Here is a 56847-nt window from a genome sequence, read left to right as displayed (position 1 = left end):
AGGTTTTCGGGTTGGGGGTAATGACCGAGACGTCCTTCTTGATCAGGTCGCCCCAGTCCTTGATGCCTTTCGGGTTGCCCTTGCGCACCAGGAACACGATGGTCGAGGTATACGGCGTGCTGGCGTCCGGCAGGCGCTTCTGCCAGTCCTCCGGCAGGGTCTTGCCGAGCTTGGCGATCTCGTCGATGTCGCCGGCCAGGGCCAGGGTCACCACGTCGGCGCGCAGGCCGTCGATGACAGCGCGCCCCTGCTTGCCCGAACCACCGTGGGACTGCTGGATCTTCACCTTGTCGCCCGGGTGAGCGGCTTGCCAGTGCTTGATGAACTCGGCGTTGTACTGCTGGTAAAGCTCGCGGGTCGGGTCATAGGACACGTTCAGCAGTTCGTAGTCCTTGGCGATCGCGGAACCGGCAAAAACGGCACTGGCCAGGGCGGCAAGCGCATAACGGCGGATGGACATGGTGAAGCTCCCGATTGGCATTTTTCTAGTTTTTGAAGTGATGCGGTGTCAGCCGGACTTGTTGCCGGGCTGCTGCAGGCGGAACTTCTCCTTGCGTTCGATCTGCACTACCTGGGCGTTGTGCACGGTGATCTCCACCGCGCCGAAGCGCAGGTCGCGCAGTGCGCTCTGGATTTCACGCAGAATGGTGGCTTCGTCCTGACCGTCGATGCTGCGCAGAGATGCACTCATGCTCGTTCTCCTGTGAGTAAGGGTGCCGGGCAGAGGTTTGAAGGGGATTTGCGCCTGGCTTGAAGGCAATACTAGTGAGGCGCGGATATTCTTAAAAATACTGTTTAAGAATGTTTATATAACCAACTTTAGGTAGGTACCCTGTAGGAGCGGCCTTGCGCCGCGATGGGCTGCGCAGCAGCCCCGAGAATTCTGCAGGATGCCCACAACCTGGGGCCGCTGCGCAGCCCATCGCGGCACAAGGCCGCTCCTACAGGGGTCAATGTGGTCGCGGGGTTTTGTCCTCGGGCTCACGAATCTTGTACCAGGCCACATACAGCGCCGGCAGGAACAGCAGCGTCAGCAGCGTTGCACTGATGATGCCGCCGATCATGGCGTAGGCCATCGGCCCCCAGAACACTTCCCGGGCGATCGGGATCATGCCCAGGCTCGCCGCCGCCGCCGTCAGCAAGATCGGCCGCCGCCGGTGGTTGGTCGCCTCCACCACCGCGTCCCACGGCGAATAGCCCTGCTCCTCGAACTCGTCGATCTGGGTCACCAGGATCACCGAGTTGCGGATGATGATCCCGGCCAGGGCGAGGATCCCGAGGATCGCCACGAAGCCCATCGGCGTGCCCGTGGGCACCAGCGCCAGCACCACGCCAATCAGCCCCAGTGGCGCGACACTGACTACCAGGAACAGCTTCTGCACGCTGTGCAGCTGGATCATCAGGAAGGTCGCCATCAGGAACAGCATCAGCGGGATCACGGCGGCGATCGGCCCCTGGGCCTTGGCGCTCTCTTCCACCGTACCGCCCGTGGCCACTTCGTAGCCGACCGGCAGCTTGCTGGCAAACGCGTCGATATCCGGTTTGAGCTCGGCCACCAGGTCGGTGGGCTGGATGTCACCGACCACGGAAGCCTTGATGGTGATGGTGGGTTTGCGGTCGCGACGCCAGACCAGTGGCTGCTCTTGCTCGTAGCGCACGGTGGCGAAGGCCAACAGCGGAATCGAGGTGCCGCTGGGCGTGACGATCTGCAGGTTCTGCAAGGTATCCGGCGAGCCGCGCTCGCTGTCCTCGGCGCGGGCCACCACATTGACCAGGTAGATGTTGTCGTTGACCTGGGTGACCTGCACGCCACTGACGATGCTGTTCATCACATTGGCCACGTCCTCGGACGACAGCCCCAGCTGGCGCGCCTTGTCCTGGGCGATCTCGATGCGCAGCACCTTACCGGGCTCGTTCCAGTCGTAGATCATCTCGCCGATGTGCTTGTTGCTGTCGAGCAGGGTCGCCAGGTCGATCGCATGCTTGCGCACCTGGTCGATATCCTTGCCACTGACCCGGTACTGGATCGGCCGCCCCACCGGCGGGCCCATCTCCAGCGACTGGACGTTGGTGCCGACACCGACGAACTCCTCGTGCAGCAATTTCTGCAGGCGCTCCATCATGCCCGCGCGCTCCTCGAAGCCCTTGCTGACGATCACCAGCTGGGCGTAGTACGGGTTCTGCAATTGCTGGTCGAGGGGCAGGTAGAAGCGGATCGCGCCCTGGCCGATGTAGGTGCTCCAGCGCACCAGGTCCGGGTCGTCCTTGATCTTGGCCTCCAGGCGGTCGACGACCTTGCGCGTCTCCTCGATCGAGGCGTTCTGCGGCAGGTTGAGGTCGACGAGGATTTCCGGCCGGTCCGACGACGGGAAGAACTGGTTCTGCACGAAGCGCATGCTGAAGATCGACAGGGCGAACAGCAGCACCGTGCCGATGATGGTCAACCAGCGGTGGCGCATGCACCATAGCAGCCCGCCCTCGAACGCCCGGCCGACACGCCCGGGCTCGGCCTCGTGGGGTTTGAGCTTGCTGCTGCTGAGAATGTGCACGCCCAGCACGGGGGCGAAGAACACCGCCACCACCCAGGACACCAGCAAGGCCACGGCGATCACCGCGAACAGCGTGTAGGTGTACTCGCCGGCGGAGCTGGCGTTGAGGCCGATCGGCACAAAACCGGCCACCGTCACCAGCGTACCGGTAAGCATGGGGAATGCAGTCGAGGTGTAGGCGAAGGTGGCCGCCTGCTCCTTGGTCTCGCCCATCTCCAGGCGCGTGACCATCACCTCGACGGTGATCATCGCGTCGTCCACCAGCAGCCCCAGAGCGATGATCAGCGCACCGAGTGAGATCCGCTGCATGGTGATGTCGCTGTACTCCATGAATACGAAGACCATCGCCAGCACCAGCGGAATCGAGCAAGCCACCACCAGCCCCGCGCGAATACCCAGGCTGACGAAGCTCACCGCCAGCACGATCACCACCGCCTCGAACAGCGCGCTGGTGAAGCCACCGACCGCCTGCTTGACCACCACCGCCTGGTCGGACACGTTGTGCACGCCCACGCCCACCGGCAGGTCGCGGACGATGCTGTCCATCCGCGCCTTCAGGGCCGCGCCGAACACCTCGATGTTGGCACCGGCCTTCATGCCGATCGCCAGGCCAATGGCGGTCTGGCCATTGAAACGGAACATCGGCGACGGCGGGTCGACATAGCCGCGCTCGATATCGGCGATGTCGGCCAGGCGGAAGAAGCGGTCGTTGATGCGCAGGTTCACCGTTTCCAGGTCTTTCTCCGAAGCGAACTGCCCGGTGGTGCGCACCGAGATGCGCTCGGGCCCCGCCTCGATCACCCCGGCCGGGGTCACCGCGTTCTGCTGCTGCAGGGCCTGCATGGCCTGGCGCTGGTCGATGCCCAGCGAAGCCAGCTTGCGGGTGGAGAATTTCAGGTAAAGCACTTCATCTTGTGTGCCGATCAGCTCGACCTTGCCGATGTTGGGCACTTCGCGTACTTCGGCCCGCGCCACTTCCACATAGTCGCGCAACTGGCGCAGCGTGAGGCCGTCGGCGGTGAAGGCGTAGATCGAGCCGAACACGTCGCCGAACTCGTCATTGAAGCCCGGCCCCTGGATGCCCGCAGGGAACTGCCCGCGGATATCCTGGATCTTCTTGCGCACCTGGTACCAGATCTCGGGAATGTCCTTGGCCTTGGTGGTGTCGCGCAGGTAGACGTAGACGGTGGACTCGCCCGGGCGGGTGTAGCTTTTCACGTAGTCGAGCGAGTCCAGTTCCTCGAGCTTCTTCTCGATGCGGTCGGTGACCTGGTACAGGGTCTCGTCCTGCGTGGCGCCGGGCCAACGGGTCTGGATGACCATGGTCTTGATGGTGAAGGACGGGTCTTCCTCACGGCCGAGGTTGAAGTAGGAGAAGATCCCCATCAGCAGACCGACGAACATCAGGTACCAGACGAAGGACTGGTGCTTCAGCGCCCACTCCGAGAGGTTGAAGCTTCCTTTCATTGCGCGTCCTCGTCGAAGGTGACCTTCTGGCCGGGCTTGAGGCTGTTCACACCGGCCGTCACCACCCGCTCGCCGGGCTGCACGCCGGAGGCCAGGACGATGCTGTCGGCGGTTCGCTCGATCAACGCGACCTCGCGGGTGGCCACGGTTTTCTGCTGCGGATCGACCACCCACACCTGGGTCTTGCCATCACGCTCAAGCAGCGCGGTCAGCGGCAACTCGCTGCGCGGGCTCACCGCCGAGGTCAGGGTGACGCTGACCGCGGTGCCCAAGTGGAAGGCATCGGGCGTGCTGGTCAGGGTCAATCGGGCACGACGGGTACGGGTGGTGGCGTCAGCCTGTGGCTCGAGCTCGCGCAGCGTGGCGGTGGTATTGATGCTCGGGTCGAGCTGCGAAGCGACGGTAAAAGTGAGGTCCTTGTTCAACTGTTCGGCGAGCGGAATCGGCAGGTCGATCACCGCCTCCTTGACGTCCGGACGGGCCAGGGTGACCACGGCCTGACCGGCGCTGACGGTCTGCCCCGCCTCGGCCTGCCAGGCGGTGACCACCGCCGCATGATCACTGCGCAGGGTGCTGTAGCCGAGCTGGTCGCGGGCCTGGCTGACCGCCGAACGTGCCTGTTCCAGCGCGGCGCCGGTGGTTTTCAGGTCGGTCTGGGCGATGTCCAGCTGGGCCTGGGCGCCAACACCACGGTCGTATAGCTGCTGCTGGCGGCGGGCATTGGCCTGGGCATTGATCCATTGCGCCTGGACCTTGGCCAGGTCGCCTTCGGCGGCGCGCAACTGGTTCTGCTGGTCGGTCGGGTCGAGGGTGGCCAGGGTGTCGCCAGGGCTTACCCGGGCGCCGACATCCAGCCAGCGCCGGGCAATGCGTCCGGACACCCGAAACCCCAGGGTGCTTTCGTAGCGGGCCTGGATGGCGCCAGCAAAGCGGCCCAGCTGCGACTGTACCTGCGGCTCGACCAGCGTCGACAGCACTGGGCGTATCGCTTCAGGCGGCGCTTCATCGCCCCCGCAGGCACCCAGCATCAGGCTGGCCGACAGTATCAGCAACTGACGTTTCATGGTGCAGCCCCTCCATCCTTGGCGCTGACCTTCTCGACCTGCATGCCCGGGTGCAGCAGCTGCCCACCGCCTACCACCACGGTCTCGCCGCCCTTGATACCGTCAGCGATCACCACCTTGCCGGTGAGGTAGCGCGCCACCTGGACCTTGCGCAATTCGACCTTGTCGCCCTCGCCCACCACCCACACCGCCGGTTCCTTCAGCGCCTTGGTCAAGGCTGCCCAAGGCAGCTCGATGCTCGGCCGGCCCTGGGTGTTGCCGGTGGCCGTGACCGGTGAGCCCAACTGCATGCCGGCCGGCACGTTGCGCAGCGCGACCTTGACCTGCACCGTGCCGCTCTCGGCGGACACCGTCGGGGTGATCTCGCGGACCCGGCCTTCGGCCTTGATCGCCGGGTTGTCCAGCAGGCTGACGACGACGCCCTCGTCGCTGGGGGATTTCACCAGCAGCGATTCGTAGACATTGAACACTGCGTCACGGTCGCCATCGACCGCCAGGCTGAAGATCGGCATGGTCGCCTGCACCACCTGGCCAACCTCGGCCTGGCGCGCGGTGATCACCCCGTCGGCTTCGGACACCAGCGCCGTGTAGCTCAACTGCTCATTGGCGTTGGCCAGCTGCGCCTGGGCGGCCTTGAGCGCACTCTGGCTGCTGCGCAGCGCGGCTTCGGCGGAATCGTACTCACTCTGGCTGGTGTAGCCCTTGGGCAGGAGCTTCTGCTGGCGCACGAACGCGGCGCTGGTCTGGGTGACCCGCGCCTGCTCGGCGAACACCTCGGCCTTGGCCGAGTCGACGTTGTTCTGCAGGTCCTTCGGATCCAGGCGCGCCAGCACCTGGTTGGCCTTGACGTGGTCGCCGACATCGACGCCACGGGCGATGATCTTGCCGCCCACGCGGAACGAAAGGTCGGTCTGCACCCGCGCCTGCACGTCACCGGTCAAGGTGACCCGGGCGGCGAAGTCGGTAGGCTGCACCTGTTGCACCGCGACCCGGGGCAATACCGGGGCGGTCTCCTCCTTGCCACAGCCCGAAAGCATGAACAGCAGCCCCAGGCAAACGACCGACGATGGACGTGTCAACGTCATTCGGGCTCCTTGCTTGCGCGCAGATGATTCGTGGGATGCGACTGTTAGCGTAGATCAGGGATTGGAAAAGGGTACTGGGCTGGAACTTGTGCTGGCTGGACAGGCCTCTTCGCGGGCCCGCTCCCACAGGTGTCGTGTTTACCTCGTTTCCTGTGGGAGCGGGCTTGCCCGCGAAGAGGCCGGCACAGATGTACCCTCATCTCTGCCACATCTGGAAACCATGAACGATCTGCGAAACCTGCCTTTACAGCTACTTTTGAGCAGGTGATTTTCAAGGACGACTGACATGATCCGGGCTCAATCCAACCTGCTGCGACGCGGCCGCGTTTCCGAACCTGGCCGGTTTTACCTGCTCACCACGATCACACACCAACGCGAGCCGCATTTTCTGAGCCTTCGCAATGCCCGGCTCATAGTGCAGCAACTGCGCTTGTCCGATCGCGAACAGGCGTGCAAGTCATTGGCGTGGGTTGTGATGCCTGATCATGTGCACTGGTTGATCGAACTGAAGTCAGTAACGCTGCAAACACTGATGCGCCGCTTCAAGTCACGTTCTGGGCTCGCTTTGCGCAAGGCTGGCGTGCCATGCAATCCGATCTGGCAACCTGGTTATCAGGATCGAGCTTTGCGCAAAGAGGAGGATGTTCGAAATATCGCCAGGTACATCGTTGCCAATCCACTGCGGGCGGGGCTGGCCAGGAGTGTCAGGGAGTACCCGCATTGGGATGCGGTCTGGCTTTAATATTGCGGCGGGGCATTCGCGGGCAAGCCCGCTCCCACAGGTAAGGTATGTACCTCAGTACCTGTGGGAGCGGGTTTACCCGCGAAGGTGTCAGGCCTGCGCGGTGGCCTGGGCCGGACGACGGACCTGCGGCTGCGAGACGTTCGCCGCGGCGCCCTCTTCGATGGCCTGCTGGATCGCCCGACGGCGACGCTCTTCGGCCTGGCGGCTGAAGTACCAGACCAGGAAGGTCACCAGCGACACCGACAGCAGGATCAGGCTGGCCACGGCGTTGATCTCCGGCTTCACGCCAAGGCGCACGGCCGAGAACACTTCCATCGGCAGGGTGGTCGAGCCCGGGCCGGAGACGAAGCTGGCCAACACCAGGTCATCCAGCGACAGGGCGAACGACATCATGCCGCCCGCCGCCAGCGACGGCGCGATCATCGGGATGGTGATCAGGAAGAACACCTTCCACGGCTTGGCGCCCAGGTCCATGGCCGCCTCTTCGATGGACAGGTCCAGCTCGCGCAGGCGCGCCGACACCACCACCGCCACATAGGCGGCGCAGAACGTGGTGTGAGCGATCCAGATGGTGACGATGCCACGCTCCTGGGGCCAGCCGATCATCTGCGCCATGGCCACGAACAGCAGCAGCAGCGACAGACCGGTGATCACCTCGGGCATCACCAGCGGCGCGGTGACCAGGCCACCGAACAGGGTGCGGCCCTTGAAGCGGGTGACCCGGGTCAGCACAAAGGCCGCCAGGGTGCCCAGCGCCACGGCGGCGACCGCCGTGTAGCAGGCGATCTCCAGCGAGCGCATCACCGAACCCATCAGCTGGGTGTTGTCGAGCAGGCCGACGTACCACTTCACCGACCAGCCGCCCCAGACCGTCACCAGTTTCGAGGCGTTGAACGAGTAGATCACCAGGATCAGCATCGGCAGGTAGATGAACAGCAAGCCGAGCACCAGCATCAGCTTGGAGAAACTGAAGCGTTTCATGCGCGGCCCTCCATCTCTTTGGCCTGGCTACGGTTGAACAGCAGGATCGGCACGATCAGGATCGCCAGCATCACCACCGCCAGGGCGGACGCCACCGGCCAGTCGCGGTTGTTGAAGAACTCCTGCCACAGCACTTTACCGATCATCAGGGTTTCCGGGCCGCCGAGCAGTTCAGGAATCACGAACTCGCCCACCACCGGGATGAACACCAGCATGCAGCCGGCGATGATGCCGTTCTTCGACAGCGGCACGGTGATCTTCCAGAAGCTGTTGAAAGTGCTCGAACCCAGGTCCGATGCGGCTTCGAGCAGGCTCTCGTCGTGCTTCACCAGGTTGGCGTACAACGGCAGGATCATGAACGGCAGGTACGAATAGACCACGCCGATATACACCGCCAGGTTGGTGTTGAGGATCTGCAGCGGCTGGTCGATCAGGCCCAGCCACAGCAGGAAGCTGTTGAGCAGCCCGTTGTTGCTGAGAATGCCCATCCAGGCATAGACGCGGATCAGGATCGCGGTCCAGGTTGGCATCATGATCAGCAGCAGCAGGACGGTCTGCGACTCCTTCTTGGCCTTGGAGATGGCGTAGGCCATCGGATAGCCGATCAGCAGGCACAGCAAAGTGCTGAAGAAGGCCACCTTCAACGAGCCGAGGTAGGCCGCGATGTACAGCTCGTCCTCGGTGAGCAGGCCGTAGTTGGCCAGGTTCAGCACCAGCTGCACCTTGCCTTCGAGATAGGTGTAGATCTCGGTGTACGGCGGGATCGCCACATCGGCTTCGGCGAAGCTGATCTTCAGGACGATGAAGAACGGCAGCATGAAGAACAGGAACAGCCAGATGAACGGCACGCCGATCACCATGTGCCGCCCTTCGGGGATCAAGCGCTGGAGGGCTCGTTTGAGCTTTCGTGGTTTCATGAGCGCAGTACCACGCCGCTGTCGTCTTCCCACCACACGTAGACTTCGTCATCCCAGGTCGGACGGGTGCCCTGGCGCTCGGCGTTGGCGACGAACGACTGGACGATCTTGCCGCCAGGCAGTTCGACGTGGAACACCGAGTGGCCGCCGAGGTAGGCGATGTCGTGGACCTTGCCGCGCGACCAGTTGTGCTCGCAGGTCGGCTGCTCGGTGGTGACCAGCAGCTTCTCCGGACGCAGGGCGTAGGTGATGTGCTTGTCCTCGACCGAGGTGGTGACGCCGTGGCCGACGTAGATCTTGCGCTCCAGTTCCGGGCTGGCAATGATCGCGTGGCCTTCGGCGTCGTCGACCACCTCGCCCTCGAACAGGTTGACGTTGCCGATGAACTCGCAGACCAGACGGCTGGTCGGGGTTTCATAGACGTCGATCGGGCTGCCGATCTGGGCAATCCAGCCCAGGTGCATGATGGCGATGCGCTGGGCCATGGTCATGGCCTCTTCCTGGTCGTGGGTCACCATCACGCAGGTCACGCCCACGCGCTCGATGATCTCCACCAGTTCCAGCTGCATCTGCGAGCGCAGTTTCTTGTCCAGCGCGCCCATCGGCTCGTCGAGCAGCAGCAGTTTCGGACGCTTGGCCAGCGAGCGGGCCAGGGCCACGCGCTGACGCTGGCCACCGGACAGCTGGTGCGGCTTGCGCTTGGCGTACTGGGTCATGTGCACCAGCTTGAGCATCTCGGCCACGCGGGCGTCGATCTCGGCCTTGGGCATCTTGTCCTGCTGCAGGCCGAAGGCGATGTTCTGCGCCACGGTCATGTGCGGGAACAGTGCGTAGGACTGGAACATCATGTTGATCGGCCGCTCGTAGGGCGGCATGTCGGTGATGTCGACGCCATCGAGGAAGATCCGCCCTTCGGTCGGACGCTCGAAGCCGGCCAGCATGCGCAGCAAGGTCGATTTGCCGGACCCGGAGCCGCCCAGCAGGGCGAAGATCTCACCCTTGCGGATTTCCAGGGACACATCGTCCACGGCTACCGTTTCGTCGAATTTTTTCGTGACCCGGTCGATCTTGACCAGCACCTGCTTGGGTTGCTGGCCACCCTCGAGGGCTTTCTTATAGGCACCGGAGGCAACTGCCATGAGTGAAACTCCCAACAAGATTTATGTGCCCGCCGCTGCGCTGGCGGGCCTGGATTGTTACTTGCCCGACTTGACCTTGGTCCAGCTGCGGGTCATCAAACGTTGCACCTTGGGTGGCAACTCGGCGTTGACGAACATCTTGTCCAGCACTTCCTGCGGTGGGTAAACCGCGGCGTCAGTCCTCACGGCCTGGTCCATCAGGTCGCCAGCCTTGGGGTTCGGGTTGGCGTAACCGACGTAATCACTGACCTGGGCGATCACCTCAGGCTTCAGCAAATAGTTGATGAAGGCGTGGGCCTCCTTGACGTTGCTGGCGTCCTTGGGAATCGCCAGCACGTCGAACCAGAGGTTGCCGCCTTCCTTGGGAATGGCGTAGGCCAGCTTCACGCCCTTTTTCGCCTCGATGGCGCGGGCCTTGGCCTGGAAAATGTCGCCGGAGAAGCCGGCGGCCACGCAGATGTCGCCGTTGGCGAGATCGGTGATGTACTTCGAGGAGTGGAAGTAGGTCACGTACGGGCGCACGGCCAGCAGTTTCTCTTCCGCCTTCTGGTAGTCCTTGGGGTTGCTGCTGTTCGGGTCCAGCCCCATGTAGTTGAGCACCGCAGGGAGCATCTCGTCGGCCGAGTCGAGGAAGGCCACGCCGCATTTGCTGAGCTTCTTCATGTTCTCGGGTTCGAACAGCACCGCCCAGGAGTCGATCTTGTCGGTGCCCAGCGCCGCCTTGACCTTCTCGACGTTGTAGCCGATGCCATTGGTGCCCCACAGGTAGGGGACGGCGTACTGGTTGCCCGGATCGTTCTTCTCCAGACGCTTCATCAGCGCCGGGTCGAGGTTCGCGTAGTTGGGCAGCAAATCACGGTCGAGCTTCTGGAACGCGCCCGCCTTGATCTGCTTGCCGAGGAAATGGTTGGAGGGCACGACCACGTCATAGCCGGTGCGCCCGGCCAGCAACTTGCCTTCCAGCGTCTCGTTGCTGTCGAAGACGTCGTATTTCGGGGTGATGCCGGTTTCCTTCTGGAAATCAGCGAGGGTATTCGGGCCAACGTAGTCGGACCAGTTGTAGATGTGCACCGTGGGCGCCGCTTGGACGCTGCAAGCCAGCGTCAGACCCGCTCCAGCCATCAAGGCCTTGCGAAAAACAGAAATAGACAAGTGGGTGGTCCTCACAATCAGTGCCTCAAGTGGCGGAAAAACTCGGCCGCACACGCAAAACCGGCGCGCAACTTACCTTCACGGCGTGGATGCCGCAAACTTATTTGCCTTTACCTGCCTCCGGGCCGGGAAACCCCGGCCCAGAGGGCCTTGCATCAGGCTTACTTGCCCGACTTGATCTTGGTCCAGCTGCGGGTGATCTCGCGCTGGGCGGTCTTCTCCGGTGCCTTGATGGCGTACAGCTTGGCCTTCACTTCATCGGACGGGTAGATCGCCGGATCGCTGGTGATCTCTTTGTCCACCAGCGGGGTGGCGGCCTTGTTGCCGTTCGGGAAGCGCACGGCGTTGGTGATGCCCGCCATCACTTCCGGCTGCAGCAGGAAGTCCATGAACTTGTAGGCGGCTTCGACGTTCTCGGCATCCTTCGGAATGGCGACCATGTCGTAGAAGGTACCGGCACCTTCCTTCGGAATGGTGTAGCTCAGCTTGACCTTGTCGCCGGCTTCATGGGCACGGGCCTTGGACTGCTCCAGGTCACCCGAGTAACCCACGGCCACGCAGATGTTGCCGTTGGCCAGGTCCGAGATGTACTTGGAGGAGTGGAAGTAGGTGATCGAAGGACGGATCTTCAGGAACAAGTCTTCCGCTGCCTTCAGGTCTTCCTTCTTGGTGCTGTCGCTCGGCAGGCCCAGGTAGTGCAGCGCGGCCGGGAGCATTTCGGTCGGGGCATCGAGGAAGCTCACGCCACAGCTCTTGAGCTTGGCGATGTTCTCGGGCTTGAACACGGCATCCCACGAGTCGATCTTGTCCACGCCCAGCGCGGCCTTGACCTTCTCCGGGTTGTAGCCAATGCCGATGGAGCCCCACATGTACGGGAAGGCGAACTTGTTGCCCGGGTCGCTGGCATCACCCACGGCCTTGAGCAGCGCCGGGTCGAGGTTCTTCCAGTTGGGCAGCTTGGAGCGGTCCAGTTCCTGGTAGACGCCCGCCTTGATCTGCTTGGCCAGGAAGTTGTTGGACGGCACGACGATGTCGTAGCCCGACTTGCCCGCCAACAGTTTGGCTTCGAGGGTCTCGTTGCTGTCGAAGACGTCGTAGACCACCTTGATGCCGGTCTGCTTCTCGAAGTTGGCCACGGTGTCCGGGGCGATGTAGTCCGACCAGTTATAGACGTGCAGCACCTTGTCGTCAGCCTGAACAGCGGTGGCCATGGCACCCATCAGGGCGGCGGCCAGCAGCGTCTTGCCCAATTTCTTCATGCGTAATGCTCCAGAATTTATTATCAAGCCATCTGTTCAGCAGCCAGGTACCACGGGACGCGCGTTGGGCGACTAAACAGCCGTTAGTCTGGCAAGTTACAAGGCGCTGTTTCAACAGAAGCAGGGCCTTGCAACGACATTAATGTCACCTCGCCAGCCTAGCAGACTGTCATTTGACCGCCTCGTAGGTCAGATCCAGGCACTTGCGCGCCTTTTCCACCAGTTCGTCGATCTCTTCGCGGCTGATCACCAGCGGTGGCGCGATGATCATGGTGTCGCCCACCGCGCGCATCACCAGGCCGTTCTCGAAGCAGTGGGTGCGGCAGATCATGCCGACGCCCTTGCCCTCGTAGCGGCTGCGGGTGGCCTTGTCCTTGACCAGCTCGATCGCGCCGAGCAGGCCCAGGCCGCGTACCTCGCCCACCAGCGGGTGGTCCTGCAGCTCACGCAGTCGTTTTTGCAAATACGGTGCCGTTTCGTTGCGGGCACGCTCGACAATCTTCTCGTCACGCAGGATGCGCAGGTTTTCCAGGCCCACCGCCGCCGCCACCGGGTGGCCGGAGTAGGTGAAGCCGTGGTTGAAGTCGCCACCTTCACTGATCACCTTGGCCACTGTGTCACGCACGATCACACCGCCCATGGGGATGTAACCGGAGGTCAGGCCCTTGGCGATGGTCATCAGGTCGGGCGCAAGGTCGTAGTAGTCGGAGCCGAACCACTCGCCGGTGCGGCCGAAACCGCAGATCACTTCGTCGGCAACGAACAGGATGTCGTACTTGGCGAGGATCTCCTTGATCTTCGGCCAGTAGGTCTCAGGCGGAATGATCACCCCGCCGGCGCCCTGGATCGGCTCGGCGATGAAGGCGGCGACGTTGTCCTCGCCGACTTCGAGAATCTTCTTCTCCAGCTGCTCGGCCGCCCACACGCCGAATTCGTCCGGGGTCATGTCGCCCCCCTCGCCGAACCAGTACGGCTGCGGGATATGCACGATGCCCGGAATCGGCAGGCCGCCCTGCTCGTGCATGCCGCTCATGCCGCCCAGGCACGCACCCGCAAAGGTGGAGCCGTGGTAGCCGTTGATGCGGCCGATGATGGTCTGCTTGTGCGGTTTGCCCTTCAGCGCCCAGTAGTGGCGGACCATGCGCAGCACGGTGTCGTTGCCCTCGGAACCGGAACCGGTGAAGAACACATGGGTCATGCCCTCGGGCGCCACGTCGGTGATCGCCTTGGCCAGCTCCAGCGCCGGCGGGTGGGCGGTCTGGAAGAACAGGTTGTAGTACGGCAGTTCGCGCATCTGCTTTTCTGCCGCCTGCACCAGCTCTTCGCGGCCATAGCCGACCGCCACACACCACAGGCCGGCCATGCCGTCGAGGATCTTGTGCCCCTCGCTGTCCCACAAATGCACGCCCTGCGCCTTGGTGATGATGCGCGGCCCCTTCTCCTTCAGCTGCTTGTAGTCACTGAAAGGTGCAAGGTGGTGCTCGCCGCTCAGGGTTTGCCATTCACGGGTTTGCGGGTTGTTGACGCTCATGTGCCTCTCCATTTTCCGGTGGCCGCCCGCAGGCGGCCTCAGGGTTGATCACACAGCAAACAGCAGGAACTCACGCTCCCAGGAGCTGATGACGCGCTTGAAGTTCTCATGCTCGGCGCGCTTGGTGGCGACGTAGCCGGTGATGAATTTCTTACCCAGGTACTGCACCAGCGCGCGGCTGTTCTCCATGCGCTCGAGGGCATCCTCGATGGTCAGCGGCAGGCGCAGGTTGCGCCGCTCGTAGCCCCGGCCCTGCACCGGCGCGCTGGCCTCGATGCCTTCGACCATGCCGATATAGCCGCACAGCAGGCTCGCGGCGATGGCAAGGTAGGGGTTGGCGTCGGCGCCCGGCAGGCGGTTCTCGACCCGGCGGTTCTGCGGGCCGGCATCCGGCACGCGCAGGCCGACGGTACGGTTCTCTTCGCCCCACTCGACGTTCACCGGCGCCGAGGTGTCGGGCAGGAAGCGGCGGAACGAGTTGACGTTGGGGGCGAACAGCGGCAGCGCCTCGGGGATGAACTTCTGCAGGCCGCCGATATGGTGCAGGAACAGCTCGCTCATGCTGCCGTCGGCGTTGGAGAAGATGTTCTTGCCGGTGGCCACGTCGACCACGCTCTGGTGCAGGTGCATCGCGCTGCCCGGCTCGCCGGTCATGGGCTTGGCCATGAAGGTGGCGGCCACGTTGTGCTTGAGCGCGGCCTCGCGCATGGTGCGCTTGAACACCAGGATCTGGTCGGCCAGGTGCAGGGCGTCGCCGTGACGGAAGTTGATTTCCATCTGCGCGGTGCCGTCCTCGTGGATCAGCGTATCGAGGTCCAGCTGCTGCAGTTCGCACCAGTCGTAGACATCCTCGAACAGCGGGTCGAATTCGTTGGCCGCCTCGATGGAGAACGACTGCCGCCCGGTTTCCGGACGGCCGGAACGGCCCACCGGCGGCTGCAGCGGAAAGTCCGGGTCTTCGCTACGCTTGGTGAGGTAGAACTCCATCTCGGGCGCGACGATCGGCTGCCAGCCCTTGTCGGCGTAGAGTTTCAGGACCTTCTTCAGCACGTTGCGCGGCGACAGCTCGACCGGATTGCCCTTCTTGTCGTAGGTGTCGTGGATCACCTGGGCGGTCGGTTCGATGGCCCATGGCACGAGAAACACCGCGTTCTCGTCGGGGCGGCAGATCATGTCGATGTCGGCCGGGTCGAGCAGTTCGTAATAGATGTCATCGTCGACGTAGTCGCCGGTCACGGTCTGCAGCAGCACGCTTTCGGGCAGACGCATGCCCTTCTCGGCGATGAACTTGTTGGTGGGCGAGATCTTGCCGCGGGTGATGCCGGTCAGGTCGCTGATCAGGCATTCCACTTCGGTGATCTTGTGCTCTTTCAACCAATCAGTGAGCTGGTCGAGGTTGTGACTCATAAATACCTCAGGAGGTAATGTGGCGCGGTTGAAGGCAACCGGCGGCCACTGACGCCAGGCGTCGGGCAAAGTCGGCGCGCAGGGCGCCGAGGGGCCTGGAAAGGCCCGCGCCTTGATTCTGGATGCTGTGCATGGCTAAAGCAAAAACCCTCGCGCAGGACGACAGTGGAGGCACGCCATGGTGGCGCGTCCGGACAGAAAGCGAAGGGCAGAAAGAAAGGAGGCGTTGCGGTAAAGCGTTACGAGGTATGGCTTTTTTACGCGAACCGTCAATTATTGCGGCCAGCGCGGCGCCCTTTCGATGCAGGCGTGCGATGACCGGACGGCAACCGGGAGATGTACCTGAACGCACCGTGCATGCGGCGCTGACAGGTCTCGGCAAGCGGACCATGTGACCCTCGTATTATTGTGTTCTGGGTTGTGACCGAGCTTATCCTCGTTCATTTTTTTACACAACCTCTCCGTAAAAAATAAAACACGCCCCGCTCGGGATAACCTTTCAGGGCGAAAATAGCGGATAATGGCACGCCCCGATATGCAGCAAATCTGCCGTAGATGTGCCATTTAAGGGCATCATGGGCTTGGCTTGACTTCACCTGGTCTTTCCGATTGACTGGGGTTGCAAGCCCCCCTTGATTGATATTTTTAACAACAAAGGTGTTGCATCATGTCGGTACCCCCGCGTGCCGTTCAGCTTAACGAAGCGAACGCGTTCCTTAAGGAACATCCTGAGGTTCTCTACGTTGACCTTCTGATTGCAGATATGAATGGTGTGGTGCGTGGCAAGCGCATCGAGCGCACCAGCCTCCACAAGGTTTACGAGAAAGGCATCAACCTGCCTGCCTCCCTCTTCGCCCTGGATATCAACGGTTCGACCGTCGAAAGCACCGGCCTTGGCCTGGACATCGGCGATGCCGACCGCATCTGCTACCCCATCCCCGGCACCCTCTCCAACGAACCCTGGCAGAAGCGCCCGACCGCGCAGCTGCTGATGACCATGCACGAACTCGAAGGCGAACCCTTCTTCGCCGACCCGCGCGAAGTACTGCGCCAGGTGGTGAGCAAGTTCACCGAGATGGGCCTGACCATCTGCGCCGCGTTCGAGCTGGAGTTCTACCTGATCGACCAGGAGAACGTGAACGGCCGTCCGCAGCCGCCGCGCTCGCCGATCTCGGGCAAGCGCCCGCAGTCGACCCAGGTCTACCTGATCGACGACCTCGACGAATACGCCGACTGCCTGCAGGACATCCTCGAAGGTGCGAAGGAGCAAGGCATCCCGGCCGACGCGATCGTCAAGGAAAGCGCCCCGGCGCAGTTCGAAGTCAACCTGCACCACGTCGCCGACCCGCTCAAGGCCTGTGACTACGCGGTGCTGCTCAAGCGCCTGATCAAGAACATCGCCTACGACCATGAAATGGACACCACGTTCATGGCCAAGCCCTACCCGGGCCAGGCAGGCAACGGCCTGCATGTACACATCTCCGTGCTGGACAAGGATGGCAACAACATCTTCACCAGCGAGGATCCCGAGCAGAACGCCGCGCTACGTCACGCTGTCGGCGGTGTGCTCGAGACCCTGCCCGCCTCGATGGCGTTCCTCTGCCCGAACGTCAACTCGTACCGCCGTTTCGGCGCGCAGTTCTACGTGCCGAACGCACCGAGCTGGGGCCTGGACAACCGCACCGTGGCCCTGCGCGTGCCGACCGGCTCGGCGGACGCCGTGCGCATCGAGCACCGCGTGGCCGGCGCCGACGCCAACCCGTACCTGATGATGGCGGCCGTGCTGGCCGGCGTGCACCACGGTCTGACCAATAAGATCGAACCGGGCGAGCCAATCGAAGGCAACTCGTACGAGCAGTTGGAGCAGAGCCTGCCGAACAACCTGCGCGATGCCCTGCGCGAGCTGGACGACAGCGAGATCCTCAACAAGTACATCGATCCGAAGTACATCGACATCTTCGTCGCGTGCAAGGAGAGCGAGCTGGAGGAGTTCGAGCATTCGATCTCCGACCTCGAGTACAACTGGTACCTGCATACCGTGTAAACGAAAACGCCGCCCACAAGGGCGGCGTTTTTGTTTGGCCCGCAGATACACCCATCCATGTGTAGGAGCGGCCTTGTGCCGCGAAAGGGGTGCGAAGCGCCCCCAAGATTTGTGCATCAATTCTGAAATTGCCGGGGCCGCTGCGCGGCCCTTTCGCGGCACAAGGCCGCTCCTACAAGGGCTGTATTTGCTGTCAGAGCGGCTTCTCGAAGATCTTCGAATTGCGCTGGTAGTTGTACAGCGACGCCCGCGCCGCCGGCAGCCGTTCCACGCCACTGGGCGAGAACCCGCGCTCACGGAACCAGTGCGCGGTGCGGGTCGTCAGCACGAACAGGGTATTGAGCCCCAATTTGCGCGCCCGCTCCTCGATGCGCTCGAGCAGTTCGTCACCACGCCCGCCATGCCGGTACTCCGGGTTCACCGCCAGGCACGCCAGCTCCCCGGCCTCAGAGTCGGCAATCGGGTACAGCGCCGCACAGGCGATGATCATGCCCTCGCGCTCGACCACGCTGAACTGCTCGATCTCCCGCTCCAGCACCTCGCGCGATCGACGCACCAGGATGCCCTGCTCTTCCAGTGGGCTGATCAGTTCCAGCAGACCGCCGACATCCTCGATGGTCGCCTCGCGCACCACTTCGAACTGCTCCTGGGACACCAGCGTACCGCCACCGCCACGGGTGAACAGCTCGGTCAGCAGCGCACCGTCCTCGGCATAGCTGACGATATGGCTGCGCGCCACGCCGCCCTTGCAGGCCTCGGCGGCGGCATCCAGCAGCTCGGCCTGGTAGTCGCTGCCCAGGCGCTGCAGGTGCGGCGCGATCTGCTGCGGTCGCAGCTCGCGCACCAGCTGGCCACGCTCGTCCAGCAGGCCCGGTTCGGCGCCGAACAGCAGCAGCTTGTCGGCACCCAGCTCGATGGCGGCGCGGGTGGCCACGTCCTCGCAGGCGAGGTTGAAGATCTCGCCGGTCGGCGAATAGCCCAACGGCGACAGCAGCACGATGGAACGCTCGTCGAGCAGGCGGTTGATGCCCTTGCGGTCGACCCGGCGTACTTCGCCGGTGTGGTGGTAGTCGACCCCTTCGAGCACGCCGATCGGCCGTGCCGTGACCAGGTTGCCGGATGCCACCCGCAGGCGCGAGCCCTGCATCGGCGAGGCCGCCATGTCCATCGACAGGCGCGCCTCGATGGCCAGGCGCAGGGCGCCGACCGCATCGATCACGCAGTCGAGCGTCGCCGCGTCGGTGATGCGCATGCCGTGATGGTAGTGCGGGGTCAGGCCGCGGGCGGCCAGGCGGCTTTCGATCTGCGGGCGCGAGCCGTGGACCAGCACCAGGCGCACGCCAAGGCTGTGCAGCAGCACCAGGTCGTGGACGATGTTGCCGAAGTTCGGGTGTTCGACGCCGTCACCGGGGAGCATGACCACGAAGGTGCAGTCGCGGTGGGCGTTGATGTAGGGAGACGCATGACGCAGCCAGTTGACGTAATCGGGCATGACAGGGCCTGTGGATAAGTGAACGGAGAACGAAAAGGCGCACAACGTTCGAAAGTCATCGTCGGAACAGGCTTGCGGTCACGCGCGGTCTCCTCTGCTCAGGGAAAGATCAATGGCTCAGGCAATAGTGCCGGATCAGGTCACGCAATAGACGCACGGTAGGCTCGATTCGTGACATTTCAAGGTATTCACCGGGCTGGTGGGCACAGGCGATGTCACCCGGGCCTAGCACGATGGTCTGGCAACCGAGCTGCTGAAGATAAGGCGCTTCGGTGCCGAAGGCCACCGCTTCGGCGCGGTGGCCGGTCAGGCGCTCTGCCAGGCGCACCAGTTCGCTGTCGGCGTTCTGCTCGAACGGCGGCACTTCGGGGAATAGCGGCGCATAGTCGATACGCACGTCGTGGCGCTCGGCCAGTGGCGCGATCTTGCCGCGGATCGCCGCGCGCAGCTGCTCGACATCCATGCCCGGCAGCGGGCGCAGGTCGAACTCCAGGGCGCACTGGCCACAGATGCGGTTGGGATTGTCGCCACCGTGGATGCAGCCGAAGTTCAGGGTCGGCGTCGGCACTGTGAACTGCGGGTTGCGGTACTGCTCCTGCCAGGTGCGGCGCAGGCCCATCAATTCGCCCATCACCGCGTGCATGGCTTCCATGGCGCTGCGGCCCAGGCTCGGATCCGACGAATGGCCACTGCGCCCGAGGATATCGATGCGGTCCATGAGGATGCCCTTGTGCATTCTGATCGGCTTGAGCCCGGTGGGTTCGCCGATCACCGCCGCCCGTCCGAGTGGCTGGCCGGCCTCGGCCAGGGCGCGGGCGCCGGACATCGAGCTTTCCTCATCGCAGGTAGCGAGGATCAGCAGCGGTTGCTTGAAATCGTGATCGAGCAGCGGGATGACCGCGTCGATGACCAGTGCGAAGAAGCCTTTCATGTCGCAGCTGCCCAGCCCGACCCAGCGGCCATCGACCTCGGTCAGCTTGAGCGGATCGCTACCCCACAGCTGCGGGTCGTAGGGCACGGTATCGCTGTGCCCAGCCAGCACCAGGCCGCCCGGGCCGGTGCCGCGACTGGCCAGGAGGTTGAACTTGCCGGGGCTGACCTGCTGGATCTCGCAGCTGAACCCCAGGTCGCCCAGCCAGCCGGCCAGCAGGTCGATGACCGCGCGGTTGGACTGGTCCAGCGCAGGCTGGGTGCAACTGACCGAGGGCGCGGCGATCAGGGCGGCGAACTGGTCTTTCAGCGACGGCAACGGCATGCGCGGACTCCTCGACGGCGTGAAAGGCATCATAACAATGGCGACCCGTCACCTGGCAATCCACAGCATCCTCGTGGAGCAAGTACTGTAGACTGCCAGGCAACGATGCCCCTCCTTCCGAGCCCGCGATGCACAAAGAAACCGAACTCAAACTCCGCGCCAGCCGCGAGACCCTTGCCGCCCTGCGCGAGCACCCCCTGCTGAAGAAGCGCAACAAGTCCGGCTGGCAGACCCGCGAACTGCTCAACCAGTACTTCGACACCCCGGAGCGCGACCTGTCCGCCGCCCGCGTCGCCCTGCGCCTGCGCCGTGATGGCGAGGTCATCATCCAGACCCTCAAGTGCCGTGGCCAGAGCGTCGCCGGGCTGTCCGAGCGCAACGAGCACGAGTGGCACCTGGACAAGGTCAAGCTCGACCTGAAGAAGCTCGACGCCACTTGCTGGCCCGAGCAACTGGCCGAGCTGGACAAGAAGACCATCAAGCCGCTGTTCACCACCGACTTCACCCGCGAGTACGCCGAGATCGCCTGGGGCCGCGGCAAGGCGAAGGTAGTGATCGAGGCCGCGCTGGATCAAGGTTTCGTGATCGCAGGCAAGCGCAAGGAAGAAATCTGCGAGCTGGAGCTGGAACTGCGTGAAGGCACCCCTGAGGCGCTGCTGGAGCTGGCCGCCGAGTTGGCCGCCAGCCTGCCGCTGATGCCCTGCGACATCAGCAAGGCCGAGCGCGGCTACCGCCTCCTCGATCCGGACAGCTACGAGCTGGGCCTGCCGGTGACCGAACTGCAGGCCGAGATGCCGCTGGACGACGCCTATGCCGCCCTCGCCTGGCAACTGCTGGGCAGCAGCCAGCGCCTGGCCGAGCAGTATCGCCACAATGGCCACTGGCGCCTGCTGCAGGACTGGGTTCGCTGCCTGGCCGAACTGCGCGCCCTCACCGCCAGCCTCGGCCAGGCCGCGCCGCGCCCGACCACCCGCACCCTGCGCGCCAGCCTCGACGCGCTGCTGGAAGACTGGCGCCCGCTGGTGCTGGCCGGCAACGATGACGAGGACATTCGCCGCGCCGCCCCCGAGCAGTTCGCCGAAGAACTGGAAGACCCGCGCTGGGGCCAGTTCTCCCTGGAGACCGCGCGCTGGCTGAGCGCCCGCGCCTGGACCGCCGAGCGCAAGGGCCGTGGCGAACGTCAGGGCAAGGCGCAGCTGGCCAGCTGGCTGCAGCACCTGCTGGGCGAGGAGTCCCGCGCCCTGAAGCTGCCGCTGTACGTGCAGCGTCCGGAAGACCTGGCCGAACAGCTGCCGCGCATCGAATGCGTGCAGACCTGGCTGCACCACGCCCGCCAGGTGCTGGACCTGCCGCAGCAGGACCGCCTCTACGGCGAGCTGAACAAGCTGCACGAGCTGGCCGAGCAGCCGCTGGTCGAAGAAGGCAAGGAAGAACTGCTCGAAGCCCGCATCGAGCAGGCCCGCGCCATCGAGCAGAACCGCGCCTGGAAACACCTGCTCAAGGCCTGAGTCCGCGCTGCCCGCTCCTGCACTGCGTGGGAGCGGCGGTGCGCCGTTGCGACTTGCCCCGCGATCGACTCATCAGGGTCTCAATGGCAAGCTGGTGGTCGACTTGATCTCCGAAAGCGCCACGATCGAGTTCACTTCCTGGATACCCGGCACGTTCGATAGTTTTTCGAAGAAGAACCGCTCGTAAGCCTCGATATCCGAGGTGACGATGCGCAGCAGGAAGTCCACCGCTCCCATCAGCACGTAGCATTCCAGCACTTCGGGAAAACCGCGGATGGCCTCGGTGAACTCGGCGAAGTTCGAACGCCCGTGGGCGTTGAGCTTCACTTCGGCAAAGATCTGCGTGTTCAGCCCTACCTTCTTGCGATCCAGCAGGGTCACCTGCCCGCGGATCACGCCCTCCTCCTTCAAGCGCTGGATGCGCCGCCAGCACGGCGACTGCGACAGGCCCACACGCTCGGCGATCTGCGCGCTGGACAGTGACGCGTCCTCCTGCAGCAATTCGAGGATCCGCCGATCATAGGCATCCAGTTCGCCATGCATTATCAATTCTCCAAAATTTAACTTTGCGAATTGAATTATTCGCAAACAATACAAAACACTCAAATCATAGCGAAAAAATACCACCGCTAACGTGCAAGAATTTCTCCACCTTCGCGGAGAAACGCCATGCACGCAGCCGAACACCCCAGGATCGACGCCTGGGCCGCCAACACCGCCCACAGCACTGTCCACTATCGCCTGCAGGCCGAGGCGGAACCGGACAGCCTGTGCCGCGTGCTCAACCTGTTCGCCCTGCAGTTCCTCACCCCGCACAGCGTGCGGGTCAACCAGTGCGATGACCTGCTGGACATGGAAATCGGCATCGGCGGCCTGAGCTGGCACCGCGCCGAAGTCATCGCGCAGAAGTTGCGCAACCTGGTCTGCGTGGCCGATGTCAGCCTGGAGTGCCGGCCATGCCTGGCGCAGGCCGCCTCGGCCTGATCGCGCTCCGGCAAGATTCCGAAACCCTTTATTCACCCGACCGCCGCGCCCTCTGGCTAGCCTTGCCAGCGTCATGGATCACCTGGCAGGGATATCGCCATGTTCGCCAACGCTAGCCAAGACCTGGACCTGAACCGGCTGCTCGACGCCTTGCTCGCCGAACAACGGATCGCCGCCTGCGACGCGCTCAAGGCGCTCGAGCGGGCCAGGCAGCACCCTGACGCACATCCCCTGGAACTGATCGCCGAGCTGGCCCTGGCGGACCCGTTGCACCCTGGCCAGCGCCTGGGCCTCGATGCGCTCTGCCACTGGCTTGCCGACCAGGTAGGCCAGCCGTTCCTGCACATCGACCCGCTGCAGGTCGACCTGGCACAGGTCGCCAGCCTGATGTCCGCGGCCTTCGCCGAGCGTCACGGCATCCTTGCCGTGGCGCTGGATGACAGCAGCGTGACCGTGGCCAGCGCCCAACCCTATCGACGTGACTGGGAAGCCGACCTGAGCCAAGGCCTGGGCAAGCGTGTGCAACGGGTGCTGGCCAGTCCACGACAGATTCGCCAGCTGACGCCCACCTTCTTCGGCCTGGCGCATTCGCTGCGCGGCGCCGGACAGCCCCCGGCAGCCGGGCTCGGCGAGCTGGAGCAACTGCTGGAGCTGGGCGCCAGCCAGGCCCAGGCGGGCGCCGAGGATCAACATGTGGTGCGCATCGTCGACTGGATGCTGCAGTACGCCATCGAGCAGCGCGCCAGCGATATCCACCTGGAACCGCGCCGCGAGCTGGGTCACCTGCGCCTGCGCATCGATGGCCTGCTGTACCCCGTCTACGCCTTCCCGGCGGGCGTCACCCTGGCCATGGTCAGCCGCCTGAAGCACCTGGGCCGGATGAACGTGGCGGAGAAACGCCGGCCACAGGACGGTCGCCTGAAAAGCCGCCTGCCGGATGGCGCGCAGATCGAACTGCGCCTGTCCACGCTGCCCACGCCATTCGGCGAGAAGCTGGTGCTGCGCCTGTTCGATCCGCAGCTACGCCACGAAGCCCTCGAACACCTTGGCCTGGAGGCGCCCTTGCTGGCCCAGTGGAAAGCCCTGCTGCAGCGGCGCCAGGGCATCCTGCTGGTGACCGGCCCCACCGGTTCGGGCAAGACCAGCACCCTTTACGCCAGCCTGCGCCACCTGGCCACGCCCCAGGTCAACCTGTGCAGCATCGAAGACCCCATCGAGCGCCTGGAGCCAGCGATCAACCAGCTGCAAGTGCAACCCGGCCTGGGCCTGGGCTTCGCCGATGGCGTGCGCGCCCTGCTGCGGCAAGACCCGGACATCATCATGATCGGCGAGATCCGCGACCAGGAAACCGCTCAGGTGGCAGTACAGGCGGCGCTGACCGGCCATCTGGTGCTGTCCACCCTGCACACCGACGATGCCTGCGCGGCGATCACCCGCCTGCAGGAGCTGAAGGTGGCCGACTACCTGATCAGGGCCACGCTACTCGGGGTCATGGCCCAACGCCTGGTGCGCACCCTATGCCCATCCTGCCAAGGCATGGAACACACCGATCGCCCCGCCTGCCAGACCTGCCGGGGCAGCGGCTTTCAAGGCCGCACCGGGCTGTTCGAGCTGCTCCGGGTCGGCAGCGCGCTGCGCCAGCGCATCACCCCGGGCGCCGACCTGGAGGCGCTGCGCCAGCAGGCGGCCGCCGATGGCCTGCACGACCTGCGCCGCTGCGGACGCCGGTTGGCCGAGCAACGGCTGACCTCCCTGGAGGAAGTGCTGCGGGTCTGTGGATAAGTAAGAAATCCCCTGTGTGGTCGGGAACTTGGCAGCGGTAAACCGGATCAAACCGGCATTCCGACAGCCCTCATCGACCGAGGTGATTCATCATGCGTTTCAAAACAGCCATCGCAGCCACCGTCCTCTGCTCGCTGCCCCTTGGCTCCGCCATGGCCGACACGTTCTGGCGCAACGTCATCTCCTCCGGTGCCACCACTGCCTCGACCTACCTGACCTTCAAGGACCACAAGCTGATCGTCGCCGCCCAGGACGACGCCGGCAGCTTCGTCGCCAGTGAAGGCGCCATCCGCGGTCCGTTCCTGGAAGCCGCGATCCGCCAGGTACGCGCGGACAACCCGGGCGTCCAGGCCAGCGACATGGAACTGGCCAACGCGATCCTAGCCAAGAACGCCGTGGCCGAATAAAACTCTACCCCTTGTAGGAGCGGCCTTGTGCCGCGAAAGGGCTGCGTAGCGGCCCCAGGGTTTCAGTGTTGACGCAAAGATCGCCGGGGCCGCTCTGCGGCCCTTTCCGGCCGGTCCGACGCCTCGGCAAGGCCGCTCCTACAGGGGGATCGATGCCCCCTCTCAGCGATACGCCTCCACCGGCACGCACGCACAGAACAGATTCCTGTCCCCATACACGTTGTCGACCCGGTTCACCGCCGGCCAGTATTTATGCTGGCGCGCGTGAGCGCTGGGGGCGATGCCCTGCTCGATGCTGTATGGCCGGTCCCACGGCGCCAACACGTCGGCCAAGGTGTGCGGCGCGTGCTTGAGCGGATTGTCCTCGGCCGGCCAGTTGCCCTCCTGCACCTCGGCGATTTCCGCCCTGATCGCCAGCATCGCCTCGACGAAACGGTCCAGTTCGGCCTTCGACTCGCTCTCGGTGGGCTCGACCATCAGCGTGCCCGGTACCGGGAACGACATGGTCGGCGCATGGAAGCCGTAGTCCATCAGGCGCTTGGCCACATCCTCCTCGGTGATGCCGGTCAGCGCCTTGAGCGGCCGCAGGTCGAAGATGCACTCATGGGCGACCCGCTGGTTGCGCCCTCGGTAGAGCACCGGGAAGGCATCGCGCAGCTGGCTGGCCAGGTAGTTGGCGGACAGGATCGCCACCTCGCTGGCGTCGGCCAGTTGCGGCCCCATCATGGCGATGTACATCCAGCTGATCGGCAGGATGCTGGCACTGCCCCAGGGCGCCGCGCTCACCGCGCTGTTGGTCGGTTCCAGCCCTGGCACCGGCACCACCGGGTGGCTGGCGACGAACGGCTTGAGGTGGGCGCGGATGCCGATCGGGCCCATGCCCGGGCCACCACCGCCATGGGGGATGCAGAAGGTCTTGTGCAGGTTCATGTGCGAGACATCGGCGCCGATGTCCGCCGGCCGCGCCAGCCCCACCTGGGCATTGAGGTTGGCGCCGTCCATGTACACCTGCCCGCCGTGCTGGTGCACCACCTCGCAGATCTCGCGGATTCCCTCCTCGTACACGCCGTGGGTGGAGGGGTAGGTCACCATCAGGCATGACAGCCGCTCGCCGGCGGCGTGGGCCTTGGCCTTGAGGTCGTCGAGATCGACGTTGCCGTCTTCGTCGCACTCGACGATCACCACCTCCATGCCGGCCATCTGCGCCGATGCCGGGTTGGTGCCATGGGCCGAGGACGGAATCAGGCACAAGGTGCGCCCGGGCTGGTGACGGCTGCGGTGGTAACGGGTGATGGCCATGAGCCCGGCGTATTCGCCCTGGGCGCCGGAGTTGGGCTGCATGCAGATGGCGTCGAAGCCGGTGATCGCGCACAACCAGCTTTCCAGCTCGTCGATCATTGCCTTGTAGCCTTGCACCTGGGCGGCCGGGGCGAAGGGGTGCGGCTGGGCGAACTCCGGCCAGGTGATGGGGATCATCTCGCTGCTGGCATTGAGCTTCATGGTGCACGAGCCCAGCGGGATCATCGACTGGTTCAGCGCCAGGTCCTTGTTCTCCAGCTGCTTGAGGTAGCGCAGCATCTCGGTTTCGCTGTGGTGCAGGTTGAACACCGGATGCCCGAGGATCGGCGTACGGCGCACCAGCGCGCCGGGGATGCCTTCGGGCAGCGCCTGCTGGTCAAGCGTGGCGATGTCCAGGCCATGATCGACGCCGAGGAAGATATCCAGCAGCTTGAGCACCGTGGCTTCGTTACAGGTTTCGTCCAGGCTCACCCCCAGATGCCCGCGCCCGAGGATGCGCAGGTTGATGCGGGCGGCCTCGGCGCTCTCGATGATCGCCGCCTGGGTGCCGCCGACGTCCAGGGTCAGGGTGTCGAAGAAGTGCTGGTTGAGGCGCTTGATGCCCTTGGCTTCGAGGCCGGCGGCGAGGATGAAGGTCAGCCGGTGCACCCGCTGGGCGATGCGTTGCAGGCCTTCAGGGCCGTGGTAGACGGCGTAGAAGCCGGCGATGTTGGCCAGCAGCACTTGGGCCGTGCAGATATTGGAGTTGGCCTTCTCCCGGCGAATGTGTTGCTCGCGGGTCTGCAGGGCCATGCGCAGCGCGGTATTGCCGCGGGCATCGCGGGACACCCCGATGATGCGCCCGGGCATGGCCCGCTTGTAGTCGTCGCGGCAGGCGAAATAGGCCGCGTGCGGCCCGCCGTAGCCCATCGGCACGCCAAAGCGCTGGGTCGAGCCGAGCACCACGTCGGCCCCCAGTTCGCCCGGCGGCGTGAGCACCACCAGGCTGAGGATATCGGCGGCGACGCAGGCCAGGGCCTGCTGGGCGTGCAGCTGGTCGATCAGCGGGCGCAGGTCGCGCACCTCGCCGTGGGTGTCCGGGTACTGCAGCAACGCCCCGAACACCTTGTGCTTGGCCAGGTTATCCACAGAATCGATGATCAGCTCGAAACCGAAGCCCTCGGCACGGGTCTTGAGCACCGACAGGGTCTGCGGGTGGCAGTGTTCGTCGGCGAAGAAGGCGTTGCTCTTGCTGCGCGCCACGCGCTTGGCCAGGGCCATGGCCTCGGCGGCGGCGGTGGCCTCGTCGAGCAACGAGGCATTGGCCAGTGCCAGGCCGGTGAGGTCGATGACCATCTGCTGGTAGTTCAGCAGCGCCTCCAGCCGTCCTTGGGCGATCTCCGGCTGATAGGGCGTGTAGGCGGTATACCAGCCGGGATTCTCCAGCACGTTGCGCAGGATGACAGTGGGGGTGATGGTCGCGTGGTAGCCCATGCCGATCAGGCTGGTCCACAGCTGGTTCTGCGCGGCATGACTCGCCAGCCTGGCCAGCGCGGCCTGCTCATCGAGGGCCGGCGGCAGATCCAGCGGGCGGTTGAAGCGAATGCCCGGCGGTACCGTCTGCTCGATCAGTTCGCTGCGGCTGGCGACGCCGAGGACGTCGAGCATGGCCTGCTGCTCCTGGGCATCGGGCCCCAGGTGGCGACGCAGGAAGGGGTTGGGCTCTTGCAGTTGATGCAGGGATGGCGACTGGGACATGGCGACGATCTCTTCCTGGACCAGTTCTCATGGGAGACTTACAAGTCTAGGAAGGATTGCCGAATGTGCGGGGATTATTGCATTGGCCGTGCAGGCCTCATCGCGGGGCAAGCCCGCTCCCACGATGTGTACCATGCGTGGGAGCGGGCTTGCCCCGCGATGAGGCCGGTATTGTCACTCGCCGATCAGGGCTGCGTAACCAGCGGCATCCAGCAGCTTTTCCAGCTCGGACTTGTCGCTCGGCTTCAGCTTGAAGATCCACGATTCGTAGGGCTCTTCGTTGAGCAGTTCCGGGCTGTCGGCCAGTTCTTCATTGACCGCGATCACCTCGCCGCCCACCGGCGCGTAGATGTCCGAGGCAGCCTTGACCGACTCGACCACGCCAGCGGCGTCGCCGGCGGCGAACACCTTGCCGACTTCGGCCAGCTCGACGAACACCACGTCACCCAGTGCGGCCTGGGCGTGGTCGCTGATGCCCACGGTCACGGTGCCATCGGCTTCCAGGCGGGCCCATTCATGGCTTTCGGCATAACGCAGGTCGGCGGGGATTTGGCTCATTGTCTTGTATTCCTCGTTAGGGTCAGCGGTCGGCCCGCCATTTGGATAATCAGATCAGGATCTTGCCATGGCGCACGAAGGTCGGCTTGACCACCCGCACCGGGTACCACTTGCCGCGGATCTCCACCTCGGCGCGGTCGCCGGTGGCCATGGGCACGCGGGCCAGGGCAATGGATTTGCTCAGCGTAGGCGAGAAACTACCACTGGTGATCTCTCCTTCGCCAATCCCGGATACACGGACCACCTGGTGAGCACGCAGTACACCACGCTCCTCGAGCACCAGGCCGACCAGTTTTTCCTTCACGCCCTGCTCGATTTCCGCCAGCAGGCCGGCACGGCCGATGAACTCGCGGCCCGCCGGCTCCCAGGCGACGCTCCAGCCCAGGTTGGAGGTCAGCGGGGTGTGGGCTTCGTCAATGTCCTGGCCATAAAGGTTCATGCCGGCTTCCAGGCGCAGGGTGTCGCGCGCGCCCAGGCCGCTCGGGGCGATGCCGGCGCCGACCAGGTCGTTGAAGAATGCCGGGGCCTGCTCGCCGGGAAGGATGATCTCCAGGCCGTCCTCGCCGGTGTAACCGGTGCGGGCGATGAACCAGTCACCGTCAGCGAGGCCTTCGAAGGGGCGTAGTTCGCGGATCAGCGCGGCACGCGAGGCGCTGAGCAGGGCGGCGACCTTTTCCCGGGCGTGAGGGCCCTGGATGGCGAGGATGGCCAGTTCGGGGCGGACCTTGAAGCTGACCTTGAAACCTTCGCTGCGCGCCTGCAGCCAGGCCAGTACCTTGTCGCGGGTGGCGGCGTTGGCCACCAGGCGGTAGCCGTCCTCGGTGCGGTAGGCGATGAGGTCGTCGATCACGCCGCCATCGGCGTTGAGCAGGGGGCTGTAGAGGGCCTTGCCGGGGTTTTCCAGACGCGTCACGTCATTGGCCAGCAGGTGTTGCAGCCAGGGCGTGGCGGCGCAACCGTCGATATCGATGACGGTCATGTGGGAGACATCGAAGACCCCGCAGTCACTGCGCACCTGATGGTGCTCCTCGACTTGCGAGCCGTAATGCAGGGGCATGTCCCATCCGCCGAAATCGACCGTCTTGGCGCCGAGCGCCAGGTGCAGGTCATACAGAGGCGTACGCTGTCCCATGGGTTTCTCCTTCCGGGCGTGGCGAGGCGGCGGCGGTCGGCGATGTTCAATCATCACCTGTTTTTGTAGGACCCGTCGCTGCGAATGCCGCGCATTGTAGCCGCAAGGAAGCTGCGTGGCACCCTCAGCGCGGGTGGCCCGGACGATGGGCCGAGCGACGGATCAGGCCGATCACCGGCAGCAGGCCGACCAGCACCAGGGTCAGGGCCGGCAGCGAGGCCCGTGCCCACTCGCCCTCGCTGGTCATCTCGAACACCCGCACGGCCAGGGTGTCCCAGCCGAATGGGCGCATCAGCAGTGTCGCCGGCATCTCCTTCAACACGTCGACGAACACCAGCAGGGCGGCGCTGAGTGCACCGGGCACCAGCAGCGGCAGATACACCTTGAAAAACAATCCCGGCCCGGCGACCCCGAGGCTGCGTGAAGCCTCCGGCAACGACGGGCGGATCCGCTCCAGGCTGCTTTCCAGCGGGCCATAGGCCACGGCGATGAACCGCACCAGGTAGGCCAGCAGCAAGGCCGACAGGCTGCCCAGCAACAATGGCTTGCCCGCCCCGCCCAACCACTGCGACAGCGGTATCACCAGCTGGTTGTCCAGATAGCTGAACGCCAGCATGATCGACACCGCCAACACCGAGCCCGGCAAGGCATAGCCGAGGTTGGCCAGACCGACCCCGGCGCGGATGGCCGTGGTCGGTGCCTGGCGCCGGGCGAAGGCCATCAGCATGGCCACGCTGACCGTGATCAGCGCCGCAATGGCGCCGAGGTACAGGGTGTGCATGACCAGGCCGAGGTAGCGCTCGTCCAGGTCGTGCCGGCCGCGCTGCCAGAACCACGCCAGCAGCTGCAGCATCGGGATGACGAAGGCGCAGGCGAAGACAAGCAGGCACCAGCCGCTCGCGGCCAGGGCCTTGATGCCTCGCAGGTGATACAGCGCCTGGCCTCTCGGGCGCTCGTTGCCACTGCGGCTGGCGCCCCGGGCACGGCGCTCGCCATACAGCACCAGCATCACCGCCAGCAGCAGCAGGCTGGCCAGCTGCGCCGCGCTGGACAGGCTGAAGAAGCCGTACCAGGTCTTGTAGATGGCCGTGGTGAAGGTGTCGAAGTTGAACACCGCCACCGCGCCGAAATCGGCCAGGGTCTCCATCAGCGCCAGGGCGATGCCGGCGCCGATGGCCGGGCGCGCCATGGGTAAGGCCACCCGCCAGAACGCCTGCAGCGGCGACAGCCCGAGCACCCGCGCGGCCTCCATCAGGCCCTTGCCCTGGGCCAGGAACGCGGTGCGCGCCAGCAGGTAGACGTAGGGATAGAACACCAGCACCAATACTGTGATCACCCCGCCGGTGGAACGTACCCGTGGCAGGCGCATGGGCCCGAACACCTCGCGCAGGGCCGTCTGCACCGGGCCTGCGAAGTCGAGCAGGCCGACGAAGACGAACGCCAGGACATAGGCCGGAATCGCGAACGGCAGCATCAGCGCCCAGTCCAGCCAGCGCCGGCCGGGGAACTCGCAGAGGCTGGTGAGCCAGGCCAGGCTCACCCCCAGCACGGTCACACCGGCGCCAACGCCGACCACCAGCGTGAGGGTGTTACCCAGCAGGCGGCCCATCTGGGTGTCGAGCAGGTGAGACCAGATCTGCATGTCGACCGATTGCCAGGACAGCAGCAGGACGCTCAGTGGGAGCAGGACCAGGGCGGCGGTCAGGGAGACCGGCAGGTACCAGCGGCGTTGGGGGGTGTGGGGCAAGGCGGGGTTCTCGGTTGCAGGTTGCGACCGCTGCGCGGTCGTTCGCGGCTAAAGCCGCTCCTACAGGGACCGTGCAATCCCACGGACAACACAAAACCTGTAGGAGCGGCTTTAGCCGCGAAGGGGCCCTGGAGGGCCCCGCAAGGATAAGCGCTGAAACTCAGTTCCAGCCAGCCCGGTCCATCAAGCGAATGGCTTCGGCCTGGCGCTTGCCGGCGACTTCCACCGGAATGCTGTCGGCCTTGAAGCTGCCCCAGGCCGCGACTTCCGCCGAAGGCTTGACCTTCGGGTTGGCCGGGAACTCCTGGTTGATGTCGGCGAACAGCTTCTGCGCCTCCTCGCCGGTCATCCACTCCACCAGTTTCTTCGCCGCTTCCGGATGCGGTGCATGCTTGGTCAGGCCAATACCCGACAGGTTGACGTGCACACCACGGTCCCCCTGGTTGGGCCAGAACAGCTTCACCGGCAGGTCGGGCTTCTCCTTGTGCAGGCGCCCGTAGTAGTAGGTGTTGACGATGCCCACGTCGCACTGGCCCGCGGCGATGGCCTGGATTACTGCGGTGTCGTCGGAGAACACATCGGTGGACAGGTTGTTGACCCAGCCCTTGATCAGCTTCTCGGTCGCGGCCTCGCCGTGGTTCTCGATCAGCGTGGCGGTCAGCGACTGGTTGTAGACCTTCTTCGCCGTGCGCAGGCACAGGCGGCCCTCCCAGTTCTTGTCGGCCAGGGCCTCGTAAGTGCTGAGCTCCCCCGGTTTGACCCGGTCGGTGGAGTAGGCGATGGTCCGCGCGCGCAGGCTCAGGCCGGTCCAGTCATGGGACGAGGCGCGGTACTGCGGCGGGATGTTCTGGTCGATGACCGCCGACTTGATCGGCTGCAGGATGCCCATCTGTTCGGCCTGCCAGAGGTTGCCGGCATCGACGGTGAGCAGCAGGTCGGCCACGCCGTTCTCGCCCTCGGCCTTGATGCGCTGCATCAACGGGGCTTCCTTGTCGGTGATGAACTTGATCTTGACGCCGGTCTTAGCGGTATAAGCGTCGAACACCGGCTTGATCAGCTCGTCGATGCGCGAGGAGTACACCACCACTTCATCCGCCGCCTGGGCGGTGCCGCCGAACAGAGTGAGGGCCAGGGCGGCCAGTAGGGGCTTGCGGGGCAACATCGGGGGTACTCCTCGCTGGATTGAGAAGTGTAAATGGTAGTGAATCCCATTTTCTTGCTCATCTGCCGAGGAGTTACCGAATGTTGCAAGGGCTGGTTGCAACGAACCAAACGACAGCCCCGATCAGTCGAAACTGCCGTGCAACTGGTGGATCTGGCGCCGCTGCTTCTTGTTCGGTCGCCCGTCGCTGGTCATGCCCAGCGCGCCCGCCTTGCGCATCTCGGCCGCCTGTTCGCGGCGCTTCATGCTTTCGGCCGTTTCCTCATACAGCGCCTGCGCCTCGGGCGCGCCGCGGCGCACCACCGACAATGCCCTGACCACCACGGTGCGCTCGTCGAAACCGGTGCGCAGCACGAACTCGTCGCCCACCCGCGGCTCCTTGCCCGGCTTGCAGCGCTCGCCCCGGCAGTGCACCTTGCCGCTTTCGATCGCCGCCTTGGCCAGGGCGCGGGTCTTGTAGAAGCGCGCCGCCCACAGCCATTTGTCCAGGCGTACCTTATCGTCGTCTTCAGGCTTTTGTGCCATGGTCTTTCCTCGAATTCTGTCTTTCACGGAACTGTACTACCGTGACTGACGGATGCAAAAAGTCCGTGCCGTCATTACAGTTCACCTCCATATCCCCAGGGCACGCTTCGTGAAGACATTTGACCACCTGACTGTGATCGGCCTGCGCGAGTGGGTCGCCCTGCCCGAGCTGGGTGTCGCCGGCCTGCGCGCCAAGATCGACACTGGCGCCAGCACCTCCAGCCTGCACGCCACCGAGGTCGAACCGTTCGAGCGCGATGGCCAGCCATGGGTGCGCTTCACCGCGCACCTGGGCTCGGTGGTGCAGTTGCGCCACCGGCGTTGCGAGGCGCCACTGGTGACCATGAAGACCATCAAGAGCTCCAACGGCCAGGCCCAGATCCGCTACGTGATCCGTACGGCCCTGGCGCTCGGCGACCGGGTCTGGGAGGTCGAGTTCACCCTGGCCTGCCGCAAGAGCATGCGCTATCGGCTGCTGCTCGGCTCGAAGGCACTCATCCATGGCCAGCTGGTGGTCAACCCAGGCCTTAAGTATGTCCAGGACAAACCGGCCTTCCCGGCCACCCTTTCCCCTGTCACAGGTGCTGCATGAAGATCGCTGTGCTGTCGCGCAATCCGCGTCTGTATTCCACCCGCCGCCTGGTCGAGGCCGGCACCCAGCGGGGCCACGAAGTGGTGGTGATCGACACACTCCGGGCCTATATGAACATCGCCAGCCACAAGCCGCAGATCCATTACCGCGGCAAGCCGCTGGAGGGGTTCGATGCGGTGATCCCGCGCATCGGCGCATCGGTCACCTTCTATGGCTGCGCGGTGCTGCGCCAGTTCGAGATGATGGGCGTGTACCCGCTCAACGAGTCGGTGGCCATTGCCCGCTCACGGGACAAGCTGCGCTCGCTGCAGCTGCTGTCTCGGCGCGGTATCGGCCTACCGATCACCGGTTTCGCCCACTCGCCGGACGATATCCCCGACCTGATCCAGATGGTCAACGGCGCGCCGCTGGTGATCAAGGTGCTCGAAGGTACCCAGGGCATCGGCGTGGTGCTGTGCGAAACCACCAAGGCTGCCGAATCGGTGATCGAGGCGTTCATGGGCCTGAAGCAGAACATCATGGTCCAGGAATACATCAAGGAGGCCGGAGGCGCCGACATTCGCTGCTTCGTGGTGGGCGACAAGGTGATCGCCTCGATGAAGCGCCAGGCCAAGCCGGGCGAGTTTCGCTCCAACCTGCACCGCGGTGGCGTGGCCAGCCTGATCAAGATCACCCCCGAGGAGCGCATGACCGCGATTCGCGCGGCGAAGGTCATGGGTCTGAGCGTGGCGGGGGTGGATATCCTGCGCTCCAATCATGGGCCGCTGGTGATGGAGGTGAATTCATCGCCGGGGCTTGAGGGTATCGAGGTGACCACCGGCAAGGACGTGGCCGGGATGATCATCGAGCACCTGGAGAAGAACAGCGGGCCAAACCAGACGCGGACCAAGGGCAAAGGCTGATGGCGCCTTTACGGGCCTCTTCGCGGCTAAAGCCGCTCCCACAGGTTTTTGCATGTTCTCTGTGGGAGCGGCTTTAGCCGCGAAGAGGCCCGTACAAATAACAACGATCAGACAGCGTTACGCGGCAGCAACAACCCCAACGGCAACCTCACCCGCGCCTCGATCCCGCCACCGGAGCGGTTGCGCAGCTCCACGTTGCCGCCATGCTGCGCGGCAATGCGCTTGACGATCGCCAACCCCAACCCGGTGCCCTTGCCGCCCCGAGCCCGGTCGCCACGGATGAACGGGTTGAAGATGGTCTCCAGCTCCGACTCGTCGATGCCCGCGCCACGGTCCAGCACGCTGAGCACCACATACGGCGCGCTCTGGTCGCCCGACACATAGGCCGCCACTTCGACGCCCTTGCCGGCGTGATGCAGGGCGTTGCCGATCAGGTTGCCCAGCATGCGCTTGAGCGACACCCGGCGCAGCGGGAACGGCGGGATCGGCTCCAGGCACAGGCGCACCTGCTCCTTGTGCTGGTTGTAGGGCGCCACCACTTCGTAGATCAGGTCGTTGAGGTCGACCTCCTCAACCGGTTCGTCACGCCCGTCACGAATGAACGCCAGGAACTGGTCGAGGATCGCGTCCATGTCTTCGATGTCGCGGACCATGTCCTCGCTGAGGTCGCTGTCGTTGTCCATCAGCGACAGCGAAAGGCGCAGCCGGGTCAGCGGCGTGCGCAGGTCATGGGACACCCCGGCCAGCATCAGCTCGCGCTCACGCCCGGCCTGCTCGACATCCTCGGCCATCTGGTTGAACGCGCGGTACACCTCGGTCATCTCGCTCGGGGTGTCGCTGATCGGCAGGCGCACGCTGCGCCCCTGGCCCAGCTGGCGGGCAGCAAATACCAGGCGCTTGAGCGGCTGGTTGAGCTGGCGCACGAAGATCCAGGCTGATGCCGTGGACAACAGGCCGATGGCCAGGAACCAACCGAGCACGTTCCAGATCTTCTGCCCACGCAGCGGGTGCGGATACAACGGCACCTTGAGCCAGCCTGGGCCCAGGCTCGGGGCATTGACCCACAGCGCGGGCGGCGCGTGGATGCGCAGGCGCACCTCGGTGTCATCGCCCAGCTCGGCCTGCATCTGGCGCTGGTAGATCTCGCTGTAGGGCCAGTGCTGCTCGCCCTCCGGCACGCCGGCGCCGGTCACGCGGATCAGGCCGGCCGCCTCGGCGATCTGGTCACGGTTCTCTTCATCCGCGGCCCAGTAGGCGCGTAGCGTCAGGGCCACGCCGTGGCTGTACTGGCGGTCGACCAGCACGTCCTCGTTCATCAGCAGGTACACGAGCGTCAGCGCCTTGGAGAACAGGACGACGATCAGCACCAGCCAGAGGGTGCGGGCGAAGAAGCTTTGCGGGAACCAGAGAGGCGTTTTCATCGATCAACTACTGTGCTGAAAAGGCCGGCCGCCACAGACGAAAACAGGGCGACCCGCGTGGGTCGCCCTGCTGCACCCTGACGAGCCGACAGGCTCATTTGCCGGCGTTTCCGTCCGGCACGAAGACGTAGCCCACACCCCATACGGTCTGGATGTAGCGCGGCTTGGACGGGTCGGGCTCGATCATCCGACGCAGGCGCGAGATCTGCACATCGATGGAGCGCTCCAGGGCGTCCCACTCGCGACCACGGGCCAGGTTCATCAGCTTGTCGCGGGTCAGCGGCTCGCGGGCGTGCATCACCAGGGCCTTGAGCACGGCGAACTCACCGGTGGTGAGCATGTGCGTCTCCTCGCCGCGCTTGAGTTCGCGGGTGGCCAGCGACAGCTCGTAGTCGCCGAAGGTGACGGTCTCTTCCTCGCTGCCCGGCGCGCCCGGCACGCTCGGGGACTGGCGGCGCAGCACGGCCTTGACCCGGGCCACCAGCTCGTCTGGGTTGAACGGCTTGGCCAGGTAGTCGTCGGCGCCCAGCTCCAGGCCCTTGATGCGGCTGAGCTCGTCGCCCTTGGCGGTGAGCATGATGATCGGGATCTGGTTGTTCGACGCGCGCAGGCGCTTGCACGCGGACAGGCCGTCCTCGCCCGGCAGCATCAGGTCGAGGACCACCAGGTTGAACACTTCACGGGCCAGCAGGCGGTCCATCTGTTCGACGTTGGGCACGGTGCGGACACGGAAGCCCTTGCTGGTGAAGAAACGGTCCAGCAGGCTGCTCAGGCCCGGGTCGTCGTCGACGATGAGAATCTTGTCGCCTTCTGCGGCGTTTGCGGTGCTGGTCATGAATAACTCCTCTGATATCGCCGCGCATTATGGCGTAGCCACTGCAGCGCGTGCCGTGTGCATTGTTAGCAGATTTTTCCCGGCATGCCACTGTCGCCCCGTCGTCGGCTGGCGCCGCGCCATCACCGCAAGCCCGGCACGATGGGTATAATGCGCGGCTTTCACCCAGCGCCGCCGGGCATGAATGCCCACCCGCGGCCTTGCATTCACTATTTGTCAGGTGGTTTTCATGGACAGCATCAACAGCCGTATCGCCGAGGAACTGGGCGTGCGCCCACAGCAGGTCGAAGCGGCCGTGGGCCTGTTGGACGAAGGATCGACCGTGCCCTTCATCGCCCGTTACCGCAAGGAAGTGACCGGCAGCCTGGATGACACCCAACTGCGCCACCTGGAAGAGCGCCTGCGCTACCTGCGCGAGCTCGACGAGCGCCGCGCCAGCATCCTGGCCAGCATTGAGGAGCAGGGCAAGCTGACCCCGGAGCTGGCCCGCGAGATCAAGCTGGCCGACACCAAGACCCGCCTCGAAGACCTGTACCTGCCGTACAAGCAGAAGCGCCGCACCAAGGGCCAGATCGCCCTGGAAGCGGGCCTGGGCGAGCTGGCCGACGGCCTGTTCAACGACCCGCAGCTGAACCCGGAAAGCGAAGCGGCACGTTTCGTCGACGCCGAAAAAGGCGTGGCCGACGTCAAGGCCGCCCTGGAAGGCGCCAAGTACATCCTCATGGAGCGCTTCGCCGAGGACGCCGCCCTGCTCGACAAGCTGCGCGGCTTCCTCAAGCAGGAAGCGGTGCTGACCGCCCGCGTGGTCGCCGGCAAGGAAGAGGAAGGCGCCAAGTTCCGCGACTACTTCGCCCACGACGAACTGCTGCGCAGCGCGCCGTCGCACCGTGCCCTGGCGATCTTCCGCGGGCGCAACGAAGGCGTGCTGAGCGCCTCGCTGAAAGTCGGCGAGGAGCTGCCGGGCACCCTGCACCCGTGCGAATTGATGATCGGCAACCATGTCGGCATCGAGAACCGCAGCCGCCCGGCCGACAAATGGCTGGGCGAAGTGGTGCGCTGGACCTGGAAGGTCAAGCTGTACACCCACCTGGAAACCGACCTGTTCGGCGAGCTGCGCGACAATGCCGAAGGCGAGGCGATCAACGTCTTCGCCCACAACCTGCACGACCTGCTGCTGGCCGCCCCGGCCGGTCCGCGCGCGACGCTGGGCTTCGACCCGGGCCTGCGCACCGGCTGCAAGATCGCCGTGGTCGACGCCACCGGCAAGCTGCTGGATCACACCACGGTCTACCCGCACGCGCCGAAGAACGACTGGGACCGCACCATTTCCATCATGGCCGCGCTGTGCGCCAAGCACTCGGTCGAGCTGATCGCCATCGGTAACGGCACCGCCAGCCGCGAAAGCGACAAGCTGGTGGCCGAGCTGGTCAAGAAATACCCGGCCCTGAAGATCACCAAGATCATGGTCTCCGAGGCCGGCGCCTCGGTGTACTCGGCTTCCGAGTTGGCCGCTCGCGAATTCCCTGACCTGGACGTGTCGATCCGTGGCGCGGTGTCCATCGCCCGCCGCCTGCAGGACCCACTGGCCGAACTGGTCAAGATCGATCCGAAATCCATCGGTGTCGGCCAGTACCAGCACGACGTGTCGCAGGTGAAGCTGGCCCGCGGCCTGGACGCCGTGGTCGAGGACTGCGTGAACGCCGTGGGCGTGGACGTCAACACCGCTTCCGTGGCGCTGCTGACGCGCATCTCCGGCCTCAACGCCACCCTGGCGCAGAACATCGTCGCCCACCGCGACGCCAACGGCCCGTTCGCCACCCGCGCCGCGCTGAAGAAAGTCAGCCGCCTGGGCGAGAAGACCTTCGAACAGGCCGCCGGCTTCCTGCGCGTGATGAACGGCGACAACCCGCTGGACGCCTCGGCGGTGCACCCGGAAGCCTACCCGCTGGTGCAGCGCATCGCCGCCGACACCGACCGCGACATTCGCTCGCTGATCGGCGACAGCGGTTTCCTCAAGCGCCTGGATCCGAAGAAGTTCACCGACGAAAGCTTCGGCCTGCCGACCGTCACCGACATCCTCCAGGAGCTGGACAAGCCGGGACGCGACCCGCGCCCGGAGTTCAAGACCGCCACCTTCCAGGACGGCGTCGAGGACCTCAAGGACCTGGAGCCGGGCATGATCCTCGAAGGCGTGGTGACCAACGTCACCAACTTCGGTGCCTTCGTCGACATCGGCGTGCACCAGGACGGCCTGGTGCACATCTCGGCGTTGTCGGAGAAGTTCGTCAAGGATCCGCGTGAAGCGGTCAAGGCCGGCGACGTGGTCAAGGTCAAGGTCATGGAAGTGGACATCCCGCGCAAGCGCGTCGGCCTGTCCATGCGCATGAGCGACACCCCGGGCGAGAAGGTCGAGGGCAACCGCGGTGGCAACCGTGGCAACGGCGGCAACCGCCAGCAGCAGGCGCCGCGCCAGCGCGAGACCACCACCGCCGCGCCGGCCAACAACGCCATGGCATCGCTGTTCGCCAACGCCAAGCAGCTGAAGAAGAAGTGATGGACGTACCGAAAGCGTACGTCGAGAGCGCCTTCAGCCAGCTCCTGGGCTGCCGCCTGCAACGCCTGGACACGGGTGTTGCAGAGGTGGCCCTGGCGCTCGAGCCGCACCTGCGCAACCGCGGCCAGAAGCTGCACGGCGGAGCGATCTTCAGCCTGGTGGACATCGCCATGGGGCTGGCCTGCTCGGCCAGCCATGGCTTCGACCAGCAGAGCGTGACCATCGAGTGCAAGATCAACTACATGCGCGCCGTCAGCGAGGGTGAGGTGCTGTGCACCGCCCGGGTGCTGCACGCCGGGCGGCGCACGCTGGTGGTCGACGCCGACGTGCTTCAGGACGACAAGCTGGTGGCCAAGGCCCAGGGAACCTTCGCGGTTCTCTAGCTGACAGGCCCCCATCTGCGGTATTTTCGGCGCATTGCTGTACACCTGATCGCGGGGCAAGCCCGCTCCCACGAACGTTCACAGGCTTCGTGGGAGCGGGCTTGCCCCGCGATCGGATGCACCGGAACCGAGCAAACCAGGCGACAACGCCAGTTCCTTTCCCAACTACCCTTGTAGACCGTCATCCCTACCCCCATATTGGGGCGACTGACGCGTGAAGGAATCCATCTTGAGCGACCTCCTCAACCGCCGCCTGAGCCTGCTCGGCGACAATATCGACCTGCTCAAGCAGTGCCTGCACGGCATTGAGCGCGAATGCCTGCGCGTGACCGACGACGGTCGCCTGGCCCAGACCCCGCACCCCGAGGCCCTGGGTTCGGCGCTGACCAACGAGCAGATCACCACCGACTATTCCGAGTCGCTGCTGGAGTTCATCACCCCGGCCCTGGCCGACCCTGCCAAGGTGCTCGAGAGCCTCGACCAGATCCACCGCTTCGTCTACACCAAGCTGGGCGACGAATACCTGTGGAGCCCGTCGATGCCCTGCGCGTTGCCGGCCGAGGAAGACATCCCGATCGCCGAATACGGCAGCTCGAACATCGGCAAGCTCAAGCATGTCTATCGCAAGGGCCTGGCTCTGCGTTACGGCCGCACCATGCAGTGCATCGCCGGCATCCACTACAACTTCTCCCTGCCCGAGGCGCTGTGGCCGTTGCTGCGCAATGCCGAAGGCGGCGAGCAGGACGACCGCGACTACCAGTCCTCGGCCTATATCGCGCTGATCCGCAACTTCCGCCGCTACAGCTGGCTGCTGATGTACCTGTTCGGCGCCTCCCCGTCCCTGGACAAAGGCTTCCTGCGCGGCCGTGCGCACCAGCTCGAAGAGCTGGATGCCGAGACCCTCTACCTGCCCTACGCTACCAGCCTGCGCATGAGCGACCTGGGTTACCAGAGCAACGCCCAGGCGGGCCTGACGCCCTGCTACAACAACCTGGCCAGCTACACCGACAGCCTGCGCAAGGCCGTCGGCACGCCCTACCCGCCCTACGTCGAGATCGGCACGCACAAGGATGGCGAGTGGGTGCAGTTGAACACCAACATCCTGCAGATCGAGAACGAGTACTACTCGAACATCCGCCCCAAACGCGTCACCTACACCGGCGAGCGGCCAATCCAGGCCCTGACCTCCCGTGGCGTGCAGTACGTGGAAGTGCGCTGCCTGGACATCAACCCGTTCCTGCCGGTGGGTATCGACCTGACCGAAGCGCGCTTCCTCGACGCGTTCCTGCTGTTCTGCGCCCTTGAAGAAAGCCCGCAGCTGGACAACGGTGAGTGCGGCCAGTGCACCGACAACTTCCTCACCGTGGTCAAGGAAGGTCGGCGCCCGGGCCTGGAGCTGCGCCGTGACGGCCAGCCGGTCGCACTGAAGGAGTGGGCAAGCGAACTGATCGAGCGCATCGGCCAGCTGGCCGGGCTGCTCGACCGCGCCCAGGGCGGCAACGAACACGCCAAGGCCCTGGAAGCTCAGCAGGCCAAGGTCGACGATCCCGAGCTGACGCCATCGGCCCAGGTGCTGGCGCGCATGACCGAGCACGACGAGAGCTTCGTCCAGTTCTCCCTGCGCCAGAGCCGCCTGCACGCCGAGAGCTTCCGCGAGCAGCCGCTGCCCGCCGAGCGCCAGCAGGCCTTCGAGACCCTCGCCCGTGAATCCCTGGCCGAGCAGTCGCGCCTGGAGCAGCAGGAGGTGGGCGACTTCGACCTGTTCGTCGGCGCCTACCAGGCCAGCATCCTGGCGATCAGCAACTGATGACCCGCCCAGCCTCCCCACGCAAGCCACGCGCCAGCAGCCAGGCCAGGATCGAAGCGATCCTGGCCGCGGCCCGCGAGCTGCTGGCCGGGCAAGGGGTGGCGGCGCTGTCGATCTACAGCGTGGCCGAACGGGCGCAGATTCCGCCGTCGTCGGTGTATCACTTCTTCGCCAGCGTGCCGGCCTTGCTCGAGGCGTTGACCGCCGATGTGCATCGGGCTTTTCGCGAGGCCCTGAACGCGCCCATCGACAGCAGCGCATTCAATACCTGGCCGCAACTGTCGCGGCTGATCGAGCAGCGCATGCTCGACATCTACAACGAAGATGCCGCGGCGCGGCAGCTGATCCTGGCCCAGCATGGGTTGAGTGAGGTGGTGCAGGCTGATCGTCAGCACGACCTGGAGCTGGGCGAGCTGATGCACCGGCTGTTCGACCGGCATTTCCAGCTGCCGGCGATGCCTCGGGATATGGATGTGTTCGCGCTGGCGATGGAGCTGAGCGACCGGGTGTATGCCCGCTCGATGCAGTTGCATGAAGCGATCACGCCGCGCATGGCGGAAGAGGGCATGCGAGTGTTCGAGGCGTATCTGGGGCTGTATCTGCCGCCTTATCTGGCCAAGTGCTGATCCCGAGCCCTGCAAAAATCCTGTAGGAGCGGCCTTGCGTCGCGAAAGGGCTGCGCAGCAGCCCCGGCAATTTTGATGGTGGCTCAAAACCTGGGGCCGCTCCGCGCCCCTTTCGCGACACAAGGCCGCTCCTACAGGGACCGTGCAAGACTTCAGAGCTTGGCGATGGACACCTCGGTCGATTTCACGAAGGCGATCACTTCACTGCCCACCTGCAGCTCCAGTTCCTTCACGGAGCGGGTGGTGATCACCGAAGTGACGATACCGGAGGCGGTCTGCACGTCGATTTCCGACAGTACCGGGCCTTCGAGGATTTCCTTCACGGTGCCTTTGAATTGGTTACGAACGTTGATGGCTTTGATGGTCATGGCGTCATTCCTTTTGCGGCTTCGAGGATTCAGTGGGCCCAACGCAACTGCGTGGGCAAGGGGGCTACAGGTTCCGGATCGGGCGGGGTGCCCGGGACGGACAGAACACGGTTGAGCACTTCGCTTTCCAGCGCCGCCAGGCGGTGCGAACCCCGCACCCGTGGCCGGGGCAGGTCAACGACCAGGTCCAGGCCGACGGCGCCGTCTTCGATCAGGATCACCCGGTCGGCCACGGCGACGGCTTCGCTGACGTCGTGGGTGACCAGCAACACGGTGAAACCGTGCTGGCGCCACAGGCGCTCGATCAATTGCTGCATTTCAATGCGGGTCAGGGCATCCAGCGCACCCAATGGCTCGTCCAGCAGCAGCAGGCGCGGCTGGTGAATGAGCGCCCGGGCCAGGGCCACCCGCTGTTTCTGGCCGCCGGACAACGCCGCCGGCCAGTCGTTGGCGCGATCGACCAGGCCGACCGCCTCCAATGCCTCCAGAGCGCGGGGCCGCCAGTTGCCGGACAAGCCCAGGCCCACGTTGTCGATCACCTTCTTCCAGGGCAGCAGGCGTGCGTCCTGGAACATCAGGCGGGTATCCTCGCGGGCCTCGGCCAGCGGCGCGGCCCCCGCCAGCAACTGGCCGGCGCTGGGTTGGTCGAGCCCGGCCAGCAGGCGCAGCAAGGTGCTCTTGCCGCAGCCACTGCGACCGACGATGGCGACGAACTGGCCGGCCGGAATGTGCAGGTCGATGCCGCGCAGCACTTCACGCTGGCCAAAGGTGCGACGCAGGTCCCGGGCCGCCAGGGGGATGCCACGCAGCAGGCGTGGCGGCTGTTCCTTGAGCACGGTCATCATGCGCCCTCCTTCTTCGCCACCTGGTACGCCGGGTGCCAGCGCAGCCACACCCGCTCCAGGCCCCGTGCGGCCAGGTCGGCCAGCTTGCCGAGCACCGCGTACAGGACGATGGCCAGCACCACCACATCGGTCTGCAGGAACTCGCGGGCGTTCATCGCCAGGTAGCCGATGCCGGCGTTGGCCGAGATGGTCTCGGCGACGATCAGCGTCAGCCACATGAAGCCCAGGGCAAAGCGCACGCCGACCAGGATCGAGGGCAGCGCCCCCGGCAGGATCACCTGACGGAACAGGGCGAAGCCCGACAGCCCATAGCTGCGCGCCATCTCCACCAGTGCCGGATCGACGTTGCGGATCCCGTGGTAAGTGTTCAGGTAAATGGGGAACAGTGTCCCCAGCGCCACCAGGAAGATCTTTGCCGACTCGTCGATGCCGAACCACAGGATCACCAGCGGGATCAGCGCCAGGTGCGGCACGTTGCGGATCATCTGCACCGAGCTGTCGAGCAGGCGCTCGCCCCAGTTCGACAGGCCGGTGATGAAGCCCAGCAACAGGCCGAGGCTGCCACCGATCACGAAGCCCAGGCCGGCACGCCAGCCGCTGATGGCCAGGTGGGTCCAGATCTGGCCGCTGCGCACCAGCTCGACACCGGCACTGACCACCGCGCTCGGCGCCGGCAGGATGCGGGTCGACAGCCAGCCAGCGCTGACCGCCAACTGCCATACCGCCAGCAGCAGGATCGGCAGGGCCCAGGGCGCCAGGCGCTTGGACCAGGTGGTGGGAGATGCACGACTCATGGCCCCGGTCCTCAGCTCTGCGACACGGACTTGGGCAGGATGTCGTTGGCGACCATTTCACCAAACGGGCTCACATAGCCACCGGTCTTCGGCTGCTCCGGGCGCTGCACGTCCAGGTGCGGGAACAGCAGCTCGGCGACGCGGTACGACTCCTCAAGGTGTGGATAACCGGAGAAGATGAAGGTGTCGATGCCAAGATCGGCGTATTCCTTGACCCGCGCCGCGACGGTCGGGCCATCGCCCACCAGCGCGGTGCCGGCACCGCCACGCACCAGACCGACACCGGCCCACAGGTTCGGCGCCACCTCGAGCTTATCGCGCTTGCCGCCGTGCAACGCGGCCATGCGCTGCTGGCCGACCGAGTCGAAGCGCGCCAGCGACGCCTGGGCGCGGGCGATGGTGTCGTCGTCCAGGTGCGAGATCAGCCTGTCGGCGGCAGCCCAGGCCTCTTCATTGGTTTCCCGCACGATCACGTGCAAGCGGATGCCGAAGCGCACTTCACGGCCTTGGGCCGCCGCCTTCTCGCGCACCTGGGCGATCTTCTCGGCAACGGCCGCTGGCGGCTCGCCCCAGGTCAGGTACAGCTCGACCTGCTCGGCGGCCAGGTCCTGGGCGGCCTCGGAAGAGCCACCGAAATACAGCGGCGGACGCGGCTGCTGGATCGGCGGGTAGAGCAGCTTGGCGCCTTTCACCTGGATATGCTTGCCGTCGTAGTCGACCGTTTCGCCTTCGAGCACCTTGCGCCAGATGCGGGTGAACTCCACCGACGCCTCGTAGCGTTCCTGGTGGTTCAGGTGCAGGCCGTCACCGGCCAGTTCGTCCGGATCACCGCCGGTCACCAGGTTGAACAGCGCCCGGCCGTTGGACAGGCGATCCAGGGTGGCGGCCTGACGCGCGGCCACGGTCGGCGAAATGATCCCCGGGCGCAAGGCCACCAGGAACTTCAGGCGCTCGGTCAGCGGAATCAGCGACGCCGCCACCAGCCAGGAGTCCTCGCAGGAACGTCCGGTGGGGATCAGCACGCCGCCGAAGCCCAGGCGGTCGGCGGCCTGGGCGATCTGGCTCAGGTAGCCGTGGTCGACGGCGCGGGCGCCTTCGCTGGTGCCCAGGTACTTGCCGTCACCGTGGGTGGGGAGGAACCAGAAGATGTTAAGGCTCATTGGAGTTGTCTCCTCAAGGGTGGCTCATGCCGGGGCGGCGCCCCAGCGCAGGCGAATCGTTCAAGGCGCGCTGGCGACCTTGGCCGGGGGTGTCCAGATCACGTCCTTGATACTCAAGGGCTTGGGAATCAGCTTCAGGGCCTGGAAGGTGTCGGCGATCTTCTGCTGCGCGGCGATCACTTCCGGAGTCAGCGGCGCGGCGCCGTAGCCCTGGCGTTTCACCGAGGTCAGGGTGATGTCGGCGGGCAGGCCGAGCAGCGGCGCGACCTGGTCGGTGACCTGCTGCGGGTTGGCCTGGGACCACTCGCCCACGGCGCGTACTTCCTCGACCAGGGTGTTGATCACCGCCGGATGCTGGGTGGCATAGCTGCGGGTGGCCAAGTAGAACTGGTGGTTGTCGACCAGGTCCTTGCCGTCACGCAGGGTGCGTGCCTGCAGCTGTTGCTCGGCAGCGGCCTGGTACGGGTCCCAGATCACCCAGGCGTCGACGCTGCCGCGCTCGAAGGCGGCGCGGGCATCGGCCGGCGGCAGGTAGACGGGCTGGATATCGGTGTACTTGAGGCCGGCGTCTTCCAGGGCGCGAACCAGCAGGTAGTGCACGTTGGAACCCTTGTTGAGGGCGACTTTCTTGCCCTTGAGCTCCTTCACTGACTGGATCGTCGATCCCTTCGGCACCAGGATCGCCTCGCTGTGCGGGGCTGGCGGCTCATAGGCGACGTACAGCAGGTCGGCACCCGCAGCCTGGGCAAACACTGGTGGAGTTTCACCGGTCACGCCGAAGTCGATGGAGCCGACGTTGAGGCCTTCGAGCAGTTGCGGGCCGCCGGGGAACTCGGTCCATTGCACGTCGATGCCCTGTTCCTTCAGGCGCTTTTCCAGCGAGCCCTTGGCCTTGAGCAGCACCAGGGTGCCGTATTTCTGATAACCGATGCGCAGGCTCTCGGCCTGGGCTTGAGTGATGGCGCCGAAGGACACAGCCGCCGCAAACAGGGCGACCAGACCGCGACGCAAGAAGATTGTGCGCATGGCGCTCTCCTGTGCGAGTGGGTTCGGGTAGCACCTGCTTGCCTCGTTGACGGGCGAGTAAGGTGGGAATAACGGTCAAGCGGTATAGCGGGTGATCAGATGCTCCAACGGGCACTGATCAGGCGTTCGTTGAGCTCGCCCGGCACCACCGGCCGAGGCCGGCGCGCCAAAGCGCCGTGGAACGTTTCCAGCGAATCCTGCAGGCGCTGCTCCAGGGCAGCGGACAGTTGCGCGGGTCGGGTGCCTTCGCCGTAGGCGACCTGGCTGTCGTCGGCGAAGATCCCCTGCAGGGTCTCCTGCGCCTTGAGGGCCGACAGCACGGGCTTGAGGGCGTAGTCCACGGCCAGCATGTGGGCGATGCTGCCGCCGGTGGCGATCGGCAGGACCACCTTGTGTTCCAGGGCACGCTCAGGCAGCAGGTCGAGCAAGGTCTTCAGGGCACCGGCGAACGACGCCTTGTACACCGGCGTGGCGACCACCAGGCCATCGGCCTGGGCCACCAGCTCGTTGAAGTGACGCACCTGCGGGCTGTCGAAGCGCGCGTGGAGCAGGTCCTCGGCGGGGAATTCCCGCACCTGGAAGGTCACCACCTCGACACCGCGCTCCTGCAGCCAGTCGCGCGAGCGTTCTAGCAGCACGCCGGAGCGTGAACGAAGACTGGGGCTACCACCGACAGAAACAACCAGCATTGAAAGCGCTTCCTTCGATTCGATTGCAGGGCCGCGAGGGGTTGTCCCCGCTGGATGGAAGTGACATTAACAGTTCGTCACATATATCTATAAATCATATTTTAGTATTTATTTATTCCATATAGAGATATTCAGATTTATCTCTGTCGGAGCGGCCTTGTGCCGCGAAAGGGCCGCAAAGCGGCCCCGGTGATAGGTGCATTGACGCTGAGATCCTGGGGGTGCTGTGCCCCCCTTTCGCGGCACAAGGCCGCTCCTACAGGGGGCAGTGCACGCCTTTGCGGCAGGCATAAAAAAGGGCCGTCGAAACGGCCCGAAGATCCCTGCTTGGCTAAGAGCAATGCAACGAGGAATACCTCATCGATTCGGTTGCGGGGTCAGTCGCAGATAGGGTTTCACCGCCCGATACCCTTTCGGGAAGCGCCGTTTGATTTCGTCCTCGTCCTTGAGCGACGGCACGATCACTACCTCGTCGCCGTCCTGCCAGTTGCCTGGCGTGGCGACCTTGTAGTTGTCGGTCAGCTGCAGCGAGTCGATCACCCGCAGGATCTCGTTGAAGTTGCGCCCGGTACTGGCCGGATAGGTGATGGTCAGGCGCACCTTCTTGTTCGGGTCGATGACGAACAGCGAGCGCACGGTCAGGGTGTCGCTGGCGTTGGGGTGGATCAGGTCGTACAGGTCGGAGACCTTGCGGTCGGCGTCGGCGATTATCGGGAAGTTGACCACGGTGTTCTGGGTCTCGTTGATGTCATCGATCCATTTATGGTGCGAGTCGACCGGGTCCACCGACAGAGCGATGGCTTTCACGCCACGCTTGGCGAAGTCTTCCTTGAGCTTGGCGGTCAGGCCCAGCTCGGTGGTGCACACCGGGGTGAAGTCGGCCGGGTGGGAGAACAGCACGCCCCAGCTGTCGCCCAGCCATTCGTGGAAACGGATCTTGCCGGCGCTGGAATCCTGTTCGAAATCGGGGGCGATATCGCCGAGTTTGAGGCTCATGAAAGCGGCTCCTGTGCTGTGTCTGGCCTTGTGGGTTCAATGTGCCTGCTTCCGAATAAAAACAAAAAGAATAAATATCAATTTATTTATAACCAGATTGCATACGGATTCGCAGACACAAAAAAGCCTCGCACTAGGCGAGGCTTTCTTTGTGCAGCTACGACTTACATGAAGGCGTAAGTGTAGTTGACGATGAAGCGAGTCTGGTCCTGGTCGGCTGCGGAACCCGAACCAGTACCACGGTAGACACCCTGGCGCAGGCTGAAGCCCAGGCCTTTGAGGGCGCCGCTTTGCAGAACGTAATCAACACGTGCGTCACGCTCCCATTCGCTGAAGGTGCCATGGCCATTGGTGGCACGGCCATCTTCACCGCGCAGGTAGGCGACGGAGGCTTTCAGGCCCGGCACACCCAGGCGAGCGAAGTCGTAGGAGTACTGACCGAAGGTGGTGTTTTCACCGGCCTTGGCGAACTGGTTGATCATACTGTCGGTGAACAGATAGAAGCTTGCGCCGCCAGCACCTTCGTCGACCAGGCTGCCTTGGTTCAGCCAGACGAAACCACCATCATCGCTGACCTGCTGGTGGCCCAGCATCAGTGCATGGCCACCGAGGGTGTAAGTGAACATGGCCGACCAGGTCTTGTTGTCGACCTCGCCTGGGTTCTTGGCGTAGCCGTTGTTGTTCTTGAACTCGTAACCGGCTTCACCGTTCTTGCCGTCCTTGCTGCTCTTGAAGTAGCGCAGGTCAGTCTTGAACGACTGGTCGTCAGCGATCTGGAACACGTGAGTCGCGCCCAGGAAGTGCTGCTTGTAGAAGTCTTCCAGGTTCGAGTAGTAGTACTGCAGGGTCAGGTCCTTGGTGACCTTCCAGTCAGCACCGGCGTAGCGGAACTTGTTGCTTTCCTGCGTAGCGCCCTGCACCGACAGACCAGTGCGGTTGCTCGACGAACGACCCATAGCGTGGGTCAGCTGACCGGCATTGAGGGTCAGGTTGTCGATCTCTTTCGAAGAGATGGTGCCACCTTCAAAGGTTTGTGGCAGCAGACGACCATCGTTGGACACGAGGATTGGCAGGTTAGGTGCCAGTGCGCTACCGAAGTGCGCCTCGGTCTTGGAGAAACGAGCCTTTGCATTGGCGCCCAGACGTGCCCACTGCTTCTCGGCAGAGCCGTCGGAGTCACTAGGGAAGAAGCTGCTGCCGTTCTGGTGGTAGCCCTTGCCGCCATCCAGGTGGATACCCCACAGGGCTTGAGCGTCCACACCAAAGCCAACGGTGCCTTCGGTGAAGCCGGAGATGTAGTCAAGCTTGAAACCTTGACCGGACTCACGCACGTCAGGACGTGGCTTGCTACCAGGCGCTTCACGGTTATCGTTGTTGAAGTACATGGTGCGCGAGCTCAGGGACAGCTTGCTGTCCTCGACGAAACCTGCAGCGCCTGCTTGTTGGGCGAGAACCCCCAGTGCCACGGCCAGGGCCAGGCTGGACTTGTACATGTTTTGCTCCTCTACGTTCTAATTTTTGTGCCTCTCAAGCGGCGGGATCTGCTGCCCCACTCGCCCGGATTGGCGATTTAGCACCAATGCGTGACCGCCAAGTCAATCGCTAACGATCGATCTGCGACTTTGGTCTAATCCGCCGATCTGCGCTACAGGATAATGACAATCCTATAAATCCAAAATGACCGTTTTATGAATCTGTAAGATTTTTACGGAATAACATCGGAACCATTCCTACGAAACGTTGTATCGACGACGTCAATCATACCTTTAGGTTATGTGCAAACGTTTGCCGAGCTGTCGACCAACGGTCCCCCCGCAGGAACCGAACAAGACTAGCCGTCTTGAGCGATTCCGCCAGCTTCGCCCCCGCTTGTTGAAGCCCCCTTGACCTGCGATGAAAACGGCCCCGCAACCAGCACGGGGGTCAGAGCGTTTGGCTTTTAAGCTAAGTCCAAAAAGTTATTTATTTACTGTTTCTTAGATCATCTAGTCTTCTCGCCATCCACCCCAGAATGCCTGACGAGAGGTTCAACCATGATCCCGCATGCTCCGCTGCGCCTGTTCGCCGCCCTGACCCTCGCCAGTGCCAGCTGGCTGGCCCAGGCCGCCGACCTGACCGTCGCCTACCAGACCACCGTCGACCCGGCCAAGGTGGCCCAGGTCGATGGCACCTATGAAAAGGACAGCAAGGCCAGCATCGACTGGCGCAAGTTCGACAATGGCGCCGATGTGATCACCGCCGTCGCCTCGGGCGACGTGCAGATCGGCTACCTCGGCTCCAGCCCGCTGGCCGCCGCCGCCACCCGCAAGCTGCCGGTCGAGACCTTCCTGATCGCCACCCAGATCGGCGCCGGCGAGGCCCTGGTCGCCCGCGACAGCATCAAGACTCCGCAGGACCTGATCGGCAAGAAAGTCGCCGTGCCGTTCGTTTCCACCGGCCACTACAGCCTGCTGGCCGCACTGAAGAGCTGGAACATCGACCCGTCGAAAGTGCAGATCCTCAACCTCGCCCCGCCGGCGATCATCGCCGCCTGGAAACGCGGCGACATCGACGCCACCTACGTCTGGGACCCGGCCCTGGGCGTGGCCAAGGAGAACGGCAAGGTGCTGATCACTTCGGGCGAGCTGGCCGAGAAAGGCGCGCCGACCTTCGATGCCTGGATCGTGCGCAAGGACTTCGCCGCCAAGCACCCGGAAATCGTCAAGTCATTCGCCAAGGTCACCCTCGACGCCTATGCCGACTACCGCAAGGACCCGAAAGCCTGGCTGGCCGACAAGGACAACGTCGCCAAGCTGGTCAAGCTGTCCGGCGCCAAACCGGCCGATATCCCGGTGCTGCTGCAGGGCAACGTCTACCCGCTGGCCGCCGACCAGGCCAGCGCACTGGGCGCGCCGACCACCCAGGCACTGACCGACACCGCCACCTTCCTCAAGCAACAGGGCAAGGTCGACGCCGTGCTGCCCGACTACTCGCCCTACGTCAGCGCCCAATACCTGCCCAACTGATCCGGAGCCCGTCATGGCCTTGCTTGAACTGGAGCGCATCAGCGCACAGTACCCCGGCGCCACCACCCCGGTGCTGGCCGACATCAACCTGAGCCTGGGCCCGCGCCAGCTGCTGGTGGCTCTCGGGCCATCCGGCAGCGGCAAGACCTCGCTGCTCAACCTGATCGCCGGCTTCGTCGCCCCCAGCGGCGGGCGCATCAGCCTCGACGGCGCGCCGGTGCAAGGCCCGGGCGCCGAGCGTGGGGTGGTATTCCAGGACGATGCCCTGCTGCCCTGGCAGGACGTGCTCGGCAACGTCGCCTTCGGCCTCGAGCTGGCCGGCGTGCCCCGTGCCCAGCGTGAAGCCAAGGCCCGCGATATGCTGGCGCTGGTCGACCTGGCCGGCTTCGGCGAGCGACGCATCTGGCAATTGTCCGGTGGGCAGAAGCAGCGCGTGGGCCTGGCCCGGGCGCTGGCCGCCGACCCGCGGGTGCTGTTGATGGACGAGCCGTTCGGCGCCCTCGATGCCTTCACCCGCGAACAGATGCAGGAGCTGCTGCTGCAGGTCTGGCAGCGCACCGCCAAGCCGGTGTTCCTGATCACCCACGACATCGAGGAAGCGGTGTTCCTCGCCACCGAGCTGGTGCTGCTGGCACCCAATCCGGGGCGCGTGGTCGAGCGCCTGCAGCTGGACTTCGGCCAGCGCTACGCCGCTGGCGAGTCGGCCCGGGCGATCAAGTCCGATCCCCGTTTCATCGAAACCCGCGAGCACGTGCTGGCGCGGGTGTTCTCGCAACGTCAGGAGTCCGCATGAGCAGCATCGAATTGCCGGCCGCCGCCAAGCAGGCACAACGCACGCCTCCTGTCGTGAAGACCCGCAAGCCCTTGTCGACCCGCTGGATCAGCGCCCTCACCCTGGCCACCCTGCTGCTGGCGTGGTGGCTGGTGACCGCCGCCGGCTGGATCGAACCCCTGTTCCTGCCCTCGCCCGCCGACATCCTGGCCAAGGGCTGGACGCTGCTCACCCAGGGCTACATGGATGCCAGCCTGTGGCAGCACCTGGGCGCGAGCCTGGGCCGTATTGGCCTGGCGCTGGTGGCGGCGACCCTGACCGCCATCCCCGTCGGCCTGGCCATCGGCTACAACCGCGTGGCCCGCGGCATCCTCGACCCGCTGATCGAGTTCTACCGACCGATTCCGCCACTGGCCTACCTGCCGCTGATCGTCATCTGGTGCGGTATCGGCGAGCTGTCGAAGGTGCTGCTGATCTACCTGGCGATCTTCGCCCCGATCGCCATCGCCACCGCCACCGGCGTGCGCACCGTCGACCCGGCCAAGCTACGCGCCGCGCAGTCGCTGGGGGCCACCCGGGCGCAACTGATCCGCCATGTGATCCTGCCCAGCGCCCTGCCCGACATCCTCACCGGCATCCGCATCGGCCTCGGCGTGGGCTGGTCGACCCTGGTCGCCGCCGAGCTGATCGCCGCCACCAGCGGCCTGGGCTTCATGGTGCAGTCGGCGGCGCAGTTCCTGGTCACCGACGTGGTGGTGCTAGGAATCCTGCTGATCGCCCTGATCGCCTTCGCCCTGGAGATGGGCCTGCGTGCCCTGCAGCGCAAGCTGGTGCCCTGGCATGGCCAGAGCCATTGACCCACGAATGACCACGCCGGCAACCCGGCACCTGGAACGAGAAAAGACATGAGCCTGACCGTTACCCCCTTGAGCCCGGCACTGGGCGCGCAGATCAGCGGCGTGGACATCAGCCGCGATATCACCCACGAACAGCGTGACGCCATCGAGCAGGCGCTGCTCGAACACCAGGTGCTGTTCTTCCGCGACCAACCGATCACCCCCGAGCAGCAGGCCCGTTTCGCCGCCCGCTTCGGCGACCTGCACATCCATCCGATCTACCCCAATGTGCCGCAGACGCCGCAGGTACTGATTCTCGACACCGCAGTCACCGATGTGCGCGACAACGCCGTCTGGCACACCGACGTGACCTTCCTGCCGACCCCGGCACTGGGCGCGGTGCTCAGCGCCAAGCAGCTGCCGGCCTTTGGTGGCGACACCCTGTGGGCCAGCGGGATCGCCGCGTTTGAGGCGCTGTCGGCGCCGCTGCGCACGATGCTCGACGGCCTGACCGCCACCCACGATTTCACCAAGTCATTCCCGCTGGAGCGCTTCGGTACCACGCCCGAGGATCTGGCGCGCTGGGAAGCCACCCGGCGCAACAACCCGCCGCTGTCGCACCCGGTGGTGCGCACCCATCCGGTCAGCGGGCGCAAGGCATTGTTCGTCAATGAGGGGTTCACCACGCGGATCAACGAGCTGAACGAGCAGGAGAGCGAGGCACTGCTCAAGCTGCTGTTCGCCCATGCGACGCGGCCGGAGTTCAGCATTCGCTGGCGTTGGCAGGAAAACGACGTGGCGTTCTGGGACAACCGCGTGACCCAGCACTTTGCGGTGGATGACTACCGGCCCAATCGGCGGGTGATGCATCGGGCGACCATTCTGGGGGATGCGCCGTTCTGAGGTTTCCTGTGCGGGCCTCTTCGCGGGACAAGCCCGCTCCTACAGGGATCGCGTAACCCTTGTAGGAGCGGGCTTGTCCCGCGAAGAGGCCGGAACAGGCTTACCTGACCAGATGCAGGTACTGCATGTGCCGCTCGTACTGGTCGAGGATGTCGTTGATGATCTGCTCCTTGCTGTAGCCCACCAGATCATAGTTCTGGCTGCCTTCGCTCAAGTGCACCTCCGCTCGGTAGTAACGGCGGTTCTTCAACTCCTGCGTCCCCAGCCCACCCAGGGCGAACGACGGCGTGAAGTAGCCACGCATCTGCACCTGGTAGATGAACGGCTGCTCCTCGCCATGGCCGATCTTCAGGCTGACGTTGTCGTGGCTCGGGTCGTCCTGGGTGATCAGCACCAGCCCCTTCTGCTCGAACACCTCGCGCACCTCGGCGATCGCCGGACGCACCACGTCGTCCATGAAGCGATACACCTCGTCCCGCGACGGGAAGTGCACGGCCTGGCTCAGCCGCTGGCGCCAACCACCACGCCCACGCCGGGACTGGGCGAACGGCGCCAGCGAGTGCATCTGCGCGATCTGCCGCTGGCTTTCCAGGTAGAAGGCCTTGTGCAGCCCCCACATCATGCACAGCAGGATGAGCGAGAACGGCAGCGAGGTCAGCACCACCGCCGACTTCAGCGAGTCGATGCTACCGGCGAACAGCAGCGCGCTGGTGATCAGCGCGGTCATCGCGCCCCAGAAGATGCGCAGCCAGTTCGGACCATCTTCGTCGGCGCCGCCGCCCTTGGCTGACAGCGTCGACAGCACCACCGTGCCGGAGTCGGCCGAGGTGACGAAGAACACGAAGCTGATGAACACCGTCACGGCGATCACCGTCTTGCTCCACGGGTAGGTTTCCAGCAGCAGGTACAGGCTCATCGACGGGTTGTCGATGGCCGACTGCCCCAGCGCGGTCATGCCGTGGTTGATCACCTGATCCAGGGCGCTGTTGCCGAAGATCGACATCCACGCCAGGGTGAAGCCCAGCGGGATCAGCAACACGCCGAAGACGAACTCGCGGATGGTCCGGCCCCGGGAGATGCGCGCGATGAACAGGCCCACGAACGGCGCCCAGGCAATCCACCAGGCCCAGTAGAACACCGTCCAGCCACCCAGCCAGTCGCGTTGCTCGCCGTAGGCGTACACATCGAAGCTCTTACGCGGCAAGGCGCCCAGGTAGTCACCCAGGTTCTGGATCAAGGTGTTGAACAGGTGCTGGGTGGGCCCGGCGAACAGCACGAACAGCAGCAGCGCGCAGGCCAGGAACAGGTTGATGTCGCTCATCACCCGCACGCCCTTCTCCACCCCGGCGACCGCCACGGCCACCGCCGCGCCCATCATCAGGGTGATGAGGATCACCTGCACCCACTGGCTGTGACTGATGCCGAACAGGTAGTCGAGGCCGGCGTTCAGGTGCAGCACGCCGAAGCCCATGTCGGCGCCCAGGCCGAACACCGTGGCGATGATGCCGAAGCCGTCCACCGCATAGCCGATCGGGCCGTTGATGCGTTTGCCGATCAGCGGGTACAGCGCCGAGCGCAGGGCCAGCGGCAGGTTGTGCCGGTAGGCGAAGTAGGCCAGCGCCATGCCGACGAAGGCGAACACGCCCCAGCCGTGCAGGCCCCAGTGCAGGAACAGGATCTGCATCGCCTGGCGCCCGGCCTCGGCCGTGCCTGCCTCGCCCTGAGGCGGCTGGAGCATGTGGGTCAGCGGCTCGGAGACGCAGAAGAAGAACAGGGTGATGCTGATGCCGGCGGCGAACAGCATGCCGGCCCAGGACAGATAGCTGAACTCGGGCTCGTCGTGGTCGGCGCCGAGCTTGATCTTGCCATAGCCGGACAAGGCGGTGACCACCACGAAGACCAGGTACAGGGTCATGGCCAGCATGTAGTACCAGCCGACGGTGTTGGCCGCCCAGTTCTGCGCCGCCAGCAGCCAGTCGCCGGCGGCCTGGGGCTGGGCGATGACGATGAGTCCGAAGAGGAGGATGAAGCTTGCCGCGAAGTAGAACACGGGGGGGTTCATGCGGATCTTGCCGTTGGCAAGGTCGGGGGTCGGTGCACTCATTGAACGGGCACCTCGTCGAAGGACGTGAGGTTCGGATTGAACGGGTTCAGCAAAGGCGATTCCTCCTTTTGAACACCGGCAATGGACCAGCGTTTTTCGTTGAACAAGCGTTCAAGTTAAACATGGATCGGATTTCAATGCGACCCGATGCCGCTCCAGGATAGGTCGACGTGGGAACGGGCTTGCCCGCTCCCACGCGACATAACCCCTGAGTTAGAGGGCTTTCTTGCCCTCGCAATCCAGCTGCAGGTTAGCCTGGGTAATGTTGCTTTCAGCCGGCACGCTGCGGGTCAGCCACACGTTGCCGCCGATGGTCGAGCCCTTGCCGATGGTGATCCTTCCGAGAATGGTCGCTCCCGCGTAGATCACCACGTCGTCCTCGACGATCGGGTGACGTGCCAGGCCCTTGTGCAGGGTGCCCGACTCGTCGCTGGGGAAGCGCTTGGCGCCCAGGGTCACGGCCTGGTAGATACGCACCCGCTCACCGATGATCGCGGTCTCGCCGATCACCACGCCGGTGCCGTGGTCGATGAAGAAGCTCGGGCCGATCTGTGCGCCGGGGTGGATGTCGATGCCGGTGGCCGAGTGCGCCAGCTCCGAGCTGATCCGCGCCAGCAGCGGCAGGCCGGCCCGGTACAGGTGGTGGGCCAGGCGGTGGTGGATGATCGCCAGGATGCCCGGGTAGCACAGCAGCACCTCGTCGACGCTGCGCGCCGCCGGGTCGCCGTGGTAGGCGGCGAGCACGTCGGTGTCCAGCAGCACGCGCAGGGCCGGCAGGGCCGCGGCGAAGTCCTGGATCAGGCGCAGGGCGTGGCCATCGACATCGACCACTTCGGTCTTGCCATGGCGCGCCGCGTAGCGCAGTTCCAGGCGGGCCTGGGCCAGCAGCGCGGTGAGCGCGGCGTCGAGGGTGTGGCCGACGTAGAAGTCTTCGCTCTCCTCACGCAGATCCACCGGGCCCAGGCGCATGGGGAACAGCGCGCCGCACAGCTGCTCGAGAATCTGCCGCAGCGCCTCGCGCGACGGCAGCTCGCGCCCGCCCTGCTCGCCGCTGCTGCGGCCGTTGCTGCTGCGCCACTGCTCACGGGCGCTGCGCAGGCCACTGACGATGCCCTGCAGTTGCCAGTGCCCGGTTGATGGTTGTTCGCTCACGGTGTTTCTCCTGCCAGGCGGCTTTCTCGATATGCCCACGTCCCCTGGAACGGCCCTTTCGCGGCACAAGGCCGCTCCTACAGGGAGGGTGTAAGCCACGATACGTCAAATCTGCCTCTTGGAAAAAACAACGCTTTATTCCATCCTGA

Annotated in this window: 49 protein-coding genes (1 of these 49 running past the window's edge); 16 read left to right on the top strand and 33 right to left on the bottom strand. The window is 64.8% G+C overall.

Annotation, left to right across the window (positions count from 1 at the left end; translation table 11 throughout):
- From V0R62_RS05565 to V0R62_RS05545, 5 genes are all read right to left on the bottom strand, one after another.
- A protein-coding gene (locus tag V0R62_RS05565; RefSeq protein ID WP_330103027.1) for a sulfate ABC transporter substrate-binding protein crosses the window boundary here: on the bottom strand, positions 1–460 show its start. It extends 548 nt beyond the left edge of the window; the window shows 460 of its 1008 coding nt (coding positions 1–460); the start codon lies at positions 458–460; its stop codon lies off the left edge, out of view.
- Between the two features lie 48 nt (positions 461–508).
- Positions 509–691, bottom strand: a complete 183-nt coding sequence (gene oscA, locus V0R62_RS05560; RefSeq protein ID WP_016489716.1) for a sulfur starvation response protein OscA — start codon at positions 689–691, stop codon at positions 509–511.
- A 259-nt stretch (positions 692–950) separates the two neighbouring features.
- Positions 951–4016, bottom strand: a complete 3066-nt coding sequence (locus tag V0R62_RS05555; protein WP_330103026.1) for an efflux RND transporter permease subunit — start codon at positions 4014–4016, stop codon at positions 951–953.
- A complete protein-coding gene (locus V0R62_RS05550; RefSeq protein ID WP_084941121.1) occupies positions 4013–5080 on the bottom strand; it encodes an efflux RND transporter periplasmic adaptor subunit in 1068 nt (355 codons plus the stop codon). The genes V0R62_RS05555 and V0R62_RS05550 overlap by 4 nt, the downstream gene beginning before the upstream one ends.
- Complete coding sequence (locus tag V0R62_RS05545; RefSeq protein WP_330103025.1) at positions 5077–6165, bottom strand: efflux RND transporter periplasmic adaptor subunit; 1089 nt, start codon at positions 6163–6165, stop codon at positions 5077–5079. Before V0R62_RS05545 ends, V0R62_RS05550 begins: the two co-directional genes overlap by 4 nt.
- A 286-nt stretch (positions 6166–6451) precedes the next feature.
- Here V0R62_RS05545 and V0R62_RS05540 point away from each other — a divergent pair, with 286 nt between their 5' ends.
- Positions 6452–6907 (top strand): REP-associated tyrosine transposase, encoded by a 456-nt coding sequence (locus tag V0R62_RS05540; protein WP_330103024.1) that lies wholly within the window; start codon positions 6452–6454, stop codon positions 6905–6907.
- A gap of 90 nt (positions 6908–6997) precedes the next feature.
- Here the strand turns inward: V0R62_RS05540 and V0R62_RS05535 are convergent, their stop codons facing one another.
- The 7 genes from V0R62_RS05535 to V0R62_RS05505 form a co-directional block, all read right to left on the bottom strand.
- Entirely contained in the window at positions 6998–7891 is an 894-nt protein-coding gene (locus V0R62_RS05535; protein ID WP_028688537.1) for an ABC transporter permease subunit, read from the bottom strand.
- Positions 7888–8769: an ABC transporter permease subunit gene (locus V0R62_RS05530; protein WP_177330865.1), complete on the bottom strand. Its 882-nt coding sequence runs from the start codon at positions 8767–8769 to the stop codon at positions 7888–7890. The genes V0R62_RS05535 and V0R62_RS05530 overlap by 4 nt, the downstream gene beginning before the upstream one ends.
- Positions 8770–8804: 35 nt before the next feature.
- A complete protein-coding gene (potA, locus tag V0R62_RS05525; RefSeq protein WP_011536272.1) occupies positions 8805–9947 on the bottom strand; it encodes a polyamine ABC transporter ATP-binding protein in 1143 nt (380 codons plus the stop codon).
- Positions 9948–10004: 57 nt separating this feature from the next.
- The gene (locus V0R62_RS05520; RefSeq protein ID WP_084941113.1) at positions 10005–11099 is read right to left on the bottom strand and encodes a polyamine ABC transporter substrate-binding protein; all 1095 of its coding nucleotides are present in this window, start codon (positions 11097–11099) and stop codon (positions 10005–10007) included.
- A 161-nt stretch (positions 11100–11260) separates the two neighbouring features.
- Positions 11261–12358: a polyamine ABC transporter substrate-binding protein gene (locus V0R62_RS05515; RefSeq protein ID WP_330103023.1), complete on the bottom strand. Its 1098-nt coding sequence runs from the start codon at positions 12356–12358 to the stop codon at positions 11261–11263.
- 169 nt (positions 12359–12527) lie between these two features.
- Positions 12528–13889, bottom strand: a complete 1362-nt coding sequence (locus V0R62_RS05510; protein ID WP_198743501.1) for an aspartate aminotransferase family protein — start codon at positions 13887–13889, stop codon at positions 12528–12530.
- A 48-nt stretch (positions 13890–13937) separates the two neighbouring features.
- Positions 13938–15296 carry a glutamine synthetase family protein gene (locus V0R62_RS05505; protein WP_028688542.1) on the bottom strand — a complete coding sequence of 453 codons (1359 nt, stop codon included), beginning with the start codon at positions 15294–15296 and terminating at the stop codon, positions 13938–13940.
- Between the two features lie 667 nt (positions 15297–15963).
- Between V0R62_RS05505 and V0R62_RS05500 the strand changes: the two genes are divergently transcribed.
- The gene (locus V0R62_RS05500; RefSeq protein ID WP_050707432.1) at positions 15964–17340 is read left to right on the top strand and encodes a glutamine synthetase family protein; all 1377 of its coding nucleotides are present in this window, start codon (positions 15964–15966) and stop codon (positions 17338–17340) included.
- A 193-nt stretch (positions 17341–17533) separates the two neighbouring features.
- Here V0R62_RS05500 and argA read toward each other — a convergent pair whose 3' ends face one another.
- On the bottom strand, positions 17534–18832 hold the full coding sequence (gene argA / locus V0R62_RS05495) for an amino-acid N-acetyltransferase (RefSeq protein ID WP_330103022.1): 1299 nt from the start codon (positions 18830–18832) through the stop codon (positions 17534–17536).
- Positions 18833–18941: 109 nt separating this feature from the next.
- Positions 18942–20087 carry an acetylornithine deacetylase gene (argE, locus tag V0R62_RS05490; protein ID WP_330103021.1) on the bottom strand — a complete coding sequence of 382 codons (1146 nt, stop codon included), beginning with the start codon at positions 20085–20087 and terminating at the stop codon, positions 18942–18944.
- A 128-nt stretch (positions 20088–20215) separates the two neighbouring features.
- Here argE and V0R62_RS05485 point away from each other — a divergent pair, with 128 nt between their 5' ends.
- Positions 20216–21595 carry a CYTH domain-containing protein gene (locus V0R62_RS05485; protein WP_330103020.1) on the top strand — a complete coding sequence of 460 codons (1380 nt, stop codon included), beginning with the start codon at positions 20216–20218 and terminating at the stop codon, positions 21593–21595.
- Positions 21596–21667: 72 nt separating this feature from the next.
- On the opposite strand, the gene V0R62_RS05480 is transcribed toward V0R62_RS05485, so the two are convergent.
- Entirely contained in the window at positions 21668–22138 is a 471-nt protein-coding gene (locus tag V0R62_RS05480) for an Lrp/AsnC family transcriptional regulator (protein WP_050707492.1), read from the bottom strand.
- A 126-nt stretch (positions 22139–22264) separates the two neighbouring features.
- On the opposite strand from V0R62_RS05480, the gene V0R62_RS05475 reads away from it, so the two are divergent.
- The 3 genes from V0R62_RS05475 (at position 22265) to V0R62_RS05465 (ending at position 24768) form a co-directional block, all read left to right on the top strand.
- Complete coding sequence (locus tag V0R62_RS05475) at positions 22265–22579, top strand: hypothetical protein (RefSeq protein WP_330103019.1); 315 nt, start codon at positions 22265–22267, stop codon at positions 22577–22579.
- 99 nt (positions 22580–22678) lie between these two features.
- Positions 22679–24361: a GspE/PulE family protein gene (locus tag V0R62_RS05470; protein ID WP_330103018.1), complete on the top strand. Its 1683-nt coding sequence runs from the start codon at positions 22679–22681 to the stop codon at positions 24359–24361.
- A gap of 92 nt (positions 24362–24453) precedes the next feature.
- Positions 24454–24768, top strand: coding sequence for a DUF2388 domain-containing protein (locus tag V0R62_RS05465; protein WP_050707438.1), 315 nt, complete (start codon positions 24454–24456; stop codon positions 24766–24768).
- 162 nt (positions 24769–24930) lie between these two features.
- Here V0R62_RS05465 and gcvP read toward each other — a convergent pair whose 3' ends face one another.
- From gcvP to V0R62_RS05435, 6 genes are all read right to left on the bottom strand, one after another.
- Complete coding sequence (gene gcvP, locus V0R62_RS05460; protein WP_330103017.1) at positions 24931–27804, bottom strand: aminomethyl-transferring glycine dehydrogenase; 2874 nt, start codon at positions 27802–27804, stop codon at positions 24931–24933.
- A 174-nt stretch (positions 27805–27978) separates the two neighbouring features.
- The gene (gcvH, locus tag V0R62_RS05455) at positions 27979–28362 is read right to left on the bottom strand and encodes a glycine cleavage system protein GcvH (RefSeq protein ID WP_050707440.1); all 384 of its coding nucleotides are present in this window, start codon (positions 28360–28362) and stop codon (positions 27979–27981) included.
- A 49-nt stretch (positions 28363–28411) separates the two neighbouring features.
- Positions 28412–29494 carry a glycine cleavage system aminomethyltransferase GcvT gene (gcvT, locus tag V0R62_RS05450; protein ID WP_050707441.1) on the bottom strand — a complete coding sequence of 361 codons (1083 nt, stop codon included), beginning with the start codon at positions 29492–29494 and terminating at the stop codon, positions 28412–28414.
- Between the two features lie 124 nt (positions 29495–29618).
- Positions 29619–31241 carry an ABC transporter permease gene (locus V0R62_RS05445; protein ID WP_330103016.1) on the bottom strand — a complete coding sequence of 541 codons (1623 nt, stop codon included), beginning with the start codon at positions 31239–31241 and terminating at the stop codon, positions 29619–29621.
- Between the two features lie 160 nt (positions 31242–31401).
- A complete protein-coding gene (locus V0R62_RS05440; protein ID WP_330103015.1) occupies positions 31402–32403 on the bottom strand; it encodes an extracellular solute-binding protein in 1002 nt (333 codons plus the stop codon).
- Positions 32404–32526: 123 nt separating this feature from the next.
- On the bottom strand, positions 32527–32928 hold the full coding sequence (locus V0R62_RS05435) for an RNA-binding S4 domain-containing protein (RefSeq protein ID WP_050707444.1): 402 nt from the start codon (positions 32926–32928) through the stop codon (positions 32527–32529).
- Positions 32929–33037: 109 nt separating this feature from the next.
- Between V0R62_RS05435 and rimB the strand changes: the two genes are divergently transcribed.
- Complete coding sequence (gene rimB / locus V0R62_RS05430; RefSeq protein WP_028689207.1) at positions 33038–33520, top strand: retropepsin-like aspartic endopeptidase RimB; 483 nt, start codon at positions 33038–33040, stop codon at positions 33518–33520.
- Positions 33517–34422 carry a 30S ribosomal protein S6--L-glutamate ligase gene (gene rimK, locus V0R62_RS05425; RefSeq protein WP_011531656.1) on the top strand — a complete coding sequence of 302 codons (906 nt, stop codon included), beginning with the start codon at positions 33517–33519 and terminating at the stop codon, positions 34420–34422. Before rimB ends, rimK begins: the two co-directional genes overlap by 4 nt.
- Before the next feature lie 107 nt (positions 34423–34529).
- Here rimK and V0R62_RS05420 read toward each other — a convergent pair whose 3' ends face one another.
- Positions 34530–35843: an ATP-binding protein gene (locus V0R62_RS05420; RefSeq protein ID WP_110735515.1), complete on the bottom strand. Its 1314-nt coding sequence runs from the start codon at positions 35841–35843 to the stop codon at positions 34530–34532.
- Positions 35844–35937: 94 nt separating this feature from the next.
- A complete protein-coding gene (gene ompR / locus V0R62_RS05415) occupies positions 35938–36678 on the bottom strand; it encodes an osmolarity response regulator transcription factor OmpR (protein WP_028689209.1) in 741 nt (246 codons plus the stop codon).
- A gap of 229 nt (positions 36679–36907) precedes the next feature.
- On the opposite strand from ompR, the gene V0R62_RS05410 reads away from it, so the two are divergent.
- From V0R62_RS05410 to V0R62_RS05395, 4 genes are all read left to right on the top strand, one after another.
- Entirely contained in the window at positions 36908–39232 is a 2325-nt protein-coding gene (locus tag V0R62_RS05410; RefSeq protein WP_330103014.1) for a Tex family protein, read from the top strand.
- The gene (locus V0R62_RS05405; protein ID WP_110735521.1) at positions 39232–39615 is read left to right on the top strand and encodes a PaaI family thioesterase; all 384 of its coding nucleotides are present in this window, start codon (positions 39232–39234) and stop codon (positions 39613–39615) included. Before V0R62_RS05410 ends, V0R62_RS05405 begins: the two co-directional genes overlap by 1 nt.
- A 229-nt stretch (positions 39616–39844) precedes the next feature.
- Positions 39845–41422, top strand: coding sequence for a glutamate--cysteine ligase (gene gshA / locus V0R62_RS05400; protein WP_330103013.1), 1578 nt, complete (start codon positions 39845–39847; stop codon positions 41420–41422).
- Positions 41422–42048, top strand: coding sequence for a TetR/AcrR family transcriptional regulator (locus tag V0R62_RS05395; RefSeq protein ID WP_330103012.1), 627 nt, complete (start codon positions 41422–41424; stop codon positions 42046–42048). The genes gshA and V0R62_RS05395 overlap by 1 nt, the downstream gene beginning before the upstream one ends.
- Positions 42049–42200: 152 nt before the next feature.
- Here the strand turns inward: V0R62_RS05395 and V0R62_RS05390 are convergent, their stop codons facing one another.
- From V0R62_RS05390 to V0R62_RS05355, 8 genes are all read right to left on the bottom strand, one after another.
- Positions 42201–42416 (bottom strand): TOBE domain-containing protein, encoded by a 216-nt coding sequence (locus tag V0R62_RS05390; protein ID WP_008095172.1) that lies wholly within the window; start codon positions 42414–42416, stop codon positions 42201–42203.
- A gap of 29 nt (positions 42417–42445) precedes the next feature.
- A complete protein-coding gene (gene ssuB, locus V0R62_RS05385; protein ID WP_028689214.1) occupies positions 42446–43258 on the bottom strand; it encodes an aliphatic sulfonates ABC transporter ATP-binding protein in 813 nt (270 codons plus the stop codon).
- Complete coding sequence (gene ssuC / locus V0R62_RS05380) at positions 43258–44055, bottom strand: aliphatic sulfonate ABC transporter permease SsuC (RefSeq protein ID WP_186712556.1); 798 nt, start codon at positions 44053–44055, stop codon at positions 43258–43260. The genes ssuB and ssuC overlap by 1 nt, the downstream gene beginning before the upstream one ends.
- Positions 44056–44066: 11 nt before the next feature.
- A complete protein-coding gene (gene ssuD, locus V0R62_RS05375; protein WP_186712555.1) occupies positions 44067–45215 on the bottom strand; it encodes an FMNH2-dependent alkanesulfonate monooxygenase in 1149 nt (382 codons plus the stop codon).
- A 60-nt stretch (positions 45216–45275) separates the two neighbouring features.
- Positions 45276–46241, bottom strand: a complete 966-nt coding sequence (locus V0R62_RS05370; RefSeq protein WP_028689217.1) for a sulfonate ABC transporter substrate-binding protein — start codon at positions 46239–46241, stop codon at positions 45276–45278.
- A gap of 95 nt (positions 46242–46336) precedes the next feature.
- Positions 46337–46930: an NADPH-dependent FMN reductase gene (gene ssuE, locus V0R62_RS05365; protein ID WP_330103011.1), complete on the bottom strand. Its 594-nt coding sequence runs from the start codon at positions 46928–46930 to the stop codon at positions 46337–46339.
- 357 nt (positions 46931–47287) lie between these two features.
- The gene (locus tag V0R62_RS05360) at positions 47288–47926 is read right to left on the bottom strand and encodes a peroxiredoxin (protein ID WP_028689219.1); all 639 of its coding nucleotides are present in this window, start codon (positions 47924–47926) and stop codon (positions 47288–47290) included.
- A gap of 164 nt (positions 47927–48090) precedes the next feature.
- Positions 48091–49419, bottom strand: a complete 1329-nt coding sequence (locus V0R62_RS05355) for an OprD family porin (RefSeq protein ID WP_110735539.1) — start codon at positions 49417–49419, stop codon at positions 48091–48093.
- Positions 49420–49959: 540 nt separating this feature from the next.
- Here V0R62_RS05355 and tauA point away from each other — a divergent pair.
- The 4 genes from tauA to tauD are packed head-to-tail and all read left to right on the top strand — an operon-like array spanning position 49960 to position 53442.
- Positions 49960–50931, top strand: a complete 972-nt coding sequence (gene tauA, locus V0R62_RS05350) for a taurine ABC transporter substrate-binding protein (RefSeq protein WP_330103010.1) — start codon at positions 49960–49962, stop codon at positions 50929–50931.
- A gap of 13 nt (positions 50932–50944) precedes the next feature.
- The gene (gene tauB / locus V0R62_RS05345; protein ID WP_330103009.1) at positions 50945–51724 is read left to right on the top strand and encodes a taurine ABC transporter ATP-binding subunit; all 780 of its coding nucleotides are present in this window, start codon (positions 50945–50947) and stop codon (positions 51722–51724) included.
- Positions 51721–52560 (top strand): taurine ABC transporter permease TauC, encoded by an 840-nt coding sequence (gene tauC / locus V0R62_RS05340; protein WP_330103008.1) that lies wholly within the window; start codon positions 51721–51723, stop codon positions 52558–52560. Before tauB ends, tauC begins: the two co-directional genes overlap by 4 nt.
- Before the next feature lie 48 nt (positions 52561–52608).
- Positions 52609–53442: a taurine dioxygenase gene (tauD, locus tag V0R62_RS05335; protein ID WP_330103007.1), complete on the top strand. Its 834-nt coding sequence runs from the start codon at positions 52609–52611 to the stop codon at positions 53440–53442.
- A gap of 100 nt (positions 53443–53542) precedes the next feature.
- On the opposite strand, the gene betT is transcribed toward tauD, so the two are convergent.
- Together betT and epsC are read right to left on the bottom strand one after the other, a co-directional pair.
- Positions 53543–55504 carry a choline transporter BetT gene (gene betT, locus V0R62_RS05330; RefSeq protein WP_181427788.1) on the bottom strand — a complete coding sequence of 654 codons (1962 nt, stop codon included), beginning with the start codon at positions 55502–55504 and terminating at the stop codon, positions 53543–53545.
- Between the two features lie 255 nt (positions 55505–55759).
- Positions 55760–56698, bottom strand: coding sequence for a serine O-acetyltransferase EpsC (gene epsC / locus V0R62_RS05325; RefSeq protein ID WP_330103006.1), 939 nt, complete (start codon positions 56696–56698; stop codon positions 55760–55762).
- Positions 56699–56847 lie beyond the last annotated feature (149 nt).

The organism is Pseudomonas carassii (genome assembly GCF_036324045.1).
In the GTDB taxonomy this organism is placed as follows: Bacteria; Pseudomonadota; Gammaproteobacteria; order Pseudomonadales; family Pseudomonadaceae; genus Aquipseudomonas; species Aquipseudomonas peradeniyensis.
The sequence above is the reverse complement of the archived record's forward strand: the minus strand, read 5'-3'. Positions and strand labels throughout refer to the sequence as shown.

What these genes read in the sequence shown, in the direction of transcription:
- oscA (WP_016489716.1), bottom strand. Translation starts at nt 691, where the DNA reads ATGAGTGCATCTCTGCGCAGCATCGACGGTCAGGACGAAGCCACCATT.
- V0R62_RS05555 (WP_330103026.1), bottom strand. Translation starts at nt 4,016, where the DNA reads ATGAAAGGAAGCTTCAACCTCTCGGAGTGGGCGCTGAAGCACCAGTCC.
- V0R62_RS05550 (WP_084941121.1), bottom strand. Translation starts at nt 5,080, where the DNA reads ATGAAACGTCAGTTGCTGATACTGTCGGCCAGCCTGATGCTGGGTGCC.
- V0R62_RS05545 (WP_330103025.1), bottom strand. Translation starts at nt 6,165, where the DNA reads ATGACGTTGACACGTCCATCGTCGGTCGTTTGCCTGGGGCTGCTGTTC.
- V0R62_RS05540 (WP_330103024.1), top strand. Translation starts at nt 6,452, where the DNA reads ATGATCCGGGCTCAATCCAACCTGCTGCGACGCGGCCGCGTTTCCGAA.
- V0R62_RS05535 (WP_028688537.1), bottom strand. Translation starts at nt 7,891, where the DNA reads ATGAAACGCTTCAGTTTCTCCAAGCTGATGCTGGTGCTCGGCTTGCTG.
- potA (WP_011536272.1), bottom strand. Translation starts at nt 9,947, where the DNA reads ATGGCAGTTGCCTCCGGTGCCTATAAGAAAGCCCTCGAGGGTGGCCAG.
- V0R62_RS05515 (WP_330103023.1), bottom strand. Translation starts at nt 12,358, where the DNA reads ATGAAGAAATTGGGCAAGACGCTGCTGGCCGCCGCCCTGATGGGTGCC.
- V0R62_RS05510 (WP_198743501.1), bottom strand. Translation starts at nt 13,889, where the DNA reads ATGAGCGTCAACAACCCGCAAACCCGTGAATGGCAAACCCTGAGCGGC.
- V0R62_RS05505 (WP_028688542.1), bottom strand. Translation starts at nt 15,296, where the DNA reads ATGAGTCACAACCTCGACCAGCTCACTGATTGGTTGAAAGAGCACAAG.
- V0R62_RS05500 (WP_050707432.1), top strand. Translation starts at nt 15,964, where the DNA reads ATGTCGGTACCCCCGCGTGCCGTTCAGCTTAACGAAGCGAACGCGTTC.
- argA (WP_330103022.1), bottom strand. Translation starts at nt 18,832, where the DNA reads ATGCCCGATTACGTCAACTGGCTGCGTCATGCGTCTCCCTACATCAAC.
- argE (WP_330103021.1), bottom strand. Translation starts at nt 20,087, where the DNA reads ATGCCGTTGCCGTCGCTGAAAGACCAGTTCGCCGCCCTGATCGCCGCG.
- V0R62_RS05485 (WP_330103020.1), top strand. Translation starts at nt 20,216, where the DNA reads ATGCACAAAGAAACCGAACTCAAACTCCGCGCCAGCCGCGAGACCCTT.
- V0R62_RS05480 (WP_050707492.1), bottom strand. Translation starts at nt 22,138, where the DNA reads ATGCATGGCGAACTGGATGCCTATGATCGGCGGATCCTCGAATTGCTG.
- V0R62_RS05475 (WP_330103019.1), top strand. Translation starts at nt 22,265, where the DNA reads ATGCACGCAGCCGAACACCCCAGGATCGACGCCTGGGCCGCCAACACC.
- V0R62_RS05470 (WP_330103018.1), top strand. Translation starts at nt 22,679, where the DNA reads ATGTTCGCCAACGCTAGCCAAGACCTGGACCTGAACCGGCTGCTCGAC.
- V0R62_RS05465 (WP_050707438.1), top strand. Translation starts at nt 24,454, where the DNA reads ATGCGTTTCAAAACAGCCATCGCAGCCACCGTCCTCTGCTCGCTGCCC.
- gcvP (WP_330103017.1), bottom strand. Translation starts at nt 27,804, where the DNA reads ATGTCCCAGTCGCCATCCCTGCATCAACTGCAAGAGCCCAACCCCTTC.
- gcvH (WP_050707440.1), bottom strand. Translation starts at nt 28,362, where the DNA reads ATGAGCCAAATCCCCGCCGACCTGCGTTATGCCGAAAGCCATGAATGG.
- gcvT (WP_050707441.1), bottom strand. Translation starts at nt 29,494, where the DNA reads ATGGGACAGCGTACGCCTCTGTATGACCTGCACCTGGCGCTCGGCGCC.
- V0R62_RS05440 (WP_330103015.1), bottom strand. Translation starts at nt 32,403, where the DNA reads ATGTTGCCCCGCAAGCCCCTACTGGCCGCCCTGGCCCTCACTCTGTTC.
- V0R62_RS05435 (WP_050707444.1), bottom strand. Translation starts at nt 32,928, where the DNA reads ATGGCACAAAAGCCTGAAGACGACGATAAGGTACGCCTGGACAAATGG.
- rimK (WP_011531656.1), top strand. Translation starts at nt 33,517, where the DNA reads ATGAAGATCGCTGTGCTGTCGCGCAATCCGCGTCTGTATTCCACCCGC.
- V0R62_RS05420 (WP_110735515.1), bottom strand. Translation starts at nt 35,843, where the DNA reads ATGAAAACGCCTCTCTGGTTCCCGCAAAGCTTCTTCGCCCGCACCCTC.
- ompR (WP_028689209.1), bottom strand. Translation starts at nt 36,678, where the DNA reads ATGACCAGCACCGCAAACGCCGCAGAAGGCGACAAGATTCTCATCGTC.
- V0R62_RS05410 (WP_330103014.1), top strand. Translation starts at nt 36,908, where the DNA reads ATGGACAGCATCAACAGCCGTATCGCCGAGGAACTGGGCGTGCGCCCA.
- V0R62_RS05405 (WP_110735521.1), top strand. Translation starts at nt 39,232, where the DNA reads ATGGACGTACCGAAAGCGTACGTCGAGAGCGCCTTCAGCCAGCTCCTG.
- V0R62_RS05395 (WP_330103012.1), top strand. Translation starts at nt 41,422, where the DNA reads ATGACCCGCCCAGCCTCCCCACGCAAGCCACGCGCCAGCAGCCAGGCC.
- V0R62_RS05390 (WP_008095172.1), bottom strand. Translation starts at nt 42,416, where the DNA reads ATGACCATCAAAGCCATCAACGTTCGTAACCAATTCAAAGGCACCGTG.
- ssuB (WP_028689214.1), bottom strand. Translation starts at nt 43,258, where the DNA reads ATGACCGTGCTCAAGGAACAGCCGCCACGCCTGCTGCGTGGCATCCCC.
- ssuC (WP_186712556.1), bottom strand. Translation starts at nt 44,055, where the DNA reads ATGAGTCGTGCATCTCCCACCACCTGGTCCAAGCGCCTGGCGCCCTGG.
- ssuD (WP_186712555.1), bottom strand. Translation starts at nt 45,215, where the DNA reads ATGAGCCTTAACATCTTCTGGTTCCTCCCCACCCACGGTGACGGCAAG.
- V0R62_RS05370 (WP_028689217.1), bottom strand. Translation starts at nt 46,241, where the DNA reads ATGCGCACAATCTTCTTGCGTCGCGGTCTGGTCGCCCTGTTTGCGGCG.
- ssuE (WP_330103011.1), bottom strand. Translation starts at nt 46,930, where the DNA reads ATGCTGGTTGTTTCTGTCGGTGGTAGCCCCAGTCTTCGTTCACGCTCC.
- V0R62_RS05360 (WP_028689219.1), bottom strand. Translation starts at nt 47,926, where the DNA reads ATGAGCCTCAAACTCGGCGATATCGCCCCCGATTTCGAACAGGATTCC.
- V0R62_RS05355 (WP_110735539.1), bottom strand. Translation starts at nt 49,419, where the DNA reads ATGTACAAGTCCAGCCTGGCCCTGGCCGTGGCACTGGGGGTTCTCGCC.
- tauA (WP_330103010.1), top strand. Translation starts at nt 49,960, where the DNA reads ATGATCCCGCATGCTCCGCTGCGCCTGTTCGCCGCCCTGACCCTCGCC.
- tauB (WP_330103009.1), top strand. Translation starts at nt 50,945, where the DNA reads ATGGCCTTGCTTGAACTGGAGCGCATCAGCGCACAGTACCCCGGCGCC.
- tauC (WP_330103008.1), top strand. Translation starts at nt 51,721, where the DNA reads ATGAGCAGCATCGAATTGCCGGCCGCCGCCAAGCAGGCACAACGCACG.
- tauD (WP_330103007.1), top strand. Translation starts at nt 52,609, where the DNA reads ATGAGCCTGACCGTTACCCCCTTGAGCCCGGCACTGGGCGCGCAGATC.
- betT (WP_181427788.1), bottom strand. Translation starts at nt 55,504, where the DNA reads ATGAACCCCCCCGTGTTCTACTTCGCGGCAAGCTTCATCCTCCTCTTC.